General features: G+C 70.3%; 51 protein-coding genes and 2 pseudogenes (1 of these 53 cut by a window edge). 19 read left to right on the forward strand and 34 right to left on the reverse strand.

Features of this window, described 5'->3' with window-relative positions; translation table 11 throughout:
• The 7 genes from NX794_RS04655 to NX794_RS04685 all read left to right on the forward strand — a co-directional run.
• Positions 1-444, forward strand: partial view of a TniB family NTP-binding protein gene (locus tag NX794_RS04655; RefSeq protein ID WP_258776854.1) — the 3' portion only. Its footprint begins 447 nt before the window's first position; only the last 444 of its 891 coding nucleotides appear in the window; its start codon lies off the left edge, out of view; it ends in the stop codon at positions 442-444.
• Between the two features lie 203 nt (positions 445-647).
• A complete protein-coding gene (locus NX794_RS04660; RefSeq protein ID WP_258776855.1) occupies positions 648-1,346 on the forward strand; it encodes a hypothetical protein in 699 nt (232 codons plus the stop codon).
• Between the two features lie 170 nt (positions 1,347-1,516).
• Positions 1,517-2,596, forward strand: a complete 1,080-nt coding sequence (locus NX794_RS04665) for a MerR family transcriptional regulator (protein ID WP_258776856.1) — start codon at positions 1,517-1,519, stop codon at positions 2,594-2,596.
• A 487-nt stretch (positions 2,597-3,083) separates the two neighbouring features.
• A complete protein-coding gene (locus NX794_RS04670) occupies positions 3,084-3,749 on the forward strand; it encodes a TnsA-like heteromeric transposase endonuclease subunit (protein WP_258776857.1) in 666 nt (221 codons plus the stop codon).
• Entirely contained in the window at positions 3,715-5,820 is a 2,106-nt protein-coding gene (locus NX794_RS04675) for a Mu transposase C-terminal domain-containing protein (protein ID WP_258776858.1), read from the forward strand. Before NX794_RS04670 ends, NX794_RS04675 begins: the two co-directional genes overlap by 35 nt.
• 134 nt (positions 5,821-5,954) lie before the next feature.
• Complete coding sequence (locus tag NX794_RS04680) at positions 5,955-6,857, forward strand: TniB family NTP-binding protein (RefSeq protein ID WP_258776860.1); 903 nt, start codon at positions 5,955-5,957, stop codon at positions 6,855-6,857.
• A 52-nt stretch (positions 6,858-6,909) separates the two neighbouring features.
• Positions 6,910-7,803, forward strand: a complete 894-nt coding sequence (locus tag NX794_RS04685) for a hypothetical protein (protein ID WP_258776861.1) — start codon at positions 6,910-6,912, stop codon at positions 7,801-7,803.
• Between the two features lie 7 nt (positions 7,804-7,810).
• On the opposite strand, the gene NX794_RS04690 is transcribed toward NX794_RS04685, so the two are convergent.
• Positions 7,811-8,434, reverse strand: coding sequence for a TetR/AcrR family transcriptional regulator (locus tag NX794_RS04690; RefSeq protein ID WP_258776862.1), 624 nt, complete (start codon positions 8,432-8,434; stop codon positions 7,811-7,813).
• Positions 8,435-8,504: 70 nt separating this feature from the next.
• Here NX794_RS04690 and NX794_RS04695 point away from each other — a divergent pair, with 70 nt between their 5' ends.
• Positions 8,505-8,927, forward strand: a complete 423-nt coding sequence (locus NX794_RS04695; RefSeq protein WP_258776863.1) for a hypothetical protein — start codon at positions 8,505-8,507, stop codon at positions 8,925-8,927.
• A gap of 68 nt (positions 8,928-8,995) precedes the next feature.
• On the opposite strand, the gene NX794_RS04700 is transcribed toward NX794_RS04695, so the two are convergent.
• Together NX794_RS04700 and NX794_RS04705 are read right to left on the reverse strand one after the other, a co-directional pair.
• Positions 8,996-9,880, reverse strand: coding sequence for a recombinase family protein (locus NX794_RS04700; protein WP_428985849.1), 885 nt, complete (start codon positions 9,878-9,880; stop codon positions 8,996-8,998).
• A gap of 41 nt (positions 9,881-9,921) precedes the next feature.
• Complete coding sequence (locus NX794_RS04705; RefSeq protein WP_258776865.1) at positions 9,922-10,638, reverse strand: TetR/AcrR family transcriptional regulator C-terminal domain-containing protein; 717 nt, start codon at positions 10,636-10,638, stop codon at positions 9,922-9,924.
• Positions 10,639-10,815: 177 nt separating this feature from the next.
• On the opposite strand from NX794_RS04705, the gene NX794_RS04710 reads away from it, so the two are divergent.
• Positions 10,816-12,444: a CocE/NonD family hydrolase gene (locus NX794_RS04710; RefSeq protein WP_258776981.1), complete on the forward strand. Its 1,629-nt coding sequence runs from the start codon at positions 10,816-10,818 to the stop codon at positions 12,442-12,444.
• Positions 12,445-12,463: 19 nt separating this feature from the next.
• Here the strand turns inward: NX794_RS04710 and NX794_RS04715 are convergent.
• Positions 12,464-14,839: pseudogene (locus NX794_RS04715) on the reverse strand (DUF4158 domain-containing protein).
• Between the two features lie 121 nt (positions 14,840-14,960).
• Between NX794_RS04715 and NX794_RS04720 the strand changes: the two are divergent.
• Positions 14,961-16,049: an IS630 family transposase gene (locus NX794_RS04720; protein ID WP_258776866.1), complete on the forward strand. Its 1,089-nt coding sequence runs from the start codon at positions 14,961-14,963 to the stop codon at positions 16,047-16,049.
• A 145-nt stretch (positions 16,050-16,194) separates the two neighbouring features.
• Here NX794_RS04720 and NX794_RS04725 read toward each other — a convergent pair whose 3' ends face one another.
• Genes NX794_RS04725 through hemA form a run of 8 tightly spaced genes read right to left on the reverse strand, consistent with a single transcriptional unit; the run spans position 16,195 to position 26,458 of the window.
• A complete protein-coding gene (locus NX794_RS04725) occupies positions 16,195-17,451 on the reverse strand; it encodes an MFS transporter (RefSeq protein WP_258776867.1) in 1,257 nt (418 codons plus the stop codon).
• A complete protein-coding gene (locus NX794_RS04730; protein WP_258776868.1) occupies positions 17,451-19,274 on the reverse strand; it encodes a phenylacetate--CoA ligase family protein in 1,824 nt (607 codons plus the stop codon). The genes NX794_RS04725 and NX794_RS04730 overlap by 1 nt, the downstream gene beginning before the upstream one ends.
• 38 nt (positions 19,275-19,312) lie before the next feature.
• Positions 19,313-21,124, reverse strand: coding sequence for an aminotransferase-like domain-containing protein (locus NX794_RS04735; RefSeq protein ID WP_258776869.1), 1,812 nt, complete (start codon positions 21,122-21,124; stop codon positions 19,313-19,315).
• Between the two features lie 45 nt (positions 21,125-21,169).
• Positions 21,170-22,183 (reverse strand): MDR family NADP-dependent oxidoreductase, encoded by a 1,014-nt coding sequence (locus NX794_RS04740; protein WP_258776870.1) that lies wholly within the window; start codon positions 22,181-22,183, stop codon positions 21,170-21,172.
• On the reverse strand, positions 22,180-23,391 hold the full coding sequence (locus NX794_RS04745; protein ID WP_258776872.1) for an ATP-grasp domain-containing protein: 1,212 nt from the start codon (positions 23,389-23,391) through the stop codon (positions 22,180-22,182). Before NX794_RS04745 ends, NX794_RS04740 begins: the two co-directional genes overlap by 4 nt.
• On the reverse strand, positions 23,388-24,347 hold the full coding sequence (locus tag NX794_RS04750) for a 3-oxoacyl-ACP synthase III family protein (RefSeq protein WP_258776873.1): 960 nt from the start codon (positions 24,345-24,347) through the stop codon (positions 23,388-23,390). The genes NX794_RS04745 and NX794_RS04750 overlap by 4 nt, the downstream gene beginning before the upstream one ends.
• Complete coding sequence (locus tag NX794_RS04755) at positions 24,335-25,186, reverse strand: TauD/TfdA dioxygenase family protein (RefSeq protein ID WP_258776875.1); 852 nt, start codon at positions 25,184-25,186, stop codon at positions 24,335-24,337. The genes NX794_RS04750 and NX794_RS04755 overlap by 13 nt, the downstream gene beginning before the upstream one ends.
• A gap of 57 nt (positions 25,187-25,243) precedes the next feature.
• Complete coding sequence (hemA, locus tag NX794_RS04760) at positions 25,244-26,458, reverse strand: 5-aminolevulinate synthase (protein ID WP_258776876.1); 1,215 nt, start codon at positions 26,456-26,458, stop codon at positions 25,244-25,246.
• Between the two features lie 546 nt (positions 26,459-27,004).
• Here hemA and NX794_RS04765 point away from each other — a divergent pair.
• Positions 27,005-27,790, forward strand: a complete 786-nt coding sequence (locus tag NX794_RS04765) for a helix-turn-helix transcriptional regulator (RefSeq protein ID WP_258776877.1) — start codon at positions 27,005-27,007, stop codon at positions 27,788-27,790.
• 387 nt (positions 27,791-28,177) lie between these two features.
• Here the strand turns inward: NX794_RS04765 and NX794_RS04770 are convergent, their stop codons facing one another.
• The 9 genes from NX794_RS04770 to NX794_RS04810 form a co-directional block, all read right to left on the reverse strand.
• Entirely contained in the window at positions 28,178-28,996 is an 819-nt protein-coding gene (locus tag NX794_RS04770; protein WP_258776878.1) for a M23 family metallopeptidase, read from the reverse strand.
• A gap of 87 nt (positions 28,997-29,083) precedes the next feature.
• Positions 29,084-30,544, reverse strand: coding sequence for a phytoene desaturase family protein (locus NX794_RS04775; protein WP_258776879.1), 1,461 nt, complete (start codon positions 30,542-30,544; stop codon positions 29,084-29,086).
• A complete protein-coding gene (locus tag NX794_RS04780) occupies positions 30,541-32,262 on the reverse strand; it encodes an ABC transporter ATP-binding protein (RefSeq protein ID WP_258776880.1) in 1,722 nt (573 codons plus the stop codon). The genes NX794_RS04775 and NX794_RS04780 overlap by 4 nt, the downstream gene beginning before the upstream one ends.
• Positions 32,259-32,438, reverse strand: coding sequence for a hypothetical protein (locus NX794_RS04785; protein WP_258776881.1), 180 nt, complete (start codon positions 32,436-32,438; stop codon positions 32,259-32,261). Before NX794_RS04785 ends, NX794_RS04780 begins: the two co-directional genes overlap by 4 nt.
• 54 nt (positions 32,439-32,492) lie before the next feature.
• A complete protein-coding gene (locus NX794_RS04790) occupies positions 32,493-33,254 on the reverse strand; it encodes a class I SAM-dependent methyltransferase (protein WP_258776882.1) in 762 nt (253 codons plus the stop codon).
• A 122-nt stretch (positions 33,255-33,376) separates the two neighbouring features.
• Positions 33,377-33,961 carry a hypothetical protein gene (locus NX794_RS04795; RefSeq protein WP_258776883.1) on the reverse strand — a complete coding sequence of 195 codons (585 nt, stop codon included), beginning with the start codon at positions 33,959-33,961 and terminating at the stop codon, positions 33,377-33,379.
• Complete coding sequence (locus NX794_RS04800; RefSeq protein ID WP_258776884.1) at positions 33,958-35,706, reverse strand: alpha/beta fold hydrolase; 1,749 nt, start codon at positions 35,704-35,706, stop codon at positions 33,958-33,960. The genes NX794_RS04795 and NX794_RS04800 overlap by 4 nt, the downstream gene beginning before the upstream one ends.
• Positions 35,707-35,998: 292 nt before the next feature.
• Positions 35,999-36,193 (reverse strand): hypothetical protein, encoded by a 195-nt coding sequence (locus tag NX794_RS04805; RefSeq protein WP_258776885.1) that lies wholly within the window; start codon positions 36,191-36,193, stop codon positions 35,999-36,001.
• A 16-nt stretch (positions 36,194-36,209) separates the two neighbouring features.
• Complete coding sequence (locus NX794_RS04810) at positions 36,210-36,404, reverse strand: hypothetical protein (protein ID WP_258776886.1); 195 nt, start codon at positions 36,402-36,404, stop codon at positions 36,210-36,212.
• 740 nt (positions 36,405-37,144) lie between these two features.
• On the opposite strand from NX794_RS04810, the gene NX794_RS04815 reads away from it, so the two are divergent.
• The 5 genes from NX794_RS04815 to NX794_RS04835 all read left to right on the forward strand — a co-directional run bounded on the left by NX794_RS04815 (position 37,145) and on the right by NX794_RS04835 (position 43,032).
• The gene (locus tag NX794_RS04815) at positions 37,145-37,660 is read left to right on the forward strand and encodes a toxin-antitoxin system HicB family antitoxin (RefSeq protein WP_258776887.1); all 516 of its coding nucleotides are present in this window, start codon (positions 37,145-37,147) and stop codon (positions 37,658-37,660) included.
• An 86-nt stretch (positions 37,661-37,746) separates the two neighbouring features.
• Positions 37,747-38,589: a DUF4097 family beta strand repeat-containing protein gene (locus NX794_RS04820; RefSeq protein WP_258776888.1), complete on the forward strand. Its 843-nt coding sequence runs from the start codon at positions 37,747-37,749 to the stop codon at positions 38,587-38,589.
• Positions 38,590-38,664: 75 nt separating this feature from the next.
• Positions 38,665-39,669, forward strand: a complete 1,005-nt coding sequence (locus NX794_RS04825; protein ID WP_258776889.1) for an ATP-binding cassette domain-containing protein — start codon at positions 38,665-38,667, stop codon at positions 39,667-39,669.
• The gene (locus NX794_RS04830; RefSeq protein WP_258776890.1) at positions 39,666-40,448 is read left to right on the forward strand and encodes an ABC transporter permease; all 783 of its coding nucleotides are present in this window, start codon (positions 39,666-39,668) and stop codon (positions 40,446-40,448) included. The genes NX794_RS04825 and NX794_RS04830 overlap by 4 nt, the downstream gene beginning before the upstream one ends.
• Before the next feature lie 208 nt (positions 40,449-40,656).
• Complete coding sequence (locus NX794_RS04835; protein WP_258776892.1) at positions 40,657-43,032, forward strand: excinuclease ABC subunit UvrA; 2,376 nt, start codon at positions 40,657-40,659, stop codon at positions 43,030-43,032.
• On the opposite strand, the pseudogene NX794_RS04840 reads toward NX794_RS04835, so the two are convergent.
• The 11 genes and pseudogenes from NX794_RS04840 to NX794_RS04895 all read right to left on the reverse strand — a co-directional run.
• Positions 42,995-43,381 (reverse strand): annotated as a pseudogene (locus NX794_RS04840) (hypothetical protein); the annotation flags it as partial. The gene NX794_RS04835 and the pseudogene NX794_RS04840 sit on opposite strands and share 38 nt — an antisense overlap.
• 114 nt (positions 43,382-43,495) lie before the next feature.
• Positions 43,496-43,642, reverse strand: a complete 147-nt coding sequence (locus NX794_RS04850; RefSeq protein WP_258776893.1) for a hypothetical protein — start codon at positions 43,640-43,642, stop codon at positions 43,496-43,498.
• Positions 43,643-43,652: 10 nt separating this feature from the next.
• Complete coding sequence (locus tag NX794_RS04855; RefSeq protein WP_258776894.1) at positions 43,653-44,276, reverse strand: RraA family protein; 624 nt, start codon at positions 44,274-44,276, stop codon at positions 43,653-43,655.
• An 18-nt stretch (positions 44,277-44,294) separates the two neighbouring features.
• Complete coding sequence (locus tag NX794_RS04860) at positions 44,295-46,367, reverse strand: HelD family protein (protein WP_258776895.1); 2,073 nt, start codon at positions 46,365-46,367, stop codon at positions 44,295-44,297.
• A 53-nt stretch (positions 46,368-46,420) separates the two neighbouring features.
• Entirely contained in the window at positions 46,421-47,029 is a 609-nt protein-coding gene (locus tag NX794_RS04865; protein ID WP_258776896.1) for a TetR family transcriptional regulator, read from the reverse strand.
• Positions 47,030-47,038: 9 nt separating this feature from the next.
• Entirely contained in the window at positions 47,039-49,186 is a 2,148-nt protein-coding gene (locus NX794_RS04870) for a phosphotransferase family protein (RefSeq protein ID WP_258776897.1), read from the reverse strand.
• Between the two features lie 242 nt (positions 49,187-49,428).
• Positions 49,429-50,094, reverse strand: coding sequence for an HAD family hydrolase (locus NX794_RS04875; protein ID WP_309505961.1), 666 nt, complete (start codon positions 50,092-50,094; stop codon positions 49,429-49,431).
• A gap of 119 nt (positions 50,095-50,213) precedes the next feature.
• Positions 50,214-51,113, reverse strand: a complete 900-nt coding sequence (locus tag NX794_RS04880) for a winged helix-turn-helix domain-containing protein (protein ID WP_258776899.1) — start codon at positions 51,111-51,113, stop codon at positions 50,214-50,216.
• 62 nt (positions 51,114-51,175) lie between these two features.
• Positions 51,176-52,090: a winged helix-turn-helix domain-containing protein gene (locus NX794_RS04885; RefSeq protein WP_258776982.1), complete on the reverse strand. Its 915-nt coding sequence runs from the start codon at positions 52,088-52,090 to the stop codon at positions 51,176-51,178.
• 415 nt (positions 52,091-52,505) lie between these two features.
• The gene (locus NX794_RS04890; protein WP_258776900.1) at positions 52,506-53,735 is read right to left on the reverse strand and encodes a GNAT family N-acetyltransferase; all 1,230 of its coding nucleotides are present in this window, start codon (positions 53,733-53,735) and stop codon (positions 52,506-52,508) included.
• A gap of 68 nt (positions 53,736-53,803) precedes the next feature.
• Positions 53,804-54,418: an RsiG family protein gene (locus tag NX794_RS04895; RefSeq protein ID WP_258776901.1), complete on the reverse strand. Its 615-nt coding sequence runs from the start codon at positions 54,416-54,418 to the stop codon at positions 53,804-53,806.
• Positions 54,419-54,577: 159 nt separating this feature from the next.
• Between NX794_RS04895 and dtd the strand changes: the two genes are divergently transcribed.
• The 3 genes from dtd (at position 54,578) to NX794_RS04910 (ending at position 55,899) form a co-directional block, all read left to right on the forward strand.
• Complete coding sequence (gene dtd, locus NX794_RS04900) at positions 54,578-55,003, forward strand: D-aminoacyl-tRNA deacylase (RefSeq protein ID WP_258776902.1); 426 nt, start codon at positions 54,578-54,580, stop codon at positions 55,001-55,003.
• A 219-nt stretch (positions 55,004-55,222) separates the two neighbouring features.
• Positions 55,223-55,624, forward strand: a complete 402-nt coding sequence (locus tag NX794_RS04905; RefSeq protein ID WP_258776903.1) for a hypothetical protein — start codon at positions 55,223-55,225, stop codon at positions 55,622-55,624.
• Positions 55,621-55,899: a hypothetical protein gene (locus NX794_RS04910; protein WP_258776904.1), complete on the forward strand. Its 279-nt coding sequence runs from the start codon at positions 55,621-55,623 to the stop codon at positions 55,897-55,899. The genes NX794_RS04905 and NX794_RS04910 overlap by 4 nt, the downstream gene beginning before the upstream one ends.
• A 92-nt stretch (positions 55,900-55,991) precedes the next feature.
• Here NX794_RS04910 and NX794_RS04915 read toward each other — a convergent pair whose 3' ends face one another.
• Positions 55,992-56,279, reverse strand: coding sequence for a DUF1416 domain-containing protein (locus NX794_RS04915; protein ID WP_031064143.1), 288 nt, complete (start codon positions 56,277-56,279; stop codon positions 55,992-55,994).
• A gap of 26 nt (positions 56,280-56,305) precedes the next feature.
• Positions 56,306-57,151: a sulfurtransferase gene (locus tag NX794_RS04920; RefSeq protein ID WP_258776905.1), complete on the reverse strand. Its 846-nt coding sequence runs from the start codon at positions 57,149-57,151 to the stop codon at positions 56,306-56,308.
• Positions 57,152-57,177: the final 26 nt, after the last annotated feature.

Raw genomic sequence — 57,177 nt, forward strand, 5'->3', positions numbered from 1 at the left:
ATCGCCGGTGAAGACCTCTCCGACCACCTGAAGTACTTCACCGAGCACCTGCCCGCGACGTTCGTCTATGCCGGGATCAACGTCGAGCAGTCCGGGCTGTTCACCGGCATCCGCGGCAAGCAGCTCGCCGGCCGCTGCGTCCTGGTCCGCACCGGTCCCTTCCCGCTCAACGCCGAGTGGCGGTCCCTGATCGCCTCCATGGAGAACACCGTCCGTCTCCACCGGCACGAGCCGAACACCCCCGTCAAGATGGCGAAATACCTGCACCAGCGCACCGGCGGCATGATCGGAAGCCTCTCCCACCTCATCCGGGCCGCGGCCATCTCCGCGATCCTCGACCAGAGCGAGTGCATCACGCGGGCCACGATCAAAAGCATCCGCATCGATCACAGCAGCGAGTCCACCGGCCAGGGCCGCGCTTCGTCTCTGCCCCGCACAGGATGAACATGTTCCGCCCAGCCCTGGTCCGTCCTCTGCCCATCCAACTGCCGCCGTTTCCCGGCGAATGCGAGTCGTCCTACTGGAACCGGCTGTCCCAAGCCAACCGCGTCCCTCTGGCCCGGCTATGGGCCCCGTCACGCTGGCTGAGATCCCGCCTGGCCACCGCCGATGCTCTCTGCATCCTCAGCGGACAGTCCCGTGAGCACTTGGCCCTCACGATCCCCGACCTTTACACCGGAGGTCTCCCCCCGGCCCGGCCCCCCATCCCGGACGATCACGTTCAACGCTGGGCCTGCCGCCGCTGCGTCGTCGCACGCACCGGATGGACTCTTCCCGTCCGTGTCTGGGCTTGCGTCCATGACGAGGTCTGTCCTCGCCACAACCTCTGGATCGGCCGAGAAGTTTTCACCCCCGAGCAGCAGCTCGACCTAACCCGAACCCCCGACGTCATCCGCGCTCAACGACGATACTGGCGGCTCCGACGACGCTACGGTCCAACCGCTACCGACACCTGCCAGGAAGCCACCAGCAAGCTCTGGAGCGGCCTGGCCCACCGCCACTACCGGCTCAACCGCCGTGTCGAACTCCTCCACGACCTGGCCCGGGTCAAGGGACCGGAGGTTGCACCGGACAGGACGGCCCCCTGGCGGATCGCAGCTGGATACCCCGAACGCGTCACGCTGATCGGCCTGTTCGCATCGGCCCATTGGAGACGAGCGGTCCTTAATGACGACCTTCTCGTCGTCGCTCAGGCCCTCGCCGAATTCCACCGCCGCTTCCCGTTGCAGACGCCCCTGCGGGGCACCAGTCGCACGTGGCTCAGCACCACCATCGAGGCCACAGCCAGACAGATCGAAGGCCTCCTGAACCCTTCAAGAGGCGCAACCGCGTCCACGGCCCGGTGAGGCATCGATGCCCACCGACGGCCGGCGTCCTTGACTGATCACTCAGCCGACGAGCGCGTGGGAGACCATCTGACCGAGCCGGAGCAGGACTCTGGTTGACCTTCACCTTGGGGGAGGCCACAGCATCGGTGAGGCCGGGCGACATGCTCGGCATGAGGAGGAGAGCGGGCATGGGGTTGCTGACTATCGGGACGTTCGCGAAGGCATCCCGGCTGTCACCGAAGGCGCTGCGTCTCTACGACGAGCTCGGTCTGCTAACTCCCGCTCGCGTCGACCCGGTGACCGGCTACCGTCTCTACGCCCCGGAACAGCTGGAGCAAGCCCGGCTGGTCGCCTGGCTCCGGCGCCTGGGGATGCCCCTGGCCCGCATCCAGCACGTCTGCACGCTGGAGGCAGGCCCGGCAGCCCGGGAGGTCCGCGCGTTCTGGGCCCAGGTCGAGGCCGACACCGCCGCGCGGCGAGACCTCGCTTCCTTCCTCATCGGCCATCTGTCCTGGAAGGACCCCGCTATGTCTCCGACTGCTAAGCCCCTGGGAATCCGTTACGCCGCTCTTTCCGACACGGGCCTTGCCCGTGAGAGCAACCAGGACACCGCCTACGCAGGGTCCCGCCTGCTCGCAGTCGCCGACGGCTTCGGCAGCGGAGGAGCCCCCGCAAGTGCCGCCGCCGTCGACGCGCTCAAGCGCCTCGAAACCGACAGCATCCCGGCAGGCGATCTCCTCAACCTCCTCGAGGACGCCATCGAACAGGCCAAACAGGCCGTCAACGGCGTCGCCGGACCCGCCTCATCGCCCGAAGAGGCCGGCACCACACTCACCGCGATGCTCTGGACCGGCTCACAGCTGGCCCTCGTCCACATCGGCGACTCCCGCGTCTACCTCCTGCGCGACGGAGAGCTGTTCCAGATCACCCACGATCACACCATGGTGCAGTCGATGGTCGACGAAGGACGCCTCACCCCGGAGGAAGCCGCCTCCCACCCCAAGCGGTCCCTGTTGCTACGAGCCCTGGGCCAAGGAGCCGATGGCACCCCCGACATGCGTCTGCACGACGCCCAGCGGGAAGACCGCTACCTGCTCTGCTCCGACGGCCTGTCGACCGTCGTGCCGACCGAAGAGATCCACCGGGTGCTCTCCGAGATCAGTGAACCCGAGCAGGCGGTCCGCGAACTCATCGCCCTCGCCAACGGCTCCGGCGGCCCCGACAACGTCAGCTGCGTGGTCGCCGACGTCATGGAGCTCCAGCAGTAGGAGCGAGCGGCATGCACTTCGAGTTGCACCAGATCCGTTCTCACGAACTCATCCGCGAGGCGGACGAATACCGACTCGCCCAACAAGTCAGGAAAGCCAAATCGGCTCCCCGATCCATGCCGGCCGACACATGGCGACCGACTCCACGACGCCTGCTGGCTTGGCTCCGCGGGTGAACCATCACGTTGCCTACGGTTGAGCGGGACACCGACCGCCAACCTGTCCCGCTCAACCGTAGGCACCGCAGGTCAGAGCCTCCCCCTGCCCACAGATATCTAGGACAGGACACGTGCGGTGTCTCGGCCAACCTGAGGCAGCGATTCGCTCTGCCTTCTACGGTCGTTACGGCTGGTCAGCGCGCCGAGTGGGAGTGGCTGGTGGAGGCAGGTGTTTCTGGCTGGAGTACGTCGACAGCCGGGGCGAGTCACAAGGTGGGCCGCTTGAGGTGGTGTGGCCTGTGTGCTTCGAGGCTGTCGGATAGGTTCGGGTGTTTCCGTCGTACCGGGGGCAGCGCAATTTCCCCGGCTGGTACTGGGCTGCGACCAGCGCCGAATTGGTGGGTTACGAGTCGTGGGCGGAGCTGAGCCACCTGATGCGGCTGGATGCTGACCCGGAGGTGGTCGGGGTGGCTTCCCCGCCGTTTCGGCTGTCGTGGCGGTACAGCGGCGGACGTCGGCGGATCAGGCACACGCCGGACTATTTCGTACGCCGTCGGGACGGCAGGGCGGTAGTGCTGGACGTGCGTCCGGATGAGCTGGTCGAGCCGGAGGACGCGGCGAAGTTCGCGGCCACGGCCGTGGCCTGCGCCCGGGTCGGCTGGGGTTACGAGCGGGTCGGGGTGATCGATCCAGTGCAGGCAGCGAATCTGCGCTGGCTTTCGGGATACCGGCATCCGCGGGTAGGGCGTGAACCGGTGGCGAAGTGTCTGCGGGCGGCGTTCACCCAGCCGCAGGGCTTGCTTGCCGGGGCCCGGGCGGTCGGAGATCCGATCGCCGTACTGCCGGTGCTCTTCCACCTTCTCTGGCACCGGGAGCTGGCCGTGGATCCGGTGAGCGAGCGGTTGTCGGCGGCGACAGTGGTGCATCCGGCACCCGTCGCGGCGAGGGAGGTGGAGGGCGATGCCGACGCGTCCGCGGCTTCTGTCGCTGGGTGACCGGGTCCGCTACGAAGGCCGTGAGCACAGCGTCGTCGCTCTGCACGGGACGGCGGTGCGGCTGGTCGACGATGCCCAGGCCGCGAGCGTCGTGCTGCTGGGCCATCTGCTGGCCTCCGAGGGATTCGCCGTGCTCGGTACAGCTCTGTCCCGCCCGCTACTGCCGGAAGAAGGGGTGCTGGAAGGACTGCCCGAGGAGGAAGCGGAACGGGTGAGGTGGTGGCAGCGGCACCTGACCGAGCTGATGACCGGCCGCCCGGATGCTGATCCCGGCACTCCGGTGAGGGCCGAGTACGACCCGGACGTGCACTCGGTGCGCCAGCGGGAGCTGGCCAAGGTCACCGAACTCCGGGAGGCTGGCGAGGACGTGGCCTTGAGCACGCTCCAGCGGCTGCGCGCCCGTTTTGAGCGCGAGGGAGTGGCGGGGCTGGTGGACCGGCGGCTGGTCAAGCCAGCCACGGGGACGGGCCGGGCCGATCCGCGGGTCGTGGCGGCGATCGAGAAGGTCGTCAGCAGCCGGACCGATGAGGCGACCGTGTCCGCGCAGGTACTGCGACGCCAGGTCGAACGCCTGCTCGCGGACGAGCTTGGCTCCGGGAGGTTGGCGATGCCGTCGCGGGCCGCGTTCTACCGGCTGCTTCAGGCGGTCTCGACGGGACGGCATCTGCTGGGCTCGGCCCGCACCCGCCGCTCGCTGGGCAAGCAGCCGAAGCGGATGTTCGGGCAGCTGGCCGCAGCACGTCCGGGCGAGGTGATGGAGATCGACTCCACACCGCTGGACGTGCTGGTCGTCCACGACGACGGGACGGTGGACCGCTGCGAACTGACCGGGCTGGTGGACCTGGCGACCAGGACGCTCGCGGCAGTGGTGCTGAGGCCGTCGACGAAGGCGGTCGACGCCGCGCTGCTGCTGGCACGGGCGATGACGCCGGAACCGGTACGGCCGGGCTGGTCGGACGCGCTGCGCATGTCCCGGTCGGTGCTGCCCTACGCCTCGCTGCTGCCGCTGGACGAGCGGCTGGCCCAAGCCGCCGCGAAGCCGGTGATCGTCCCGGAGACGGTGGTCAGCGACCGGGGGAAGGCATACATCTCGGACAACTTCCGCAACGCCTGCTGTCACTTGGGGATCTCGTTCCAGCCCGCGCACCCCGATACCCCTACCGACAAACCGCACATCGAGCGGACGCTGGGCTCGGTCTCGACGATGTTCGCCCAGTACGTGGCCGGCCGCAACGCCGAGATGCGGGGCAAGGACCCTGCCGCGCAAGCGGCCTGGTCCATCCACGAACTCCAGGAACTCTTACAGGAGTGGGCCGTCGCCGTCTGGCAGACGAGACCGCACGACGGTCTGCAGGACCCGCTGATGCCGGACCGTCCGCTGAGCCCGAACGAGAAGTACGCCGCGCTGGTCGCGGCGGCCGGATACGTGCCGGTCGCCCTGGCCCAGGAGGAATACATCCAGCTCATGCCCCGCGAGCGGCGGGTCATCGGCCCCGGCAGGGTGAGGATCAACAACCGCACCTACGACGCCCGAGCGCTCGGCCCCTACCGGCGCCAGCCCTCCGGCGCCGGTCCGGACGGCAGGCTCTGGGAGGTCCACTACGACCCCTACGACATCTCCCGCGTCTGGGTACGCAACCACCGCGAAGGCGGCTGGATCACCGCGATATGGCGCCACCTGCGCACCTCTCTCGTCCCCATGGGTGAGCTGATCTTCGACCGTGCCCACCAGGTGCTGGCCGAACGCGAACAGCGCAAGCCGGACGAGGAAGCCGTCGCCCGCGCCGCGGCCGAACTCCTGGACCGGGCGACTGACGGCCCCGGCGACCGCCCCGCCCGACGGCAGAAGAGAAAGAACCGGGCGGACGAGCGGCGCGACCGCAAGGCCGTGGCCCGCACCCGGGCCACCAGCACCGCAGCCCGGCCCCGGCCCGAACCGCCCGGAGACGGGGGGCCGCCGCCGGACGAAACGGCTCACGACTCCGAAGAGGCTGAGAAGACCGAGGAGTTGGCAAAGGTGGTGCCGCTGGGCATCTTCGACGCCCGCAAGGAGGCGAAGCGATGGTGGTGAACCCTTCAGACGACGGCGTGACACCCACCGACGAGTGACGCATCGAACCGCCCACAACCCTGGCGGGCTGGCGGCACTTCGTCGACAAGGACATCACCACTTTCCGGCTTGCCTCCGCGCGAAGCTGGGAGGTGATGGGTGACCGGGTCCGCAACTCCTACAACGAGCGGCGCATCGACTACCACTCCGAACTGCAAGTCGTGCGGACGTCCACGGTCAAGGAAGTCGCCCACCAGGGAAGGCTGCTGACCCTGCTGAACCGCCGGGAGCACGGGGCCCGGCGGGGCCTGATCATCTCGGGTGAACGGACCACCGGCAAGACCACCGCCCTTCGGCAGCTCGGCAGGCTGCACGAGCTGCGCGCCCGGCAGCGCTACCCGGACACCAGGCGGGTCCCGGTCGTCTACGTCACGGCGCCGCCCAAGGGATCGCCACGCAAGCTCGCCATCGAGTTCGCCCGGTTCCTCGGCCTGCCGGTGATCCCGTCCCGGCACAACACCGTCGACATCACCAGCGCCGTCTGCCAGGTCCTCATCGAAGCCCGCACCGACCTGGTCCTGGTCGACAAGATCCATCTGATGAACCTGGCCACCAGCGCCGGCGAGGAGCTCTCGGACCATCTCAAGTACTTCACCGAGCACCTGCCCGCGACTTTCATCTATGCGGGGATCGACGTCGAACACTCCGGGCTGTTCACCGGAATCCGAGGTGACCAGATCGCCGGCCGGTGCACGCTCCTGCACACCGGGCCGTTCCCGCTCAACTCCGAGTGGGAGGGTCTGGTGGCGACGATGGAGGCCACGCTCCGGCTCCACCAGCACAAGGCAGAGACCCTCGCCGACCTGCACCCCTACCTCCACCAGCGCACCGGAGGCATGACCGGAAGCCTCTCCCACCTGATCCGGGCCGCCGCGATCTCCGCGATCCTTGACGGCAGCGAACGCGTCACCCGCCGCCAGCTCGACACCATCCACGTCGACCACGCCAGTGAAAGGGCGTTCCGGGGAGAAGCCCGGCGCGGCAGGGCAGCCGGATGAACGGCCGACGCCGAGGGCCGCTCCGGTCACCTCGCTGCCCTTCGTCCCGACTATGCTGCGTCCGCTGCCGCACCCGGTCACTCCGTTCGCGAACGAGACCCTCGACTCCTACCGCCACCGCCTCGCCGCCGCGAACCAGACCGAGTTCCGCACCATGCGCAACCCCTCACGCTGGCTCCAGTGCCCGCTCAACGAACTCGAACGGCTGGAAGTACTCAGCGGGCAGCCCCGCACGACCCTGCTCTGGGCGCTTCCCGAGCTGCGGCGGCACGCACCGGACGTCGTCGCGCCGCCCGAAGTCTTCATCTTCAACACGCGCGCCGCCTGTGATCTCTGCAGCGAGCGCTCCGGCAACAACGGCCAGCCCATCCAGGTCTACCTTCGCGGGCTTCACGACAACGTCTGCATCCGTCACCGGCGCTGGCTCAGCTGCGGTCGCGCGAACGTCTTCGAGCAGATCGACCTCTCCCACGCTCCTGAAGTCGTCCGCGCCCAGCGCCGCCTCGACCGGCTGGAACGCCGGCACGGGACATTCGCCCTGGGAACCACCTACCGCCACTGCGAACGCTTCTGGAGAGAGATCGACCGACGAGCGCTCGTGCACGGCGACCGGGACTCCGTGCTCGCGCGCATCTACCGGCCCGACTCCAAGACCCTCCCGGACCGCTTCGACCTCATCCGATCGCAGCGCTTCCACCGGGCCGCCAACTACCCCCAGGTCGCCAGGTTCACGAAAATGATCATCTCCCTGGCACAGCGGCCGAAGACCGAACGCAAAGCCGCGCACCTCACCGGCACCACCCAGATCGAGGCCGAACAAGTCTTCCACCTGGACCACCGCCCCCGAGGCATCACACTGCCATGGCTCCGCAACGGACTTGTCGGCCTGGTGGAAGTCGTCGCAGATCTGACTCACGACGGTGAACCAGAGGAAACCTCATCCTGACTGCCCATCACGAGGCGTCTTCATCGTGATCGATGAGGGACATCCCGGATGCCAGAGCGCGGGCAACGTCGGCGAAGTACTGCTCGTCGGCACCCGGGGCAAGACCGAGCGGGACGCCCTGGCCGAGACCGACGAACAGGGCCCTGAGCGCAGTGGTCAGGCGTTGCGCCTGTTCCGACGTCACGACGCTTCCGTTGTGCGACCTTCCCGTGAACAGCGCGATCAGATGGCTCTCCTGCGCCCGGATGGACGTGGCGAGCTGCGATCCAAGCTCTGGGTCATGCAGGGCCATATCCAGCAAGGTGACCTGGAGGGACAGGCCAGACAGCGCGTCCGGGGCGTCACAACTGCGCCGGTAGTACCGGGCGAAGGCATCGACTGCTTCCAGCAGGTCAAGTCCAGCGGGAATCGCCTGCTCGATCTCCTCGTAGTACGGCCGCAGGTAGTCGGCGACCAGGGCGACCACCAGGCCGTCCTTGCTTCCGAACAGTGAGTAGATGGCGCCAGTGGTCAGGTCGGCGCGTTCGGCGATCTCTTCGAGCTTGGCCCGGTATCCGTCCCGGGAAACGACCTGGAACGCGGCGTCCAGCAAGGCGCGGCGGTTGCGTTCCCTGGCCTCCGCTCTCGTCATTCTCATAGTTTGATTATTACCGTAATCTCGTTACGGAACCGGCACAGGACGAGCTTTGAGGAGGACGCTCATGGCCCAGGTCGTGGCATCGCGGGTGACCCGCCAGACGGTGGGGGCCATCGCCGATGGCGCCTTCAAAGTGCTGCTCGCCGCTGTCTACATCGCCGGCGCCGCCCCGCTCGGCCGGTTACTCGGCACGCCGACCTGGCTGATGGTCGTCTCAGGCGTGGCCCTGCTGATCGGCGGCGGCATCGAAATCAGATACTCGCGCAGCCGGTCGATGCGCACCTACACGCGGCTCATGATTGCCTACGACAGCGGCTGGGTGCTAACAGCCCTGGCCGGCCTCCTGATGGCGCGGCAGGGCAGCACTGCCGGGGGCGAAGTCTGGATGGGGTATCAGACAGCCGCCCCCATCGCGTTCGCCGCACTGCTAATCGCCGCTGCACCTACACAGATGACCTCCGGCACTCAGCCCGACACCTCGGATTGAGCGAGACGGCCAGCCCGCCCCCGTTCTCGCTCAAACTGAGACACCCCAGGTCAAGCACTCACTCTGCCTCACCTTGAGCGAGAACGGACACTCTGCTCGCCCCGGGTGATGACGGTCTTCTGCTGGATCTCCTTCATAGGGGTGTCCTTGGCGCGCAGGGTGAGGGCGTACTCGATCTGGTCGGCGTCGAGGGAGGGTGGTCGAGCGCCGGTGCGGCCGCGTTTGCGGGCGGATTCCTGGCCTTCCAGGGTCTTCTCCCGGGTGTAGGTGCGTTCGGCGCCGGACAGGGCGGCGAGGACGCCGAAGAGGATGGCGCCCTGGCCGTGCCGGTCGCCGGGGTCGTACAGGCCGGTGATGGGGCCGCTCAGGAACTCCGGGGCGATGCCGGCCTTGCGCAGGTCCTCGACGGTCACGAGGAGATCGGTGCCGCGGCCGAGACGGCGGAACTCGTGGACGGTCAGGATGACCTGGACTTCTGGATGCAGCCGTTTGAAGCGGCGGGCCATCGCGACGGCCTTCTCGTACTCGGGCCAGACCTTGACACGGGTGGAGACCTTCTCGTGGAACGCCTCGAAGCAGACCGGCTCCCGCGCGTCGAGCTGGGGCTGGAGTTCCTGGGTGGCCGTCGAGCAGCGCGCGTAGCCGATGCGGACCGCTGTGATCCCCGCCGCGAGCGGTGCGGGCTCGGTGGGCTCGACCCCGTCGGGTTCGGGGCCAAGCCCCCAGCGTCTGCCAGGGCCTCGGTCGGGCGGGGTGAGGACGTGGAGTTCCTCGGCGACGCGGGGCACGAGCTGGAGGCGGCGGGTGTGGTACTTCGCCGCGGTCTTCCCCGCGCCGGTGCGGCATGCTGACCCGGCCGGGACCTCACAGGTGGGGCACGCGTGGCGCTCGATGGCGGCCCTGGAGGCCGGATGAACCGGACACTGTCCGGGGTTGTGGCGGCGGCTTCTCATTTGGCCATGTGTGAGAACGGGCACGGTGCGGCGGAGCGGGATCAGTCGGTGTCGAGGCCGTCGATCAGGCGGTTGAGGAACCGGGTGAAGGTGGCTTCGGGCGTGAGGGGGCGTCCGGGAGCGGCGAGGGCTTCGGCGAGTTCAGGGTGACGGCCGTCCGCGGCGACAGCCGCGAGGTAGCGGGCTTCGGCTGCGGCTCGGTCGGGGGACTGCGAGGCGGCGGTCCGCGCAATCTCATGGGCGACGTGCCCGGCCACGAATGCGGTGAGTTGGGCGAAGACCTCCAGCTTCGCCGCACCGTCCAGCTTGGTGGGCCGCAGGACGGCGAGCGCTCGTTCCAGGAAGGCCAGGGTGTTGGGGCCGGGGATGCGGCGGGCGGCCAGAGCGGCGGGCAGCCAGGGGTGTCGCAGCATGTGGGTGCGCTGGAGGTGAGCGATGGCCTTCAGGTCGGCGCGCCAGTCGCCGGTGGGGGTGTTCGTGGTCGGCAGTTCGCCGCTGACGTGGTCGACCATCAGTTCCAGCAGCGTCTCCTTGTCGGGGGCGTAGCTGTAGAGCGACATGGCGCCGGCTCCGACCTGTGCGGCGACTTTCCGCATGGTGACTGCTTCGAGCCCCTCCGCATCCGCCAGGGCGACGGCTGCCGCCGTGATCGCCTCTCGGCTGTAGGCGGGCTTGCGACCCCTGCGGGGCTGGGCGGAGCTCAGCCAGAGCTGCTCAGGGTCGACGCCTGGGGTGTCGGCTCCTCCTTCACGGGGCATGGTCCGCGCTCCCTCCCTTGATCGAGGCGGCCCTTGCGGGCTTCATCCAAGCATCCTCTATTCTCGTACATCGTACGGATATCGAGGAGGGGAACGATGGCATCACGCACGCACGGTCCTGCGCCGAAGCCGGCCTGGGCACCGCCTTCCGGTAAACCGCCACTGGCCTCACGGATGATGAGGGCGACCTGGCGCGGCCTCCCGGCCAAACGGCACGATGTCGGGTGGGAGCCGGGGCTGCCGGTGCCGGCCGCCGACGGCAGCCCGCTGATCACGGACCACTACTTCCCGCGCGCCGAGGGCGACTTCCCCACCCTCTTGGTGCGCTCGCCGTACGGCAGGGGCCTGCCGTGGTCTCCCATGTACGGCGTGCTCTTCGCCGAACAGGGCTTTCACGTGGTGCTGCAGAGCTGTCGCGGCACTGGTGGCTCCGGCGGTGAGTTCGATCTGTGGCGCAACGAAGTCGCTGACGGCCAGGCCACGGTGTCCTGGCTGCGCGAGCAGAGCTGGTTCAACGGAACACTGGGGACCGTCGGCCCCAGTTACCTGGGCTACGTGCAGTGGGCTCTCGCCGTGGACCCGCCGCCGGAGCTGAAGGCGATGGTGGTGCAGGTGGGGCTGCACGATCCTCACGCCCTGTTCCACGCACAGGGTGCACTCCGCCTGGAGAATGCCCTCGCCGTCGGCGTCGGCATGACGTATCAGCACCAGGGGATGGCAGCGTTTCTGAGGGCGACGCTGCGCCTGCAGCGGCGCCTGCGCGATGTCATCACCGCGCAGCCGCTGCGCGGGGCGTACGTGTCCGCCCTCGGGAGCGATGTGCCCTGGCTGGACGACGTGATGTCGCACCCGGATGCCAAGGACGCGTACTGGCAAGGTGCGTCGTTGGCAGCGGTGGCGGAGCGGCTGAATGTGCCGACCAGTTTGATCACCGGATGGCACGATGCGCTGGGCGACCAGACCTTCGAGCAGTACCGCCGACTACGTGAGGCCGGCTGCGAGACCGCCTTGCTCGTCGGCCCCTGGACCCATACGTCTGCGCTGCAGCAGGGGTGGCCCGAGGTGTTCGCCGAGAGCCTCGCCTGGCTGCGCGCGCACCTGTACGCCGACCCCTCCGGCCTCCGTCCCACCAGGGTGCGCGTGCACGTCGGCGGCGAAGACGATTGGCGGGACGTCGACGACTGGCCGCCGGCCACGGCCGTCAGCCCGTGGTTTCCCACCGCGCAGGGGCACCTCACCCAGCAGGCTCCCACGGAATCCGCACCACTGACGTCGTTCCGCTACGACCCGGGCGACCCCACCCCCTCTCTTGGCGGTCCGCTGCTCTCCCGTACGGCCGGTCCTCGCGACAACAGAACCCTGGAGATTCGGGACGACGTACTGACGTTCACCGGCCCCCCGCTGACCGAGCCCGTGGACATCCTCGGCCCGGTCTCCGCGCGGTTGAGCATCTCCACGGACACCGGCCACGCCGATGTCTTCACCCGCCTGTGCGACGTGGACACACAAGGCCGCTCCGTCAACATCTGCGACGGGCTGGGCCGGCTTCGGACAGCCGAACAGGCGCCCTCGCACATCACCGTGCCGATGAGTTCCACCGCCCACCGCTTCGCCGTCGGTCACCGCATACGCTGGCAGATCAGCGGAGGCGCCCATCCGCGCTACGCCCGCAATCCCGGCACCGGGGAGTCGCCGGTGGACGCCACCATCTTCACACCGGTGCGCATCACGCTCCATGCGGACTCAGCGCTGATGCTTGCGACGCTTGCCCGCAGTCCCGGGCTCAGCCCCACGGGGAACAGCTGACGAGCCGGACCCGGCGGGCTCACTGATCGGCCCCGTCTTCGTCGTCCAGGCCGACCGCGTCCGGGTCGCGCAGCGGGCGCAGGGACCCGGCGGCCGGGGTGGAGGCGGTGAAGCTGTAGCGGCCCAGCACGTTGAGATTCCTGTGCTTGAGCGGGGACAGCCGGGCCACGTCTTCGTCGCGGATCTCGTGGCCCTCAGCACGGAGCTGGGCGACCGCGGCGTCGATGTACCGTGTCGTCCAGAGGACCACGGCGTTCAAGACGAGATCCAACGAGCCCAGCTGATCTTCCATCCCGTCCCGGTACGCCTGGTGGATGGTGCCCTTCTTGCCGTGGCAGATGTCGCGGGCGAGCGTGGACCAGGCGGGAGCGGGTCAGCGCCTCGATGTTCGGGCTGATGACCGGGGTCATCCCGATGTTGCAGCTCTCTCTCACAAGCAGGGCCACCACCGAGGTCGCGAGGTCCTTCATCCGGGTCTTGCCGTCGCCCAGGTGCACGAAGGCATCCAGAAAGCCGGTCCAGGCGTGCACCTCGAACAGCAGGTCCGGCAGGTCGACCTTCGGGAGTATCTTCTCGACCCGCTTGCGCAGCCAGTGCAGTGACTTCGGCTCACCGAGCGCGTGGAGCTTCTCCACGTTCAGCTTCGCCGGCCCGTTGGGCTGTACTTCGATGCTGATCTTCGCGTCGTCGCCGGCCTCCTCCAGGCGTTCGGCCATCTGCTTCCACGCGGCGTCCAGCACGGCGACCAGGTCCTTCAGGTGCTGCTCGGCGTCCGCATCCAGGCTCAACCCCGCCAGGACGTCGTCACGTACGGCCTCCCACTCCTTGCCGTCCAGCAGGCGGACGCGCGGGTCGGACCAGCGGTGTGAGGGGGAGGCGAAGATATCCCGGCGCTTCAGGGCGCGGAAGAGCTGCTCCAGCACGCACACCACGTACGCGTCGCGGTCCACCGCCCCCTCCGGCAGCTCGGCGTTCGCGTACACCGCCTTGCGCCACACCGGCGGCACCAGCTTGTCGTCGATCTCCCGCGGCAGTAGCGGCTTCTCGCTCACCCGGCGCCTCGCCAGGGCGGGCAGCCGCCTCACCCCCGCCAGCACCCGCTTGCCCCCGGTCGCAGCCCCCAGCGCCGAGGCTCGCCCAGCAGGGTCAGAAACGGCTTGACGGTGTTGTAGCCCAGCGCCAGGGCGTTGCGCATGGCGATCTCCGCCGAGTCGTCATCCTCCGGGACCAGGCTCACCACCGTGGCCGCCGCACTGGACAGCACGGCCCGTGGCGCGATCTCCTCCAGCGCCCGCCACAACGCGGCCCGATCTGGATCGCAGCCGGTCTCCTCCAGCAGCTCCAGCTCCTCGATGACCACCTTCGAGAGCCTGGCCGTGATCCTGGCAGCCTTCTCCAGCTGCGGGAGCGTGGACAGGCGTTCCTTGTCCGTGGCCCGCTTCGAGGTGCTGATCAGCCTTGTCGCCATCAGGATCTCGAACAGGTCCAGCGCGTCGTCGATCGCCTTGGCCTCCAGATGCCGCATCACCGCGGTGAGCATCGCCGTGCGCTTCGGCTCCGAGGTCCACTCCAGCTTCGCCGCCTTCGTTCCCAGCCCGTACCGGGCCAAAGAGGCCAGCCGGTTCGGCGGGACCTTGTTCAGCTTCACCCGCCCCAGCCGGTACGCGGCGATCTCATCCACCCGTTGGAGCGCGTTCCTCATCGCGGTGCCCATGGTCCGCGTCGGCGGCTGGCGCAGCTGCTTCAGGTACGAGTACCTCTTGCCCTCCGGCGTCTTCAGCAGCGCCACCAAGTCCCCCGCCAACGACAGGTTCGCCCGCCGGGCGGCCTTCGCGACCGTGGTGTGCAGCCGGTTCTCCGCGATACGGCGGACCTCCGCCACCTCCCGAGCCAGCACTGACACACCCGGCAGCAGCACCCGGTTCCGGCGCAGCCAGCCCACCGCGTGGTCGAACAGAGCCTTCGGCCCCTCCGCATGCGCCGTCCACGCCCGCCCATGCAGGAACGCCCGGAACTCCCAGCCCATCTCATGGTCCTCGTACGCGTGATAGCCGTACGCGTCACGTATCTCCCACGCGTGGTCGTACACCGTCTGCCGCCGCTCCGTGTACCGCTTCACGCACGACGCGTCCTCGATGCCCAGCTGTCCGGCCAGATGCTCGACCACCGACCACGGCACATCCAAGGGGTCCTCGCCCAGGAACAGCCCCACATACCGCACCGTGCACATCTGTAGCGCGAACCCGAGTTGGTGGTGCTTCGTACGCCGCAGCGCGATCAGGCCCCGGTCCACGTCGTCCAGGAAGAAGAACCGCTCCAATTCGGGCCGTGTCGGCTCCCCGGAGAACCTTCCGTACGCCTCGGCCTGCTCATCGGTCAGAAATTCGACTGGCATGCGGCGGACGTAGCCACCCGCCACGAGCGAGCGCGGATCTTTCGGTGAACCCCCAGCGGAGGCGGGTGGCCTGCGCTAGTGTCCTGAGTCGTTAGTTCGCTTGCGGTTGTAGGGTGGGGTGGTGCCTGGTCCGAAGCCGTTGCCGCTGGAGTTGTCCGACTACGAACGCCGGGTGCTGAGAGGCTGGTTGCGCAAGCAGACCGCGTCTCAGGCGCTGGTGCTGCGATCGAGGATCGTGCTGGCGTGCGCGCAGGGCCTGCCGAACGCGCAGGTCGCGGATGACCTTGGTGTCTCGCGGGAGACGGTGCGCAAGTGGCGGTCCCGGTTCGTCGCGGACCGTCTGGAGGGCCTGGTGGACCGGCCTCGTTCGGGAGCCCCGCGCAGGATCACGGACGAGCAGGTCGAGGCACTGGTCGCCAGGACGCTCGGCCAGGCGCCGCCGACGGGTGACGCGCACTGGTCGACGCGATCGATGGCCGGAGCGGCCGGCATGTCGCAGTCGGCCGTCTCGCGGATCTGGCGGGCCTTCGGCCTCAAGCCGCACATCGTGGAGACCTGGAAGCTGTCGACCGACCCGCAATTCGTGACCAAGGTCCGTGATGTGGTGGGTATTTACCTGTCGCCGCCGGAGAACGCCCTGGTCCTGGCGGTGGACGAGAAGTCGCAGATACAGGCCCTGGACCGGACCCAGCCGGTGCTGCCGATGGCACCGACCGTGCCGGCGAAGATGACGCACGACTACGTCCGGCACGGCACGACCAGCCTGTTCGCCGCCCTGGACATCGCCTCCGGCTCGGTCATCGCCCAGCATTACCGCCGCCACCGCCACCAGGAGTTCCTCCGCTTCCTGAAGGTCATCGACGCAGCCGTCCCCCAGGACCTGGAGCTCCACCTGGTCCTGGACCACTACGCCACCCACAAGACCGAACCGGTCAGGAAGTGGCTGCTCCGTCACCCGCGCTTCCACCTGCACTTCACCCCCACCTCGGCGTCCTGGCTCAACCTCGTCGAGCGCTGGTTCGCCGAGCTGGCCTGCCGCAAACTCCGCCGCTCGGCCCACCGCAGCGTCGTCGAACTCGAACGGGACATCCGCGGCTGGATCAACGAGTGGAACAAGAACCCCAAGCCGTTCGTCTGGACAAAGACCGCCGACGACATCCTCGACACCCTCGCCGCATACTGCACACGAATTAACGACTCGGGACACTAGGGCAGAGAGCGCTGCTAGCGAAGTGAATTCGGTGAGACGAGTGACGAGAACGAGCGAGGCAAAGCAGACCCGGTGAGACGCGAGCAAACCGGACCGTCTCAGTCCAACTGCTCCACGCAGCTCACCGCGTCGGGGGTAGAGCAGGTCAGCGAGACAGGCCATCGGCCTTCGCTCCCGAGATCGCCGTGTGCCCGGGACTCGTCAGTGGTACATAGGCCCGGGAGACCCAAACCCCGCCCAGGGCGAACACGGCCATGGTGACCGCCAGGCTCCAGAAGCCTTCCATCAGGCCGGAGTTCGCGAACCACCCGACCGTGGGCATCAGGACGGCGGTGCCCAGGCCGATGGCGAGCAGCCGCAGGGAGGCCATCTTGCCCTTGGCATCGTCCTCGGCCCGTTGCTGGAGCGAGGTGAGCAGCCAGGTCAGGCTGTTCAGATTGGCGAAACCGGCCAGAAAGAAGGCCAGGAAGTGCACTGCGCTGGATCCCCCGAGAGCCAGTGCCGCTGCGGCACCGCTCTGGCAGAGCAGCCATACGGGCAGGAGCCGCTGGGAGACGAGCCGGCCGGCGAAGAAGGACGCGCTGATCATGCCGACGGCGAAGGTGGCCTCCAGCGCGGCGATGTACCAGCCCTGGCCGCCTCGGACGGTGTCGGCCAGGGGGATGACCAAGGTGCTCAGGCCCTGGGCGAGAACGAAGTCCCCGGCGCACAGGGCGATCGTCACGAAGACCGCCTTGTCCCCGCGGTAGCGGGTCAGCATGCGCCTCCACTCACCGACCGTGCCCGCTATGGCGGTGGTGAGCGTGTGCGCCGACAGCGGTACGGTGCTCTCGGCGGAGGTGAGGCGGACGCGGCTCACGGTCAGCGCGCAGGCGGCCGACATGGCGACGTCGACCAGGAGTGCCTGCCCGGCCCCGCCCCAGGTCAGGATCAGGCCGAGCAAGGCCATGCCGGTGAGCGCGCCCGCCTGGAACGCCACCCCGATCAGGCTGTTGAACCGGGTGATGTGGGCCTTGTCCACATGGTGCGCGGTGAGCTTGAACAGTGCCGACCGCTCGATGTTGTCGAAAACGGCGAGCAGCGCGGCCACCGCCACCATCCAGGGCACGGCTCGGCCCCCCGGCAGCGTGGCGAGGCCGATGATCAGCAAGACGGTGGCGGCCCGGCCTATCCCGCACAGGGCGTACACCCGCTTGGAGCTGACCGCGTCCACGAGCGGCCCGCACACCGGCAGCACGCAAAAGGCCACCACGCCCTGGAGGGTGAGGACGAGCGCGAACGCCGCCGGGCTGCCGGTGCGCTCGTAGAGAAGCTGACCCATCGCCAGGGTGTGGATGCCCACTCCGACGCTGGACAGGGAGATCGCTCCGAGCATGGTGCGGGCCACTGGATCGCGGAACATCAGCCCGCCACCCCCAGCCTGCCGTCGATGACCGGCTTCACCTTGCCGCTGACCGCGTTACGCGGCAGTTCTCCTTCGGCAAAGCATTCGACCCTGAGCTCGTAGAGGTCGATTCCGGCGTCGAAGTCCTGGTAGTCACCGAGGACCGGGAACGTGGCCATGAGCAGTTCACGTACCCGCTCGGTCCGGGAGAGCTGCGGGGCCTCGGTGCGGACGGTCAGAATCTCCTTGCTGCCCTCGGTGTGGACCTCGATCTGCAACTGGGAGACCTGGAATGCGGCCAGGACGTCGAGGACGTCGGAGTACAGGACGGTCTCGCCCTTGAAGCGGATCAGGCCGTCCGACCGTCCCAGGTACTCCAGGACCTTTCCATGCACCCCGCACGGGCAGGCGTGGTGGAGGATGCGGCCCATGTCGCCGATGCGGTAACGCACGAGGGGGCCTTCGAATTTCTGGAGGCAGGTGACCAGCAGCTCACCGACCGTGCCGTCAGGGAGTGGCCTGCCGTCCTCGTCCACCACCTCGATGAGGTTGTAGTCGTCGTTGACGTGGTGCAGCGTTCCACCGAGCCGGGCGCACTGGTGGCCGAGCTGGGCACCGTCGTTCGCCGCGAGCACGCTGGAGACCACGCGGACCCCCAGTTCCCGGTGCAGCCAGTCCTTGTCGGTCTCCGTCATGGGCGTGCCACCGTAGACGACCTTGTCGATGCGGAACGCGGGGTCGCGCCGCTTCGCATCACGCAGCAGCGGCAGGATCAGTGCAGGCATGCCGAGGATGACATTGGCGCCGAAGCTCTCGGAGAGCATCAGCAGATCGTCGACCGTGACGAACTGGCCGGTCGTGTAGCACTCAACGGGCATCCGGGAGAACTCGCTGAACGACGTGGTGAGGCCGCCGTACATGCTTCCGCCGAAGAGGGTGTTGATGATGCGGTCGCCGGGCTGGACGCCGAGGTCGTACCAGACGGGTACGGCCTCCCGGACCATGTTGTCCCAGTCGCCGCGCGCGTACGGGATGAAGCGCGGGCTGCCGCTGGTCGCACCGGACCTGAGGACTTCACCGGTGGCCATGCTGTCGCTGCACATCGCCCGGCTCGTGGGCAGCGAGTGGGCCTCCAGGATGGCCTTGTCCAGTACGGGCAGGGCGGTGATGCCGACGGGGTGCGTGACGTCGGGCAGTGCCGCGTAGTGGGGGGTGCGCCGGGCCCGGGCGAGGAGGTAGCGGATCCTCGCCGCCATCCTGCCCTCGTAGCCTTCGGTGTCCTCGCTGCGAGCCCGGGCGAGGGAGAGGCCTGGCCGGTGCCGCCGCCGCAGCAGCCGGTGGACCCAGGGGGCGGTGCAGTCGAGGGAGAGCAGCGCGTCCAGGGCCAACGCGGGGACCCGGACGGGCACGCCGGGTACGTCCGCCTCAGGCTCGACAACCCTGCCCGCGGGCAGAGGGACGCCGGCTTGGCGCAGGCCGTCCATGACAGCCGCCCACAGCGCGGGCCGAGCCGAGCGTACGGTCACCTGGTTGCCCAGGGCCCAGGCGAGCAGGAGTCCGCGCAGCGTGGCCTCGGCGGACTCGTCATCGAGTACGACGGTGCCGACGGGCCCGGTCTCCAGCACGTCGTTGCTATCGGTCAAGGGCTGCCAGGGGTATTGGGAGACTCCCTCCAGCAGGCGTTCCAGGCCTTCGTAGAGCTGTTCGCTGTCGAAGCGGCGCAGCGGCGCGGTGATACCCGCGCGGGAGAGCTCGGCTTCCAGGGAGCCGAGTTCGCCTCGGGCGACGGTGCGCTCGACGTGCTCGACGGCCAGGAGCAGGTCGGTGGGGTAGTGCCTCACGGGTGTGTCCTCGGGTCAGGCGGTCAGTGTGGGTCGGGTCACCGGTGCTCGGCGATCACCGAGGCGAGTCGGCGCACGCCCAGTTCGATCTGCTCGGGCTCGGGGTAGGAGAAGGAGAGCCGGCCGTGGTGCGCACCCCGGCCGTCGGCGTAGAAGCCGGTGCCGGGGACGAAGGAGACTCCGGCGGCCAGGGCCCGAGGCAGCAGCTCCCGGGCGTCGACGCCCCCCGGGAAGGTTGTCCAGACGAAGAAGCCGCCGTCGGGGACCGTCCATGAGACGTCCTGAGGCATGGACGCGGCCAAGGCGCTCAGCATGGTGTCGCGCCGCTCCCGGTATCCCGCGCGGGCGATGGCGAGATGCTCGTCCCAGGGGTGTGTGCGCAGGTAGCGGTCCACGGTCAGCTGGGCGAGGGCCGAGTGGCAGAGCGTGGCGCTCTCGGCAGCGAGCACCAGCTTGCGGGTGAGGGCCGAGGGGGCGTGCACCCAGCCCACGCGCAGCCCGGGGGCCAGTGTCTTGGAGAAGGTGCCCAGGTAGACGGCGTGCTCGGAGGCGTCGGCGGCGAGGGCCCGGGGCGGTGCGCCGGCGTAGTGAAGCATGCCGTAGGGGTCGTCCTCGATAACGAGGACGCCGGCGGCCTGGCAGATGTCGAGGATCTGGAGGCGGCGCCGCGGGGAGAGCGTCACGCCGGTCGGGTTCTGGAAGGTCGGGACGGTGTAGAAGATCTTCCCGGGGCGACCCTGGGCGGCCAGCCGGGCGAAGGCGGCGGCCAGTTCGTCCGGGATGACGCCGTCGCGGTCCATACCGACCTGTACGACCCTGGCTCCGGCCGCCGCGAAGGTGCCGAGCGCGGTGACATAGGTGGGGCCCTCGGCGACGACGGTGTCCCCCGGATCGAGCAGGACCCGGGCCACCAGGTCCAGCGCCTGCTGGGAGCCGCCCGTGACGAGGACGTCGTCCGGCCGGGCGGTGATCCGGGCGTCGTGCATGATGCCGCAGATCCGCTCACGCAGGGCCGGGTCGCCCTGGGCGCTGCCGTATTGCAGGGCGGTGGTGCCGCTGTCGCGCAGTACTGCGGCCGTGACCGTGGCCATCTCCTCGGTGGGCAGGACAGCGGGACTCGGCATGCCCCCGGCCAGCGAGACCACGTCGGGGCGGTTGGCGGCGGAGAACAGCGCACGCACCTCCGAGGGCACCATCGTCCTCGCGCTGCGTGAGAGGCGAGCCTCCAGGGCCGGGCCCGGGGAAGCGGGACGGGGTTTTCGCCGCTCGGTGGTGAGAGGCATGGCGGTCTCCTGGTGTTGGGATGTCGAAGGGGCTGGTGTGGTTGCGGAGCGGGCGAGGCGTGCGGCGGCATAAGCGCGCAGCACGTGCTCCGATCGCCGGTGCAGGACGTGGAGGCGGCCGGGCCCGTCCTGGGTGTGGGTGGTCACAGCTGCGGCGTGTTGGCGGAGCGCGTATGGCTGGGCGGCGGTGGCGTGAAAGGAGACGGGGCGGCTGCGGGAGAGGTCGGTCCACTCCCGGTGGCCGTCGCCGAGTGCCGCGTGGGCGAGCTCCATCAGGTCTGGGTGGCACAGTCCGGCGCGCAGCGCGGTGAACCGGACTCCCTTGGCAGTCGTGGTCAGATCGACGCAGGCGGGCCCGTCGCCGAGGCCCTGCTCGTCCAGCGCGGCGAACGCGATCTGGGCGGCCCAGTCCTGTTCCGCTCCTCGGCGGGGCAACAGCAGCGCGTCCGGGAAGGCGCAGGGCCGACCGGGATCGACGGGGCCGCCGACCTTCCAGATGGCGCAGACGCGCCGGGAGGAGCCGAGGGAGACGACGCTAAGGTGCAGTCCCGAGGGCAAGGGGGACATGAGGGGGTCTCCGACTTCGTTGGGACCGCTTCCGAGCGGTCTCGCTCAGCTGTGCGGGGTCAGCTGCACGACGGACTTCCCGGTGTTCTCGCCGCGGAGCATCCCGAGGAAGGCGTCCACGGTTCGCTCGAACCCGTCCGTGACACTGAGCCGGTCGGTGACGCGCCCTGACCGCAGGTGCGGTACCAGGAACTCCTCCCACTCGGTCTGCGCGTCGCGGTGGTTGGCCACGAGGAAGCCCTCCAGCCGGATACTCTTCGCGACCAGGTCGAACAGGTTGCGGGGCGCCGCGGGGGCGGAGGTCATGTTGTACTGCGCGATTGCACCGCACCAGGCGATCCGGCCGGATTCGCGCATCGCCTCGACGGCCGCTTCCAGGTGCTCCCCACCGACGTTCTCAAGGCAGACGTCGATACCGTCCGGGGCGGCCTCGGCGAGCTGGGCGGAGACCGACGGCCCCGCCCGGTGGTCGAAGGCCGCGTCGAAGCCGAGTTCCTCGGTCAGGATGCGGACCTTGTCCGCCGAGCCGGCGCTGCCCACGATCCGGCCGGCACCGAGAAGCCGGGCGAGCTGTCCCGCCGCGGAGCCGACTCCGCCCGCCGCCGCGGAGATATAGAGGGTCTCGCCCGGCCGCAGGTGGGCGATGCGGGTGAGGGCCACGTAGGCGGTCAGACCGGTGCCGCCGAGCAGGCCGAGGAAGGTCTGCGGCGCTATTCCGTCGTAGCGCGGCAGCACCCTGGCGTCCCGAGCAGTGAGCACCGTGTGCGTCCGCCAGCCGTCGCGATGGAAGACCAGCGAGCCTATGGGGAGTTCAGGGCTCTGGGTCTCGACCACGAGGCCGATGGAGCGGCCTTCGAGGGGCCTGTCCAGTTCCCAGTCCCCGTCCATGCACTCGCGCATGTACGGGTCCACGGACAGCCACAGATTCTCCACCAGGGCGTCGCCCGGTTCCAGCGCGGGCAGGACGAGTTCGGCCTCGGCGAAGTCCTCGGGCACGGGCATGCCCCGAGGCCGCCGACGTTGTTGGATGGCGCGGGCCGTGCGTACGGTGCCGTTCATGCCGCCGTCTCCTTCGCTGCTGTGGCCCGGGCCGCGACCGAGACGGTGTCGGCACTTTCCGTGAGGAAGCGGCGCACTTCTCCGGCGTCCGAGTGGGATGCCTCGATGAAGACGGGGACCTCCCACTCCTGATAGGTGATGTGCCGGGGAGTCTCCTGGTCCGGGGCGAGGACGTGGATCCGGTCGGCGCACGGGTGCGTGCCTATGTACGAGGGCACGTCGATCTGCCGTTCGGTGCCGGCGTCTGCGTCCAGGTGGTGGCCGGGGAAGGCGAGCCAGCCGTGGTAGCGGCCGGTGGGAGGCAGGCTCTCCGGCCGCGGGAGCCCCAGCCGGACGGCGATCTCGTGGGAGGGCAGGTGCACACCGGTGTGCTGCTCGTGGGTCTGGACGACAGACGCGCCGCCGACCCGGTTGGCGACCTCCAGGAAGACCAGTTCTCCCGCGCCGGTCTCGAAGAACTCCAGGTGGAGAGAGCCCTCCTCGATGCCGATGGCCGTCACCACCCGCTCGGCGAAGGCCCGGTACTCCGGCGAGACCTCCTCCTGGTGTGAGCCGAGCGGCGTTCCCGAGGCGTAGTCGACGGGCTTGTTGACGTAGCGGCTGACCGACAGGCTCACGATCCGGCCGTCCACGACGAGGCCGTCGGCGTGCAGAAGGTCCCCGTCGATGTGCTCCTCCAGCTGGAACTCCCCGCGTTCGGGGAGTTTCCGGTAGGCGGTGAGCGCCTCGCGGGCCGTCTCGTGCACGGTGACGTTCTCGCTGGAGGCGCCCTGGCGCGGTTTGAGGACCGTACGGCCCTCCCACGGCAGCGGCCGGCACGGTGCAGGTTCGGCCACGAAGCGAGGGAAGCGCAGGCCGGAGCCGGCCAAGGCCTCCTTCATGCGCACCTTGTCGCGGACCCGCTCCAGCCGTTCGAGGTCCGGCCCGTCGATGCCCAGGTGCCGGCGGACATGCCAGGCCTCGGTGATGCCGAACTCGGACAGGGCGAGCACCTTCTCGTAGCCGTCGGCCTGGGAGGTGCGGGCGCTGATGCCGGCGACCAGGTCCTCGCCGGTGTCCAGGACGACGCGCTCGCAGCGCAACCCCTCGGGGAGGTCGGCCATCCGGTGGGGGTGCCCGATGTAGGTCACGTGGTGCCGCTCGTGGTCGATGCCCCGGTGGTAGGCGATCTTCCGGTATGGCACCTGGTGTATGACGAGGATCTTCATCCCTGGTACTCCAAGGTCGTGATGCCCCAGCTGAAGCCCATGGCGCTGGTGGCGAGCATGATCAGGTCGCCGGACCGCAGCCGGCCCGCGTCCCGAAGGTCTCCGAGGGCGATGAGGGTGTCGGCGCCGCCCATGTGGGCGAGGCGGTCGTAGTTGAAGACGCTGCGCTCGGCGGGGATGCCCAGGCTGCCGAGCAGCCGTTCGTGCATGTCGCGGTCGCCGTGGTTGATCAGGAAGTGGGCGATGTTGTCCCGGGTGCGGCCGACAGCGGCCAGGTTCTCGTCCACCAGGGCGGTGAACTGGCGCACATAGGCGTCCGCGAGGCCCGTGCGGTGGGCCGTACGCTTGATCAGAACGCGGCCGTCGGCCGGTTCCCCCGCGTAGTAGTCGGCCCAGCTGCCGTCGGTGCGCATGGCGGAGTGCAGGAAGCGGAAACGGCCCGCACCGCCCTGAAGCAGCACCGCCGCAGCCGCATCACCGAAGTTGAACAGAGCCTTGGAATCCGGGTCACGGTAGTCCACCATCCGGCTCAGCCGGTCCGAGACGAGGACGAGGGCGTACTCGCCCTCGTTCAGGGCACCTGCCGCGCACAGCAGGCGGATCGCGGTCATTCCGGCGTTGCAGAAGTTCGCGACTTCGTAGCAGTGGGCGTCGTCGGCGCCCAGCAGGTGGCCGACCTTCGCGGCCGGGGACCAGAAGGGCCGGTCCCACTCGCCGGACCCGGCGTAGACGACCTGTCGGATCCGGGAGGCCGGCACGCCGGTGCGGTCGAGAACGGTACGGGCCGCGCCGAGCGCAAGCTCCCAGGACCGCTCGCCGTCGGCGAGTACCGGGAAGCTCTCGCAGTGCGTGATCCGTGCCAGGTCCGCGAGGGCGACACCGGAGGCGCTGTGCATCGCCCGGATGTCGGCCCTCGCGGAGGGGAAGGCGACGGCGAAGTCGACTATGCCGCCCACTGCCCGCCCTCGATGCTCACCCGGTGCACGGTGCGATCCACCCCGGGCTCCACCTCAGTCGCGGCGTGGTATGTGGTCGCCGTCTTCCACACCACCAGGTCGTTGGTGGTCCAGCGGTGGGTGTAGACGTGCTCCGGGTCCTGGATGAGCCGGTCGATCACGGCGAAGAACTCCGCGTTCTCGTTGGCGTCGAAGCCCACCACCGAGTGCATGTACTCCGGGGCGCCGTACAGGTAGGAGCGGCCGGTGTACGGATCCCGCCGTACCAGCGGGTGTTCGACGGGCGGGTACTCCTGGTTGACCAGTTCCTTGAACTCGGCGATGGACAGGCCGACGTGGTCGGCGGAGATCCGCTGGCGTTTGGTCACGGTGTGCAGGGCCGTGCGGCCGGCGATCTTGTCCTTCCACTCCTGCGGCAGGCGGTCGTATACGTCGGCAGCGCTGGCGTACAGGGTGTGGCCGCTGGTGCTCGGCACCTGGACGCCGTGCAGCATCGTGTACGGCGCCGGATCCTTCATGTAGGAGGAGTCCTGGTGCCAGAAGTTGCCGACCCGGGCGACGCCGACGGGGCGATTGGCCTTCATGGCGTTCGAGGAGATCATGATCTCCGCGTGCTCGGGGTGACGGTATTTGGCCATCAGGAACGGCACCGGTCGGCCGACCTTGGCGGCAAGCTCGATCTGCTGGGCCGGGGTGATCTCCAGGCCGCGAATCACCGCGAGTTCGTGCCGGTGGACGAGGCCGAGGAACTGCTCGAAGACCTCGGGGCGCCGCAGGTCCTCGGCATCGACTCCGGTCAGTTCGGCGCCGATGGACGGGGTCAGCTGCTTTGTCTCCATGGGTGAATCTCCTTGGCGAAAAGGTGGGAAGGGCCGGTTGACCCGTTCGGGACCGGTTCAGGACTCGTCGAGGCAGACGCGCAGAGCGCGGACGAATTCCTCGATCTGCCGCTGGGTGCGGAACGGAGCGACGGTCACGCGGAACCGCTCTCCGCCCTTGGCGACGGAGGGGTAGTTGATCGGCTGGACGTAGATGCCGAACTCGTCGAGCAGCCGTCGCGAGACGCGCTTGACGCGCTCACCTCCCGGTACGAGCACGGGGACGAGGTGGCTCTCGGCATCGATGAAGTCGATGTCGGCTGCGTGCAGCGCGGCACGCATACGAGCCGCGTTCTCCCGGAGCGCCCGGCGGAGTTCGCCCCCCTCCGAGGACTGGATGACATCGAGGCTGTGCCGTGTCGCGTCGAGACTCGACCGCGGAATGGTGGTGGTGAAGATAAATCCCGGAGCGTGCGAGCGCACGTAGTCCAGGGCGGTGTCGGGGCCGGCCACATAGCCGCCGGTGGTGCCGACGGCCTTACCGAAGACGCCCTGCACGAAGGTGGGCCGGTGTTCTCCGATTTCCTCGCAGATTCCGGCGCCGGTCGGGCCGTTGACACCGATCGCGTGGGTTTCGTCCAAGTAGGTCATCGCGTTGTACCGGTCGGCCAGATCGCAGATCTCGCGGATCGGCGCGATGTCACCGTCCATCGAATAGACCGACTCGAACACGATCAGCTTGGGACGCTCGATGTCATACCGGGAAAGAAGTTCTTCCAGGGCCCGTACATCGTTGTGCGGAAACACATGCTTGGGGTTTCCGGAGGCCCGGATTCCCTCGATCAGTGATCGGTGGTTGAGGGAGTCCGAGAAGACCACCGCCTCCGGAACAGCGGCCAGCAGTGTCGACAGCGTCTCGAAGTTGGCGACATATCCGCTGGAGAAGACCAGTGCGCGGGACGCCCGGTGCCAGGAGGCGAGCCGGCGTTCGAGGTCGACGTGCGCCTCACTGGTTCCCGCGATGTTGCGCGATCCGCCGTTGCCGGTGCCGTGCCGCCGGGTCGAGGCGATCTGCGCCTCCATGACCTTCGGGTTCTGACTCATGCCCAGGTAGTCGTTGGTGCACCAGACCTGGATGCGCCGCCCCTGGTGCATCGCGTGGCCGGGCTCGGCCGCCAGGTAGGAACAGGGTGTGAACTCCCGATAGAGACCGGACGATTTCAGGTCTTCCAGCCGCTTGCTCAGTCCGCCGAAGACGGAGTCGGGCTGTGTTTCGAGTGGAAGGGCCGACATGATGTCTCCTACGCAAAAAGGGTGGGAATTGAGGCCGGTCGCACGGCTCGCATCAGCCCCATTGCGAGTCATTCATCGGCGCTGCGGACACGGCCCTCTCGATCCCCGTCCCGGCCACGGAGCCGCCGGAGGAAACCCCCAGTACCGTCAGAACGGCTGCCGCGAGACCGATGAGAGTGTGCTGAAGAACGCGCTTCTTACGCATGAGAACCCCCCAGGTTTCTGCCGGGCCTAGTTGATCAGGCCCGTGATCAGAATCATGGGGGCCGCTTCTGGTCGGGCAAAGGGATTTCCTGGAGCATGAACGTGCAACGGCAGGATATGAAGGATCGGCATATGTGCACAAACTTGGTCATAGCGGGCGAAAGCTCTATGCCCGAGATCTGCGAGGAGGGTCTGAGCTTCTACGCGGAGGCTCTGAGGGGGAGTGAGCCGTCAGATGAATGTCCTGAATGTCTGCTGTCGCTGGGCTTGTTGCGCCGGATACCGGGGGGGCGGTTCGCGGCGGTCCCTCCGGGCCTGGCCGCCAACACCGTGACGCGCCCGATGGAAAGGACGATCGAGGAGGCCCAGCGCGCCCTCAGCGCGGCCCGGACCTCCCTCCACCGGGCCGAAGAGGTCTACTGGGACAGCGCACGCGGCGACGGCGACACGTCCATACGCGTCATCCGCGGCGCGGACGTCATCAGCGCCACGCTCTCCTCCGCCGTGCACTCCTGCCATGAGGAACTTCTGACCGCGCAACCGGCAGGCGGCCGGCCGCAGGAACTCCTGCGGAAGGCGCTCGACAGCGATCTGCCCGCGCTGGAGCGTGGGATCCGCCAACGGACCATCTACCAGCACACCGTCCGCACTCACGGACCGACTTTGTCCTACGTGGAGCGGATCTCGGCGGCCGGTGCCGAGGTGCGCACTCTGGACGAGGTGTTCGACCGGCTCATCGTGTGCGACCGCAGGATCGCCTTCATCCCCGATCCGGTGGAGGAACGCCGACAGGTCGCGCTGGCCATCGAACACCCCGGGGTGGTCCGCTACCTGGTCGGCCTCTTCGAGCACTCCTGGGTGCGGGCCACCCCGCTGCCGCACACACCGAGCGAATACCGCCCGCCCCTGCTACTCGACGAGACCCGGAAGGCGGTCCTGCAGCTGATGGTCAACGGCTACACGGACAAGACCATCGCCAGCCGGCTCGGGATGAGCGTCCGGACGGTGGCCACCCATATGGCCAAGGCCTCGGAGGCCTTCGACAGCCGGAGCCGCGCCCAGCTCGCCTACCTGATCGCCAGGGCGGGCCTCCTCGACGAGGAGTTTCCCGAGGCTTCCGAACTCTGAGCCGCGGCGGGTCGGGCCGTCCCCGAGTAAGGCGCGGTCGGCATCTCATAGTCGCCGGACAACGGAGCCATGCGCTCCCCCGCTTCGTACGAGTTCGCGCTTGCGAGGGGTTGTGACGCGATGTCCAGGGCCGCACCCGTTGTCAGGAAGTCATGCGGCGTGGTGAAAGGCTTGGAGGTCAGAAGATCACGACGCCCACCAGGACGAACACCAGCTGGTGCAGCGCCTGACAGGTCGGCACCGCCCCGCTCGGCATTGAGATCGGCTACACACAGCCGGTCGATGCACACGTACACACGGCTCGTGATCGCCTACGACAGCGGCTGGGTACGGACGCTGATGGCGCGGCAGGGCAGCGGCGCTGGGGATGACATCTGGGTCGGGCAGTCATCGAGACCCCGGCGAAGTGAAGCAGACGTTGTCCTCGGGAACTCCTTCGTGCTCGGTGCCGCCGTCGTCGCGATAGCGCCACGTGAAGGGGAGGCCGCGAGCGGTCTCGGAGTCCGGCCCGCTCATGAGCTGGAAATGCAGGTGGGGTTCGGAGGAGTTGCCGGAGTTGCCGCAGTCGGCCAGCTGCTGGCCAGCGGTGACCCTGTCTCCCACGGCCACCCGAAGCGAGCCGCGCTTCAGGTGGGCGAAGCCCGCGTACACGCCCTTCCCGAGTTCGAGGATGACGTAGTTGCCCCAGAGATGGCGGGGCCGGCCCAGACTGCGGACGAAGCCTTCCAGGTAGAGATAGAGGAAGCCCGGCAGCGATGTGCGGCAGAAGTGATCGCGCTGACGGTCGGCGGTGGCCACGACCATGCCGTCTCCGGGGGCCAGCACCGGGCTGCCGAAGGCCGGGTAGTGGTGGGGACGCCTGCCGAGCGGCCACAGCCAGCGGAAGGACGGCGCCGGTTCCTCGACCGGGTGCCGCGTCAGGTCGATGGCGTACGTCTGCGCGTGGCTGTGCGTATGACTGGGGACCTTGGTGCCGGGCCCGTTGAGTGCGCGCCAGCGTCCGTGGACGGGCACCTCGACCCGGACGGGTGACTGTCCTCGCGGTGGCCGCTGGTTGCGCCACATCCCCCAGCGCATCAGGCCGCCGAGCACCAGGAGGGCGGCCCCCGTGAACCACAAAGGGCCCAGCCCTTGGCCGTTCACGAGAACGCAGAGGGCCCCGGCAGCGAGGAACAGGCCGTGGCGCTTCCACAGGGACGTCAGCAAGAGTGCACCTCGTTCATTGGGTCAATGCGGCGATTCGACGCTGTTCGGAGAGATCAATACTGGTTGACGGTCCAAGGAGCACGGGCATCAGATGTGCTCCTGACCCTGTGTCGGGGACAGGTCGGGGGACGTCCGTATGCCGTGGTGCCGTCGGAGTGCCGAGAGGGCGGCGAGGTGGCCGCACATGCCGTGGACGGACGGGCCCGGCGGAGTCGAGGCCGAGCACAGGTACACGCCTCGCAGGGGAGTGGTGTACGGGTCCCGGCGCGGGGTCGGGCGGGCCAGGCTCTGGCGCAGGGTCAGTGCACCGGATGCGATGTCCCCGCCGACGTAATTCGGGTTGTACGTCTCGTACTGGGCCGCCGACAAGCCGCGAGAGGCGGTGATCGTGTCCGTGAACCCGGGGGCGTACGCCTCGATACGCGCACGGATCATCCCGACCGGGTCCCGGGTGTCTCCGTTGGGCACGTGGGCGTATGCCCACACCGGGCGTTTGTGGCCGGAGGCGCGTGTCGGGTCGGTGACGGCCGGGTCGACGACCAGCGTGAACGGGTCGGGGACCTGCCGGCCCGCGGCGGTCGCGTTCTCCTGTCCGATGATGTCGGTGTGCGGGCCGCCGAGGTGCACCGTGCCGGCCTGCCGCAAGAGGGGGTTGGTCCACGGGATGGGTTCGCTGACCAGGAAGTCGGCCTTGGCCGCGCCCGGGCCGTAGCGGTAGCGGCGCAGGCGTCGGCGGTATGCCGGCGGAAGCCGGTCTCCGGCGATGGTGAGGAATTCCCTGGGGCTCACGTCCAGGAGGACGAGGGGTACGTCGCCCAGCTCCGCCAGGTCCTTGACGTGATGGCTGGTGTGAAGGGTGCCGCCATGGGCGGTGATGTCGGCGATGAGTGCGTCGGCGATGCGGATGCTTCCGCCTTCCGGCAGCGGCCAGCCGCTGGAGTGGGCGGTGTGGGCCAGCAGCAGGGCCACCGCCGCCGATGCCATCGACGGCAGTTTCCCGACGGCGTGGGCGGCCACGCCTGTCAGCAGGGCTCTGGCCTCAGCGGTGGTGAACGGTGTGCGGTTCGTGGCATGGGCCAGGATCCGGGGCGCCAGCAGTGCCGGCACACGGAGGTCGCGGGGCAGGGAACGCTGGTCGGAGAGAAGCAGGTCGACCACGGCGGTGGACCGTTCCGCCAGTGGGCCCAGCAGGCGTGTCCAGCGCGGTCCGTCGGCGCCGAGGTGTTCGGCCGTGCGTGTGATGCTCCGCCAGGCCGCCGCCGCGTGTCCGTCGGGCAGGGCGTGGGCGTAGGGAATGTCGGGCTGGAGGAGGCGGACGCCGCGCGCGGGCAGGTCGAAGGACCGGAAGAACGCGGACGCGCCGGCCATCGGGTGGACCGCCGAGCAGATGTCGTGGACGACGGCGCTGTCGAAGAGCGACGTCGAGCGCAGGCCGCCGCCCGGGGTGTCGGCCTGTTCGTGCAGGACCACTTCGAGCCCGGCTCTGGCGAGCGTGACGGCGGCGGCGAGTCCGTTGGGACCCGTACCCACGATCGCGGCGTCGGTCACCGCGCACCTCCCCTCGCGGGGGTCAGCTGTCCGCCGGCGAGGCGTCGGTACGTCGTGTCGCTCTCCATCAGCTCGGCGTGGGTACCGCTGGCACGCAGCCTTCCGTCCTCGATCACGAGGATGCGGTCCGCGCCGATGGTGGTGGAGAGGCGGTGGGCGATGGTGAGGACGAGGCACCGCGTGCCGATGTCGGCGATGGCCGAGCGAAGCGCGGTCTCGGAGTCGGAGTCGAGGTGCGCGGTGGCTTCGTCCAGCAGCAGGACGTCCGGGCGGGCGAGAAGGGCGCGGGCGATGGCGAGGCGCTGGCGTTGCCCGCCGGACAGTCCGGTCCCGCCCTCGCCCAAAGAGGTGTCCAAGCCGTCCGGCAGTGCGCTGACGACGTCGGTGAGGTGAGCCGCGGCCAGGGCTTCGTCGATGTCGGCGGCAGTGGCGTCAGGGCAGGCGTAGGTGAGGTTCTCTCTGACGGTTCCGCGCAGCAAGGGCGCGTCCTGCTCGACGAGGCCGATGCGGGATCGCAGTTCGTCCAGGCGTATGGCGCTTATGTCCGCGCCCGACAGGCGGACCGTTCCCTCGTCGGGCGTCCGGAAGCGCTCGATGAGCTGGAACAGTGTGGTCTTGCCCGACCCGGAAGGACCCACGATCGCGGTGACGCCCGTGGGCGGAAGCGAGAACGACACCCCTGTCAGGGCAGGCGTGGCGGTGTCACCGTAGGAGAACGTGACACCCTCGAACTCGACGGCGAACGCACCCACGACAGGTACAGGAGCCGGGGCGCCCTCGGTGGGCTCTGTCTCGATGTGGGCCAGGTCCTTGACCCGGTCGATCGCGGCGCGTCCCTGCTGGATCTCCCCGAGTGCCATGAACAGCATCACGAGAGGGGATACCAGGTAGAAGAGGTACATGATGAACGCGGTGAGGTCCTCGATGGGCAGCGCACCCGTGGCAGTACGGGACATGCCCCAGGCGATCACCACGGCGAGGGACACCTGGGTGCCCACGTTCATGGCAGGCATCAGCAGGGCCGACAGACGAGTGACACGGATACCGCTGAGCCGCGCGGCGTCCGCCAGCTCTCCGATCCGTTCGGCTTCGCGCTCTTCGGCGCGGGACGCTTTCACCGTTGTGAGGGCACCCAGGACCCGCAGGAGAGCAGATCCGTAGTCGCTCGTGTGCTGGCGGTTCGTCACCGCGGCCGCACGCACGGCTCGCGCCAGAGCGAGCCCGATCGCCGAAGCCGCACCGAGGCAGCCGGCGGTGGCCAGCAGCATGCGCCAGTCGAGCCAGAGCATGACGCCGACGCAGCCGATGACCGTGAATCCAGAAGTGATCATCTGGGATACGGAAGACGACAGTGCGACGCGCGCCAAGGAGGTGTCACCGAGGGTACGGGTGAAGATGTCGCCGTGTTCGAGCCGGTGGAACGCGCGGATACGGGCGTGCAGGAGACGCCCTGTGAGGGTGGCCCGCATGTCGAACACCATGTTCTCGCCGGCTCGCCCGATGAGATAGAAGTGCGTGGCCGCCAGCAGCGCGTCCGCGACGAAGAGCCCGGCGAGGAACAGGATCGGCCGCGTGGTCGACTCGTCCACGGCCACCGCTTCGATCAGGTCGCCGATGAGCAGGGGCTGTAGAAGCGTCGCGGCCGTCCCGAGCAAGCCCAGCAGGATGCCCGCGCCGAGCAGGGTGCGGTGGCGGCGGACGACGGCGGAGAGGTTCACCGCCTGCTCCTGCCGAAGGCGATCGCGACGATCACAGCGATGCTGCCTCCGAAGACGAGGCTCTTGGCCCAGCCGGCCCTGGTGAGTTCGCCGCTTTCGCGGAAGACCATCAGCATGACCGGCACGGCGACGACGAAGGCGACGACGAAGGACACCACTCGATTGGTTGTCACCATGACTCCCTTCCCTGGTTGTGGCGTGGATGCGGGTGGTTGTGGTTCAGTCCCGGCTCACGCGTCCTTCCGATAAGTGGCGAGGAACATCGGATACTGAGAGGTGTACGGCGACAACTGCCAATCGGCGTAGTGGGCTTCGGGAGTGAGGCCGGCCGCGACGGCGTAGGCGTCGACTTCGTCCGGGGTGGTCAAGCGGGCGAGTTCGCTTCCCACGCGGGTGGTTCCATCGGCTTCGTACCAGACGTGGGAGCACTGCCAGAGATCGGATCCCGGGGGGAGGGTCGAGTGTGTCTGCAGTCCGGTACCGGGTTCCGGGTACGGGGTGAACAGCGTGGTGCGTGCCAGTCCTTCGTGCATCGCCTCGACAGCCGGCCGGTTGCCGGTCTCGATCACCAGACGGCCGTCCGGTACCAGGAGCTCTGCCGCCTGCCGCACGGTCTCTTGCTGGTCCTCCGGGGTCAGGAGCATGGACAGAATCCCGCAGACGGCGTAGACGAGGGCGTAGCCGCGGTCATCGTGATACGTGCGGATGTCCGCGTGGACACCTGTGACGTCCATGCTTCCCGGATCGTCGGCCAGCAGCGCCAGCATCTCCGGTGAGGAGTCGAGGCCGACGACACGGCCGACCTTCTGAGAGAGCGGGATGGCGATGCGGCCGGTCCCGACGCCGAATTCCAGGGTGCCCTGTCCTGGATCGGGATGAAGGCCGGCGAGCGTCTCCGCCGTGGTGAGGGCGTTGGCGTCCTTGGGAAAGAGGCGGTCGTACCAGGTGGCGAACTGCTTGCCGTACCCGATGTCGTCCACGGGGCCATTCATCTGCTGGTTCTCCTTACCAGGCTTCGGGCGGCGGTCGCCCCCGGTCGGGGGCGCCGGTTCGCGGCGCCCCGCCGGACGGCAGGGCGCCGCGTCATACCGTTGTGGTCGTGCGAGGCCTGTTGCTAGGCGACGACCAGGTGCTGCGGCGCCGGCGTCGTCATCGGCGTGTACGGCGAGACGAAGAGGGTCTCCGGCTGTTCGCCGCGGTCGTGTCCTGCGGCGCGGACCACCGCGAACTGGAATCCCTTCACGGCCTCCTCGCCCTGCTTCTCGCGGACGGTACGGCGGATGAACTCGACCAGCAGGTGGTAGGAGGACAGCGTCTGGGCCTGCCGGATCCCGCCTTTCTGCGCTTCCTGCAGGATGGCGGTGCAGATGTCGAAGACCGCCTTCTCCGGACGGCGGGAGGCGAACCAGAACGCCTGGTACAGCTTCCGGGACGCGATCATCTCGATCTCACGCCACTCGCTGGTCTCGCCGTCCAGATCAAGGGTCCGGTAGGTGTAGTGGAAGTCGTGAACCGCCGGGTTCGGGGCGAAAAACTTCCAGTTCGGCACCATGGAGAAAAGATCTCTGGTGCGAGCACGGTCGAAGACGAGGTGCGGATGCTGCGCGGCCAGTGTCGTCACCAGCATGCCCGCTCCCACCCATCGCGCGAGGGAGCCCGGACCGGTGAACGTGTCCTTGAAGAGGGCGACGGGCTTCATCGTTCAGCCCCTCCCTCGTGGGCGGCGACCGTGTCGGCCTCCTCGCTTCGGCGCTCTGCCGCCGCGAGGAACTCGGCCATGAGCTGAGCCGCCTCATGCGCATAGCGCGCCTCGGTCAGCATCGAGTCGTGATCGGCTCCCTCGATGACTTCGACCGCAGCCCGTCCGCCGTGGCTTCGATGGGCGCGAGCCAGCTCGTTGTACAGCAGCAACTGCTCGGGGTCCTGGTCCACGGTCTGCTGCGCGGCGATGATCAGCGCGGGGGTGGTGAGCGGTTCGACGGCCCCCGTGAACTCGGTGAACTCCTTCTCGACGGCCAGCCACTCCCGCTTGCCCGCGGTCCACAGGCGGGCGTCGGTGTACTGCGCGAACACCTTCTCGCGGTACGCCGCGGGCAGCCTGTCGACCCAGCCGGGCCGGCTCATCAGAACCCCCGTACCCAGACGGGTATACCGGGCTACATGGGTCAGTGTGACGCGCAGGTCCTTCGCTCCCGCGCGCTGGCGATCGGAGCGCTGCAGTTCCGCCGGGTGCGACGGATCGAGGTAGACAAGTCCCGCCAACCGGCCCGGTATGCGCTGAGCGAGTCGCCGGATCAGTTCCCCGCCCAGGGAATGACCGACCAGTACGACCTTGCGGTTCTCCGGTACGACGGCGCGTACCAGGTCTTCCAAGTCGTCGACCGACTCCGCCAACTCGTAGACGGCCTTGGTGTTGCGGCGGCTTCCCGCGTAGCCCGCCCGTGCGTAGGAGACGACGGCGTGCTCCGAGCCGTGCGCGAACCGTTCGGTGATCCACGCGAAGTGCTCCGAGGTGGAGGCCAGCCCCGCGCAGAACACCAGGACCGGAGCGTCCGAATCCGGGCCCCCGGTTTCGTACATCAGTTCGTTACCGTGCCGGGTAACGAGCTTCCGAGAGGTCGGCCAGCCTTCCAGAACGACGGCTCGACGCTGCGCAGCGACGGCAACACTGGCGGCGACACCGACTGCCAGCAGCAGGGCCGCCGCGCGGGCCGCCCGGTCGTCACGTCCCGTGACCGCGGGGTGGGCCTTGGGCGCCGTGGTGTAGGCGACCATCGGATGCATAGCGGGGAACGCCGTCATGAACCGTCCGAGCCCCATGACGAAGGCGTTGGCCACGTGAAAACCGCCGGCGGCGGCCAGGAACGGGCGAGTGAGGCGACCACCGGCCACATAGACGAGCGGGAAGAGGCACTCCATGGCCAAGGTCGCGTGCTGAACGGCCCTGGAGGCCTTCGGGTGACGTTGCGTCAGGCAGTAGATCGGCTCAGAACCATACGTCCGCGTCCGCATCACCCCCGGAAGGGCCGTCCCGTCCCGCCATTTGTCCCCCACCAGCTTGACCCAGCCGGAGACGCCATAGGACATGCTCGCCTGCACTCCGATATACCACAGAAGAGCGTCCTGAGTTTGCGGATTCTTTGCCAGTCGTGCAATACCGGTCACGCTTTGCACCAGATTTGCCACCTGGTCCGACCCGTCGGTCCCATAACGATGGCGAGCTTGCAGAAGACAGCTTGTGCCGCTCAGGAAAAGGCTTCCAACGCCGCGCCATCGGGAATTTCCTGGCAGGAGCATGCCGACGCTGACCGCAGCTCGCGCCCCATGCAGCGCCAGCGTGGTTTTCTTTCCGCTGACCCTGTCCGCGACTTTCCGGAGAGCCACGTTCTTGGCCTCCGGAGTCCTTTTCATGATCTCCCAGTCGTTCAGTCCACCGGGATTCATGTGCCTATGCTGACTCATGTACTCAAGAGAAGAGGAAAGCGTTGTCAGCGCTACCAGCCTCTCTGATACCCCTAACGCCCTGAGTCGCGAAATCGGCACAGGGCCGAAAGCAGCCGAGCTGATCCTTTTAAGGTACCTCAAGATCCCTCCTGACCGGTTAGCGGGTCGGCTAACATGGGAAAGCTGTCGGGCCGCGATTGGAGCGCGGCCCGACAGCTTCGTCGCACCAGCGGGATTTCTGCCGCAGGTGCCGCTACGGCCTGCGCTCAGCACGCAGGCGTCTGGGTGGGACTCAGCCGGCCGCGCGCCCGGCCTCGTAGGCACCGACCACCGCGGCACCCGCGGCCAACCCGCCGGCCGCGTAGGGGCACAGCGCCACGACGCTCGGCGTGAAGGCCACCGGCATCATCCGCACAACCTTGTCGCTCTCCCTCTCGGAAAGAGTCGGCGATGCCGCGTTGCGCGCGCTCTCTGTGATCCGGTTCATCGGGATCTCCCCCTCCTCAGCCGAAGACGCGCCCGGTGACGTACGCGCCGACGGGAATGGTGAATGCCACCGCCGCCGCCGCGATCTTGGCGCCCGCCGGAACGGCGACAACTGCGGGGGTGGCCATGATCGGCGTGCCGTTCGCCTTGGCCATTCCCTCCTTGAGAGAGGGCATCTCCTGCGTGTTCATGAAGGCTGCTATCTCAGCCACGACACTCTCCTTTTCGCCTCAATCCGTTGACTGGATCTTCTCGCAACGAAAAGCAGATCCCCGAGATGCGATTGCCGAAACGACCGGAAGGCGAGTACCGCTCGGCCGGAAACTCCCATAAGAATGGAAGATTGCCACACATAGCCCCCGTGTCATTACGTCACTGCTTCAGCATGGTGATCACTGATAGCTCCCCGTTGCGCTCCCACTATAGGAAACCTTTACTCAACGGGGTCAACCGCAAGGCGCGTGACGCACGCCACACTGACTCAAATCAGCTCCAGGGTCTCGACCGCCGCGCCGTGCGGCAGGGATCCGCACGTGGCCGAAAGGCTTCATCGGCCGCCCACCTCCTGCACACCGCTTGACCAGGGGACCCTTGCCATCACACCCCGAGGGGCACGCCATCCGTGCATGTCCGGAAAATGGGTTCGAATCAATCCAACCGAGCCCCCCTCGGTCGCCGCGGACGCGGACTTGCGATCATGTTGGCGAAAATCAATCGGGTGAAAAGCCCAGGTACCCCCAGGCGGCCTGGGATGCGTTCGCTACGCGCCAGATGGTGCCACCTGGCGTCAACCTGGTGCCACCTCACCACCATCGGGCGCGCTTGGCACCATCACAGCACGCGCCAGTTCCCCGCCACTCCCTCTAGGCCAGAGCGCCTCTCGTCCCGGCAGTCTGATGCCCTGCACCAAGAAGGCTTGCGCATGGTGCCATCGCGGTGCCACTATGGCGTCATGGACCTCACCCCCTATGTCGACACCCTCCGCCGCGACCTCGCGGTGGCCGCCGAAGCCGGCGGGGAGGACGCGCGTGCGCTGGCCGAGCGGCTGACCGCTCCGTTGGAGTCGGCGGCCCGGCTGACGTTGCTCAACGTGCTCTCCGCCGCGATGGACGAGATCACCCGTGAACTCGCGCCCGGCTCGGTCGACGTACGGCTGCGGGGGCTGGACCCGGACTTCGTGGTGACGCCCCCACCCGCCGACGAGGCTCCCGTGCAGGTGGCCGCCGGCCCGCCCGGCGAGACGGCCAAGGCGTTCGCCGAGGGGGATGAGGGCGGCACCGCCCGGGTCAACCTGCGGCTGCCGGCCCACCTCAAGGCGCGTGCCGAGGAGGCGGCGAACCGGGAGGGGCTGTCGGTCAACGCGTGGCTCGTTCGGGCCGTGTCGGCCGCGGTCGGCACCGGTACGCAGCCGCGGGCGGCCGAGCGGACCCGCACCATCGGACAGAGCTTCACGGGCTGGGTGCGCTAGACGCCCCGTACCCGCGCCCCCTCACTCCACCCACATCACGTCCCACCAGCGGGGACGATCCCAGGACTCACGAGGACGGTACAGCCATGCCTTCTTTCGACACCCCCGAGCCCATCTCCGTCACGGCCCACGTGGGCGCCGGTGCCGTCCGGTTCGCCGCCGGCGACCGCGAGCGGACCATCGTGGAGGTACGGCCCCTCGACCCGAAGCGGGACAAGGACGTACGGGCCGCCGAGCAGACCGAGGTCGTGTTCGACGGTGGCACCCTGACCGTCCGGACGCGGGAGCGGCTGCTCATCGGGCCGTCCGGCTGTGTGGACGTGACGGTCGAACTGCCCACCGGCTCGCGCGTCGAGGCGACCGGCTCCGCGACCCAGGTGCTCGGCGAGGGCCGCCTCGGCGAGACCCGCGTGAAGACCGCGACCGGCGACGTCCGCCTCGACACCACCGGCCCGCTGAAACTCACCGTGTCGCACGGCTCGGTCACCGTGGACCGGGTCGAGGGCGCGGCGGAGATCACCACCAGCACCGGCAGCGTGCGCGTCGGCACCGTCGACGGGACCGCCGTACTGAAGAACACCAACGGCACCACGGTCCTCGGCGCCGTCGCCGGCGACCTGCGGGTGAGCGGCAGCAACGGCGGCATCGACATCGGCCGCACCGAGGCATCGGTCACCGGCACCACGACCAACGGCCATCTGCGGGTCGCCGACGTCGCCCGGGGCGAGGTCCAGTTGGAGACCTCCAACGGCAACATCGAGATCGGCGTCCGCGCGGGCACCGCCGCCTGGCTCGACGTCAGCTCGCACCACGGGCAGGTCCGCAACACGCTCACCGCGTCCGGGGCTCCGGAGCGGACCGAGGACACCGTCCAGGTCCGCGCCCGCACCAACTGGGGCAATGTCGACGTCCTCCGTGCCCGCGCCTGAGGACCCTCTCCACTCCACTTCCACTTCCGCTTCCGAACGGGGGGCTCCGTGTCTTCTCCTGTCATGCCCATGCCCATGCCCACGCCCAGCGGCGAGCGCGGTGCGCAGTCGGCCGCCGCCGTCTCCGTCACCGGCCTGCGCAAGTCGTACGGCGACAAGACCGTCCTCGACGGCATCGATCTCCGCATCCCGGCCGGCACGGTGTTCGCGCTGCTCGGGCCCAACGGGGCCGGCAAGACCACCACCGTGCAGATCCTGTCCACGCTCGTCGCCGCCGACGGCGGGCAGGCCCGGGTCGCCGGCCACGACGTGGCCACCGCGCCGGACGCGGTGCGCGCCGCGATCGGCGTCACCGGGCAGTTCGCCGCGCTCGACGACCTGCTCACCGCCGAGGAGAACCTGCTCCTGATGGCCGACCTGCTCCGCCTCGGCAAGCGTGAAGGGCATTCGCGGGTACGGGAGTTGCTCCAGCGGTTCGACATCGCGGACGTCGCGCGGCAGCGGGCCGCGACGTTCTCCGGCGGTATGCGGCGCCGGCTCGACCTCGCCATGACACTCGTCGGCGATCCTCAGGTGATCTTCCTGGACGAGCCGACGACCGGACTCGACCCGCGCAGTCGCCGCACCATGTGGGACACCGTGCGCTCGCTGGTCGCGGGCGGCACCACCGTCTTCCTCACCACGCAGTACCTGGAGGAGGCCGACCAGCTGGCCGACCGGATCGCCGTCCTCGACGGCGGCCGGATCGTCGCCGAGGGCACCGCCGAGGAGCTGAAGGCGCGGATCCCCGGCAGCCACGTACGGCTGCGGTTCACCGACCCCGCCGAGTACGAGCGCGCGACCGGCGCCCTGCCCGGCGCCGCCCTGGACGACGAGAACCTCACCCTGCGGGTGGCGGGCGACGCCGGCCTCGACGCGCTGCGCGCCCTGCTCGACCGGCTCGACACCGCCGGCGTCCGCACCGCCGGCTTCTCCGTGCACACCCCCGACCTGGACGACGTCTTCCTGACCCTGACCGGCCAGGGCACCGCCCAGGACGGCCCCGGCACCCCCCTTCGCGTCAAGGAGACCCACCGATGAGCAGCCTCACCTACGCCGTGCACGACTCGATGACGATGCTGCGGCGCAACCTCCGACACGCGATCCGCTATCCGGCCGTCGGCCTCGGCAGTGCCATGATGCCGATCCTGATGCTGCTGTTGTTCGTGTACGCCTTCGGGGACGCGCTCGGCGCCGGGCTCGGCGGCGGACGGGACGCCTACCTGGAGTACCTGACACCCGGCGTCATCGTCATGGGCGTGGCCGCCGGTTCGATGTCGACCTCGATCGCGGTCTGCTCCGACATGACCGAGGGCATCATCAACCGCTTCCGCACCATGGACATCACCCGTTCCTCCTTCATGACGGGCCATGTCATCGGCAGCGTCGTCCAGACCATGAGCTGCATGGTCCTGGTGGTCGGGGTCGCGCTCGGCCTCGGGTTCCGGCCGGACGCGAACCCGCTGGAGTGGCTGGCCGCCGCCGGTCTCCTCGCGGCCATCGCGTTCGCGGTGACCTGGCTGTCGGTGGCGCTCGGCCTGATCTCCAAGACCGTCGAGTCCGCCAGCAACAAGCCCCTGCTGATCCAGTTCCTGCCGTTCCTCGGCTCCGCCTTCGTACCGGCCGGCTCCATGTCCCCCGGCCTGCGCTGGTTCGCCGAGCACCAGCCGTTCACGCCGATGACCGAGACCCTGCGCGGCCTCCTCACCGGCTCGGCGATCGGCGACGACGCCTGGATCTCGCTCGCCTGGTGCGCCGGCATCGCCGTGGTGGGGTACGTCTGGTCCCGCTCCCTCTTCAACAGCACCAGCAAGCGCTGAGGCGACGGCACCACCACGCGCCGAACGGCCCGGTTCCGCCCTGCTGTCGCCGGCCGGCCGGAACCAGGACCCCGCGGTCGGAACCAGGACCCCGCGCCCGGCCCGAACCGGTCAGAATCGGAGAAGCGTCCCCCGGACCCGTGCGGCTAGCGTGGCGGAGGCGAGCGCGGCGGTGAGCGCGGTGGCGGGACCGAGGGACGGAGAGACGATGAGCGGCACGGCGACGGCGGGGGCGAGCGCGGCCGACACCCACGAGCTGATCCGGGTGCACGGCGCGCGGGAGAACAACCTCAGGGACGTCAGCGTCGAGATCCCCAAGCGCCGGCTGACGGTGTTCACCGGCGTCTCCGGTTCCGGCAAGAGCTCGCTGGTGTTCGACACCATCGCCGCCGAGTCGCAGCGCCTGATCAACGAGACGTACAGCGCCTTCGTGCAGGGCTTCATGCCCACGCTGGCCCGGCCCGACGTGGACGTGCTCGACGGGCTGACCACCGCGATCATCGTGGACCAGCAGCGGATGGGCGCCGACCCGCGCTCCACCGTCGGCACCGCGACCGACGCCAACGCGCTGCTCCGCATCCTCTTCAGCCGGCTGGGCGAGCCGCACATCGGCTCGCCCAAGGCGTACTCCTTCAACGTCGCCTCGATCAGCGGCGCGGGCGCGGTCACCGTGGAGCGGGGCGGGCGGAAGGTGAAGGAGCGGCGGTCCTTCAGCGTCACCGGCGGGATGTGCCCGCGCTGCGAGGGCCGCGGCGCGGTCACCGACATCGACCTCGCCCAGCTCTTCGACGACTCCAAGTCCCTGAACGAGGGCGCGCTGACCGTCCCCGGCTACAAGGCCGGCGGCTGGAACCACCGCCTGTACGCCGAGTCCGGCCTCTACGACCCGGACACCCCGATCCGCGCCTTCACCGACAGGCAGCGGCACGCCTTCCTGCACCACGAGCCGGCCCGGATGAAGATCGCGGGCATCAACATGACGTACGAGGGTCTGCTGCCGCGCATCCAGAAGTCGATGCTCGCCAAGGACCGGGCGGCGATGCAGCCGCACATCCGGGAGTTCGTGGACCGCGCGGTCACCTTCACCACCTGTCCCGACTGCGCCGGCACCCGGCTCAGCGAGGCGGCCCGCTCCTCGAAGGTCGCCGGGATCAGCATCGCGGACGCCTGCGCCCTGCAGATCAGCGACCTGGCCGGATGGGTGCGGGGGCTGGACGAGCCGTCGGTGGCGCCGCTGCTGACCTCGCTGGGCGAGACGCTGGACTCGTTCGTGGTAATCGGCCTCGGCTATCTCTCGCTGGACCGGCCGGCGGGCACGCTGTCGGGCGGTGAGGCGCAGCGGACGAAGATGATCCGGCACCTCGGCTCCTCGCTGACCGACGTCACCTACGTCTTCGACGAGCCCACCACCGGGCTGCACCCGCACGACATCCGGCGGATGAACGACCTGCTGCTGCGCCTGCGCGACAAGGGCAACACGGTGCTGGTGGTGGAGCACAAGCCGGAGGTCGTGGCGATCGCCGACCACGTGGTGGACCTGGGTCCGGGCGCCGGCACCGAGGGCGGCCGGGTCGTCTTCGAGGGCACCGTCGGGGGGCTGCGGGCGAGCGGCACGCTCACCGGCCGGCACCTGGACGACCGGGCGGCGCTGAAGAAGTCGGTGCGCGAGCCCACCGGCGCCCTGGAGATCCGCGGGGCCGCTCTGCACAACCTGCGGGACGTGGACGTCGACATCCCGCTCGGCGTGCTCACCGTCGTCACCGGTGTCGCCGGGTCGGGCAAGAGTTCGCTGGTGCACGGGTCGATCCCGGCCGGCGAGGGCGTGGTGACGGTCGACCAGACGCCGATCCGGGGTTCGCGGCGCAGCAACCCGGCGACGTACACCGGGCTGCTGGAGCCGATCCGGAAGGCCTTCGCCAAGGCCAACGGCGTGAAGCCGGCCCTGTTCAGCGCCAACTCCGAGGGGGCGTGCCCCACCTGCAACGGCGCCGGGGTCGTCTACACCGACCTGGCGATGATGGCCGGGGTCGCCACGACCTGCGAGGACTGCGAGGGCAAGCGGTTCGACGCCTCGGTGCTGGAGTACCGGCTCGGCGGCCGGGACATCAGCGAGGTGCTGGCGATGCCGGTGGCTCAGGCGGAGGAGTTCTTCGGCACCGGCGAGGCCCGCACCCCGGCCGCGCACCGCGTCCTGCGCAACCTGGCCGACGTCGGCCTCGGCTACCTCACCCTCGGCCAGCCCCTCACCACCCTGTCCGGCGGCGAACGGCAGCGGCTCAAGCTGGCCACGCACATGGCGGACAAGGGCGGGATCTACGTCCTGGACGAGCCGACGACCGGCCTCCACCTGGCCGACGTGGGCCAACTCCTCGCCCTCCTGGACCGGCTGGTCGACGCGGGCAAGTCGGTGATCGTCGTCGAGCACCACCAGGCGGTCATGGCCCACGCCGACTGGATCATCGACCTCGGCCCCGGCGCCGGCCACGACGGCGGCCGCATCGTCTTCGAGGGCACCCCGTCCGACCTGATCGCCGCCCGCGCCACCCTCACGGGGGAGCATCTGGCGGAGTACGTGGGGGCCTGAGCCGTAGCGGCCTGATCCATTCCTCCAGCACCGCGAAGTCGGCGTCGGTGAGCCCCACGCGCTGGTCGACCCGGTGCGGCAGGGCCGGCCCGGGGTGGTGACGGGCGGTCCAGACGCGGTCGGCTTAGGTGATCTCGTCGTCCACCCGGACGAAGGGCCGGCCGGCGGCCCAGGCCACCAGGGGCCGCGTCTTCCAGTGCGGCGGGCCGGGCGGTACGTCCTCCTCAGGCCAGGTCACGACCGGCAGCGGGGGCAGGCCGAGCCGGGGCGCGAGTTCGGTGTCGGCGTCGTCCATCCAGGTCGTGGCCCACACCAGCTCGGCGCCCAGCGCGGCGAGCCGGGGTCCTAGGTGTGCTGTCCGGACAGGTTGGTGACGCGGCTGGCTGGTGTTCGGCCGTCGATGCCGGTGTGGGGCCGGTGCGGCGAGAGTGCGTGCATGGCGTCGCGCGGCAGACGGGAATGGTCAGACAGGCCCGAGCGCCGGGTCGACCCGGGACAGCAGCGGGTGACCCACGGCCGGAGCCGGCGGGGGTCCGTGGACCGGGAAGGTGCGGTCCGCCGCCCCGAACGGCAGGAGCGGGCCGTCGACGTCGAGGAAGAGCGGCACCACGGCGCGGGGCTCAGTCCTCGAACCCCGCCGCCCGCAAGGCCGTCTCGACGCGGGTGCGGTGGGCCTTCTCCCAGTCGTCCAGGGTCTGTTCGGCCTCCTTGGCGAGTTTGGCGCGGGCGGAGCGGAGGGTTTCCGGGGCGAGGGCGGACGGTACGGCGACCACGCCCTCCTCGTCCGCGACGACCACGTCACCGGAGGCGACCAGGACGCCCCCGCAGCGGGCGGAGACGGGGAAGGGCCGGGCCGCCTTCTTGGCGCCCGGGATGGGGATGACGCCACGGGCGAAGACCGGGAAGCCCAGTTCGCGGGCCTCGCCGAGGTCGCGGATCAGGCCGTCCAGGACGAACGCGGCGATGCCGTTGCGCTGGGCGATCGCGCACACGTTGCCGCCGGCCAGCGCGTAGTCCAGGTCGCCGGACTCGACCACGAGGACCGAGCCGGGCGCGGCCCGGTAGATGGCCGCGTGCAGCATCAGGTTGTCGCCGGGCGGACAGCTGACGGTGAACGCCGGCCCGGCGACCCGCGGCACCGGCCCCCACAGCGGCCGTATCCCGATGTCCATGACCCACTCCCGGCCGAGCAGTTCGGCGAGCGTGGTGGTCGGTGTCTCCTGGAACTCCGCTGCGTCGATCATGCCGTCACGCTACTCCGGTCAGCACGGCAGCGGCCGGGAGTGGACGACGTCCAGGCGGGAGACCGCGCGGGTCAGGACGACGTACAGCCGGTGCGCGCCGCGTTCCTCGGCCTCGACGACGGCGGCCGGCTCGACGGCGATCACGTGGTCGTACTCCAGCCCCTTGACCAGGCTCGCGGGGACCAACGTCACGCGGGCACCGAGGGTGTCGGGGCCGGCGGTCTCCACCCCGGCGGCGGCGAGGGCGCGCTGGAGGGCGGGCAGGTCCGGGTCGGCCGCGATCACGGCGATGGAGCCCTCGTGGGCGAGGGCCGCGCGGACGGCGGTGACGGTGGCGCCCTGCACGTCGTCCGTGGGGCGCAGGGTCAGTTCGCCGTCCGTGCGCAGGGAGCGGGCGGCCGGGACGGCGACGTCCAGGCGGGCGAGGAGCCGGTTGGCGAGCGCGAGGACCGCCCCGGGCACCCGGAACCCGGCGGTCAGCGCCACCACCGCCGCGTCCGGTCTGCCCAGGTGGCGCAGGTGGACGGACCAGTCGCGGGCCGCCCACGGGGTGGTGCCCTGGGCCAGGTCGCCGAGGACGGTCAGCGAGCCGAAGGCGGCCCGGCGGGCGATGGCCCGGCACTCCATGGGCGAGAGGTCCTGGGCCTCGTCCACCACAATGTGCCCGTGCCCTTCGGGGTGTTCGATCAGCCCGGCCAGCTCGTCCAGCAGCACCAGGTCGGCCGCCGACCAGCGGGCCGACCGGTACGAGCGCGGCGGACGCGGCCAGTGCAGCGCCGCCCGCTCCGCCGCGTCCAGCAGACCGTCGGCCGCACCCGCCAACGCCTCGCCGTCGGTGAGGAGTTCGGCGAGGATCTCCTCCGGGCGGACCCGGGGCCAGACCGCGTCGAGCTGGTCGGTGACCGGCCGGCAGCGCTCGACGCGGCGGACCCAGGAGGCCGGCCGGAGTCCGGAGCGCCGTTCGGCCCGGTCGCGCAGGAGCCGTACCACCCGGGCGCGCACGCGCTCGCGGCCGGTGCCGTACGGCGGCTGCTCGGCGCGCACCTGGTCCACCACGGCCGCCAGTTCGCCGGCGGACACCCGCCACCGGGCCGGGCCCTCCGCGACGACCAGGTCCCGCGCGGCCCCGGCGGCCACCCGCGCGTACAGCGCCCGGCGCAGCACCTCCGCCATGCGGGCGTCGTGCTTGACGCGCGCGGTGTCCGCCGGGTCGGTGCCGGTGACCGGGTGGCGGGCGATCTCGCCGAGCAGCGTGGACTGGCGCACGCCCGTCTCGCCGAGGGCGGGCAGCACCTCGGCGATGTACCCGAGGAAGGTGGGGTTGGGGCCGAGGATGAGCAGGCCGGAGCGCCGCAGCCGCTCGGGGTGGGTGTAGAGGAGGTAGGCCGCGCGGTGCAGGCCGACGGCGGTCTTGCCGGTGCCGGGGGCGCCCTGCACGCACACCGAGTCGGCGAGGCCGGCCCGTACCAGGTCGTCCTGTTCGGGCTGGATGGTGGCGGCGATGTCCCGCATGGGCCCGACCCGGGGCCGCTCGATCTCGCGGGCCACGATGGCGCTGTCCACGATGGCGCTGTCCACGATGGCGCTGTCCCGGGTCTCGCCCCGGTCCAGGTGCTCGTCCTCCAGGCCGGTCAGGTCGGCCGAGTCGCCCCGGCTGCCGGGCGCCCAGCCGAACCGGCGCCGTACCGCCACGCCCTGCGGCGCACGGGCACTGGCCTGGTAGAAGGCGCGGGAGACGGGGGCCCGCCAGTCGATCACGAGGGGCGGGGCGGCCGGGTCCTCGGTGATCCGGGTCCGGCCGAGGTGGTAGTGCTGCCCGCCGTGCCCGGGTGCGTCGTCCGCGAAGTCGAGGCGGCCGAAGAACAGCGGGCCGGGCGGGAGTTCGCGCATCGCCGCGGCCCGGCTGCGCAGCCGGTACCCGAGCACTTCGGCGTCGGCCCCGGAGGCGGAGACGTCCTCGCCGGTGACGACCTGCTCCGCGGCTCCCTCGACCATGGCGGCGAGCGCGGTCCGGCAGGCCTCGTGGTGGGCGCGCTCGGCACGCAGGACGGATTCGAGGGCGGGTTCGAGGGCGGGGTGGGGTGACGTCATGGCCCCACCTTACGAGAAAGTTGTGACCGAGTTAAGTTTTTAACCGGGTATCACTAGTTGTCGAGCACCGCCAGCACCGCCGCCAGCCGCCCGAACGCCCGCTCCGCCGCCCGCACCGCGTCCGGCGCCACCCGCTCGACGTCCTCCCCCGCCGCGATCCGCCGCCAATTGTCCTGCGCCAGGATCCGCTGGACGGCGATGATCTGCCCGGCCGCCAGCCGGGCGTCCAGGTCGCCGCCCAGCGCCTCGGCCAGTGCCGCCTCCGACCGCTCCAGGTGGCCGTGGGCCCGCGCCACCAGGGACGGGGTGCCGTAGAGCAGGGTGTGGAAGGCCAGCACGTCCGGGTGGTCGTTCAGGCCGGTGACCGGGTCGCGGCGCTCCAGGCCAGCGAGGAAGTGGCGGCGCAGCGCGTCCACCGGGTCGGCGGCCCCGGCGACGACCCGCGCGGCCTCCGGCTCGTGGTCGGCGATCCGGTGCAGGACCAGGTCCTCCTTGGCCGGGAAGTACCGGAAGAGGGTCGGCTTGGAGATCCCGGCCGCGGCGGCCACCTCGTTGACGGACACCGCGTCGAAGCCGCGCTCCAGGAACAGCCGTACGGCGGTGTCCGACACGTCCTGGTACATCCGCCGTCTCTTGCGCTCGCGCAGGCCCATCTCTTCCATGCGGCGAGCCTACGCAGCCCCGCCCCCGGGAGGGAGCAGCCCCGGACCGGGCCGGCACGTCAGCCCCAGGGACGCCGTCGCCGCCGTCAGGGTCATGGCGTAGGAGTCGAGGGCGCGGCGGACGTTCGGGGCGTCCAGGCCGGTGCCGGTGACGAGGCGGTCGAGGTCGACGTAGGCCGAGCGGACCAGTTCGGTCCAGCGGTACACGGGCCAGTCCTGGCGCCAGCCCTTGGTGAAGCGGGGGTCGAGGCGGTCCGCCCAGCGGCGGAACATGCGCTCGCGGATCTCCGGCCGGGTGGGGGTGAGGTGCATGTGCCGGACGAGTTCGTAGAGCGGGTCGCCGACCAGGGCCATCTCCCAGTCGATGAGGGTGAGCGCCGGGTCGTCCTCGCGGCGCACCAGGTTCCAGGGGTTGAGGTCGCCGTGCAGCAGGGCGCGGTCGCGGTCGGTGACCCGGTGCCGGGCGAGGATCTCCCGCAGCCGGGGCGCGTCGGGCAGGCCGAGCAGCCGGGCGACCCGCCGGGACTCGGGGGGCAGGCCGGCCACCAGGGCGACCAGTTGTCCGCTGAGCCACTCGTAGAAGCCCGGCCCGGTGCCGGGCATGGCGAGGGCGGTGTGGTCGACGCGGGTCAGCGCGGCCAGCTGGTCCACCAGGCAGTCGGCCTCGGGCGGGCGCAGCCCGTGCACCGGGTGCTCGGGGCCCCGGCCTAGGTCGCGGGCGCCCTCGTAGGTGTGGACGGTGAAGCGGTCGCCGGTGTAGCGATGGGCGGGGTCGGTGGCGTGGCTGGTGCCGAGGGCGAGGACGCGGGGCGCGGCCACCGGCACGCCGGACGCCTCGATGGCGCGCAGGACGGCGTGCTCCCTGAGGAAGCCCCGCTCGCGGCGCAGGGTGACGGTCGCCTCGCGGCGGACGACCACCGGGAAGGCGGTGCCGGGCACCCGCAGCACGGTGTTGACGTGGGCGGCGCCCTTGAACACCCGGTCGGCGGGGGCGGCGCCCTCCAGCAGCAGGGCGTCGGCGACCGCGCGGTGCGGGAAGCCGGGGTGTTCGGGGACGCGCGGGTCCGCCGTCCAGCCGACGGCCCGCGCGGCGGTGCCCCGGCGCCGGGCCGTGGCGGCGGCGGTACGGCGGAACAGCACCCGCTCGATCTCGTCCTCCTCCGGTACCCGGCCCAGCCGCAGCGGTTCGGCGGCGGCCAGCAGCGCGGCCCGTACGGCGGCCGTGGCCCGCGCGAGGGCGGCCTCGTCGAAGGCGTCCGCCAGGGAGCGCGCGGCCCGGATCACGTCGGTGTAGAGGGAGCGGGCGCGCTCGAAGGCGGTGTAGTGCGGCAGGTCCCTGCCGAGTCCCGCCACGGCGGGCGGCCGGGCCCGGCGTACGGCGGCGGCCCAGGCGTCCACCGCCTCGGACCGCTGGTGGTCCGGGTAGCGCGTGCGGACCAGGTGGACGGCGAGGTCGTGCACGGGGTCGCCGTACCCGGCGTGTTCCCAGTCCGGGCAGTGCAGCGGCGGGGTCCCGGCGGCCGGCAGCACGAGGGTGCCGCGGTGCAGGTCGCCGTGGAGGAGGGTGTACGGCCGCCGGGTCAGCGCCGGGACGCGGTCGGCGAAGCGGCGCAGGGCGTCCTCGGGCACGCCGAGGGCGACGAAGAGGCCGCCGTAGCGGGCGGGTTCCGGCCGGTGGAGGCGGCGGTCGGTGAGGTGGACCAGCGTGCGCAGGTAGCCCTGGGAGTCGGTGTGGTTGCGGGGCCGGTCGGCGGGCAGCGGCGGCAGCAGCGGGGCGCGCACCTGGACGATCGCGGCGAACAGCGCGGTGATGTGGTCCAGCAGGGGCCGGCCGACCGGTGCGCCGGGCGGGCACCGGCGCGCGAGTACGACGCCCTCCACATGGCTGTGGACGGCGTACCCCTCCCCCGCCGCCAGGCACTCCGGCACCGGAAGCAGCCCGCGCAGGGCACGCAGCAGGTCCGGCTCGGGCCAGGTCCGGGGCGCCACCGTGGCCGCCGCGTCCGGGCGCGGCGCCCGTACGGCCACCAGCGTGCCCGGCTCCCGGCCGAGGGCCCGCGCCACGGGGCCGGTGAGCGGCACCACGCGGCGGGAACCCCCGGGTTCCGCCGCCAGGGCGCGGGCCACGAACTCGCGGACGACGGCATCCGTCCGCACTCTGCCGGCGTGCCCCCCGGCCAGGGCTGGAGGAACAGACGGTGCGCCCACTGGCACGCTCCGGTTCGGTCACGCGAAGAAGAACGCGAGGGAAAGGAAAGGGGGGAAGGAAGAGGGGAAGGAAAAGGAAGGGAAAGGTCGGGACGGCCGCTTGGACGCGTCGGCGAGCACGCTATGCCCAGCGGCCGGCCGACACGCCCGGCAACCACGACGAAACACCCCAACGGGTCCGGTGAACGCCGTCAACGCACCGGAGGGCCGCCCCGCAGCAGCCTCAGCACGGGTTCCAGTGACCGTACGACGTGGGTGGCGCCCGCCGCGCGCAGGTGCTTCTCCTGGCCCTCGGTGCGCGCGTAGCCCAGGAACGGGACGCCCGCCTCGCGGGCCGCGTCCAGGTCGGTGGGCGAGTCGCCGATCATCAGGGCGGCGGCGGGGGCCGTACCGGTCGCGTGCAGGGCGCGGTGGAGGCAGTGCGGGTCGGGCTTGAGGTGGTGCAGGTCCCGGGTGCGGCCGTAGAGGTGGGGCGTGAAGCAGTCGGCGAGGCCGCGGGAGTCGAGGTAGGCGCGGGTCGCGCGCGGGGAGTTGTTGGTGGTGACGGCGAGACGGGCGCCGAGGGCAGTCCAGGTGCGGATCAGCGGGTCGGCGTAGGCGGTGGGCAGCGCGGAGGCGGCGGCCCGCTCCTCCTCCCGGGTGAGCCGCTCCTCCAGCTCGGCCACCAGGTCGCTGCCCGGGTGCCGGCGGCCCACGGCGCGCAGCACCACCTGCGGGTCGAGGGTGGCCCGCTCGGACTCGGTGAGCAGCCCCCGCAGGCCCTGCCGCGCCAGCCACTCCACCAGGTCGGCGGCCACCCGCTCGGCCCGGTGCCCGGCGAACAGGCGGCAGATCGGCCCGTCGAAGTCCCACAGCACGACCCGGGCCCGTGTGATCAGTTCTCGTAGCGTCTCGATCTCATTCGCACCGGTAACCGCACCGGTAACCGCACCAGCATGCGCACCGGGCGTCGCATCAGAAGTCGCGTCAGAAGTCACTAGGAGAGTGTCAGGTCCGTCGAGATGGTTTCCCAGAGGGCGTCGAACCACTTCTGCGACTGCTCCACGAAGGCCGCGTCCCGCTGTCCGGCCCGCCGCTCGAAGGAGAACAGCAGGGACTCGGAGCCGAGCGCGTCGTACATCTCCAGCGTCCCGCTCTCGGTGGGCTCCTCGCGGCGCGTGATCATGTAGTACGCGTACAGCGCCTCCGCCCCGTTGAGCAGGTACAGCTTGGCCGGCGGGGTGAACGGCAGCGCCCGGAAGGTGACGCGCACGTCGATGTCGTGGGTGCCGCGCAGCGCCTGGAGGTTGTACTGGAGCACCTGGCCCTGGGCGTTGCGCATCGCGAGCCAGCGCTGGTGCACGGCGTCGTCGTCCCGGCCGGCGTCGACCGGGACCGGGAAGGCGAGGTCGATGTCCCGGGACGGCAGCAGCACGCGGGCGTCGATCCGCTCGGGCCGCACGCGCCCCTCGTGGATCAGCCGCAGCGGCTCGCCGAGCGCCGGGATCAGGCTCTGCGCGGTCAGGCAGACGGCGTCGATGGTGACGTGCGGGGCCGCGAACGCCTCCGTCAGCCGGGGTGCGAGGGCCACCATCGTGGGCTGCGGCTCGTCCGGCGCCGACCGGGGCTCGGCGACCCGGGGCGGGCTGCCCTTGCTGACGTTGCTGAGCAGCCCGTCCTGCTGGAGCACCCGCAGCGCCTGGCGCACCGCCCCGCGCTCCACGCCGAACTCCTCGGCCAGCACCGCCTGGGTGGGCAGCCGCGCGCCCGCCCGCAGCTCGCCGGAGCGGATGCGGGCGCGCAGCGCGTCGGCGATCTCGTGCGGCGTGCGCCTCCCGCTGCCGCCCGCCGCCGCGTTCTCCTGGGTCACAGCAAGAACGCTACAACTTTGATCCATCTGACGGGAGTTGGTCGCCAACCTCACCGAGTTGACGAAAGTACGGCAGGCCGGGCCGGGCGCTACGACGCCAGCACCAGCTCCGAACTGATCGTCCCCCACAGCGCGTCGAACCACAGCCGGGACTGCTCCACGAACGCCGCGTCCCGGGGCCCGGTCCGCCGCTCGAAGGCGAACAGCATCGACCGGGTGCCGTCGGCGTCGTACAGGGCCACCCGCTCGTGCCCGATCTCCCGCTCCCGGCGCTCCGGCGTGTAGTACGCGAACAGTGCCTCGGCCCCGTTGAGCAGGTACAGCTTGAGTGGCGGGGTGAATGGCAGGGCGCGGAACAGCAGCCGTACCTCGATGCCGTGGGTGGTGCGCAGGGCCAGCAGGTTCTGCCGCAGTACCAGGCCCTGCGCGTTGCGCACCGCCAGCCAGCGCCGGTGCACGGTGTCGTCGCCGGCCGGGTCCACCGGTGCCGGGAACGCCAGTTCGATGTCGCGGCTCGGCAGCAGCACCCGTACGTCGATCTTGGCCGGTTTCAGCTCGCCCGCGTGGATGCGGCGCAGCGGCTCCCCGACGGCCAGCGTGAGCGAGACGGAGGTCAGGCAGAGCGCGTCGATCCGCACGTGCTCGACGGCGAAGGCGGACGCGATGCGCGGCGCGAGGCCCGCCATGGTCGGCTGCGGGGGCGCGGGCGGGCCGGGCGGCGGGCGCACCGGCCCCGGTACGGCGGCCACCACGGCCGGGCTGCCTCGGGAAACGCCGGTCAGCAGCCGCTCCGAGCGGAGGACACGCAGCGCCTCGCGCACCGCCCCGCGCTCGACGCCGAACTCGTCGGCCAGCCGGGCCTGGGTGGGCAGGCGCTGTCCCGGCCACAGCTCGCCGGACCTGATCCGGTCGCGCAGCGCGTCGGCTATCCGTCGATGGGACGGACGGGGCCCTGGTGGCCTCGTCGGTCCACTGGCCAGGACGTGCTCCGGGTCCACGGACAGCACCGTACAACTTCCCGCCATCTTGCGGCAGTTCACCGACAGGTGGTTATGAGACGGTTCCCGGCGGAGATAAGTAAAGGAGAGTTGGCAGCCAACTCGCACAACATGGTCGAGCTTCCCAGTGGTTGGCCGACCGGGTTTCCCTCCGGAGGGGAGCCGGGAGCCCGGGCAGGGGGCGGCCACCGAAGCACACCGCCACGGCGCGCACCGGAACACACCGCCACGGCGCACCGACCGCACAGCCACAACAGAACACCCGGCCCAGCCACAACAGAAGACCAGTCACAACAGAAGACCGGCCACAACAGAAGACAGCGCACAGCCACAACCGAAGACCGTCACCACCGCACAGCCACAACAGAACAGTTCGCTACGGATGCACAGCAGGCACCGCCGGTTCGGACGAAGGGAGCCCTCAGAAGAGGTCCGGGCACCACGGGCGTCCGGACGAGCGGAACAGGGCGTCGGCCTCCCGGGCGGCGCCCTCACGTTCCTCCCGCACCAGCCCCGCCGCGGCCAGCCGGGACACCGACTCGTCCCCGAGCCACAGCCGCGCCAACTCCCCGACGTCCAGCGTCAGATCGGCGCTCGCACCGGACACCGGCACGCACGAGGCCCCCGCCGGGGACGCCTCAAGCCGGAACCGGCCGCCGGTGTACCCGCCCGCGTCGGCCACCTCCAGCACCAGCGCACCCGTCCCGTCGTAGCTCCGCGCCTCCAGCGCCCGTACGACGTCCAGGATCCGCACCCACAGCCAGTCCGCCTGCTCGGTGACCCGGGCGGCGCGCGGGTCGGGCAGGTGGAAGGGCAGCAGATCGTCGGGGCCGCGCCAGCCGGACTTGACCTTGGTGATCCAGTCGACCGAGCACAGGTACCGCCACAGGGCGCGGCCGGCCGCGGGCGTCACGGTGAGCAGCCAGTCGACCTCGGCGGTGTTCTGCGGCTGCTTGCCGTGCCAGACGTCGTCCGACCGGTACGCCGCCATCCCCTCGACCTCGCCGGACGCGGACAGGTACACCGCGTAAAACGGTTCGGTCCAGGGGCCGAAGCGCAGCGCGCCGGTGTTCAGCCGCCACCACAGTTCGTTCCGGCTGACCGCGCCAGGCTGGGCGCGCCGGAACCGCTCGTGCAGTTCGGGGCCCAGCTTGCGGACGTCCTCGCCGTCCACCAGGTCGATCCGGCCGCCGTCCTCGGGGCCCGACCAGCGCGGGTCGAGGCCGGCGCGGGGGACGTCGACGGTCCACTCGGTGGTGGAGGTGGCCGGTCCGAAGCCGTACCGGCCGTAGATCGGGTACTCGGCGGCGATCAGGGTGGCCACGACGTCGCCGCGGTCCCTCGCCGCCCGCAGGTCCCGCTCCATCATCCGGCTGAGCAGGCCGCGGCGGCGGTGCGTGGGGCTGACGGTGACGTTCGATATCGCGTTCGCGGGCACCGGGGTGCCGCCGACCGCGGTGAGTTCCTGGTCGAAGGAGCGCAGGGTGGCCACGCACCGGCCGGCGTCGAAGCCGCCCAGCCGGCGGCCCGGCACCGCGCGGCGGGCCTCCAGTACCTCCGGCGCCGGAACCGGCGGGCGCAGGAACCCGGTGTTCAGGGCGCGGTGCCAGTCCTCGAAATCGGCGTCGGTGCTGCTGCGGACCTCGGTCATGCGGCCACCGTAGGCGCCCGGTCCCCGCCTGTCGCCCGAGTTTCCCGGGGTCCCGCCCCCGGCCCCGCTCAGATCAGCAGGTCGTCCACCTGGGCCTCGCCCTCCCGGTACCGCCGGGTGATCTCGGCCCCGCAGTCGTCGGCCGTGCGCTGGAGCCGCTGGCGGCGCCCGGAGACCTCCTGCTCGTACCCGCCCAGGCGGCCCATGGCGGCGGTCAGCTCCGGGTCCGTGCGGGCCTGGAGGTCGGACAGCTCGACCTCGGCGAGCATCTCGGCGGCCAGCCGCCGGTACTCCTCGTTGTGCGGGGTGCCGAGCGTGACATGGCGGGCCGAGCGGTGCCGGGCCGGGGCGTCCTGGAGGATCTCCGGGAGCCGGTCCACCACCGAGCCGTCCACCGGCGCCGGCACGGCGGCCCGGCCGCGCCGGCCCAGCTCCGCGCGCAGGATGTCGATCCGGCCCTGCAACAGCCGCCGCACGTAACTGAGATCGGCCTCGTCGCGCTGGGCGTCGCGGCGCAGGGCGCGCAGCTCGGGCAGGCTCAGCCGGGACAGCTCGGGCGCGGGAGGCTCCGCGGGCAGCGCCGGCCCCGCCGTGAGATCCAGGTGCTGGGCGTCCCCGCGCTGGGCGGGCGGGCGGTGGGCCGCGCAGACGCCCGGCCGCCCGCCGGTACTCGGTGTGCTCATGTGGTGGTGACCGTCCCCTCGACCGGCGTGTGGAAGCATCGTGCCACCCCAACCACCCGCTATGTGACCGAGTGCGCCCGAACGGCCCCAGATGGGCGGTAAGAGATCCATAATGGACCGCCTGTGGCCACGCGCGGGCCACCGGGCATGATGGTCCGCATGCGTGCGGTGGTGCAGAGGGTGGACGGCGCGAGCGTCGTCGTGGACGGCGAGACGGTGGGCGCGATCGAGGGCGAGGGCCTGTGCGTCCTCGTCGGGGTCACGCACGAGGACACCAAGGAGAAGGCGGCCCAGCTCGCCCGCAAGCTGTGGTCCATCCGCATGCTCACGGACGAGAAGTCGTGCAGCGACATCGCCGCCCCGCTGCTGGTGATCAGCCAGTTCACCCTCTACGGCGACGCCCGCAAGGGCCGCCGCCCCACCTGGAACGCGGCGGCCCCGGGCGACGTGGCCGAGCCCCTGGTGGACGAGGTGGTCGCCCGACTGCGCGCCCTCGGCGCCACGGTGGCGACCGGCCGCTTCGGCGCGCAGATGCGGGTCTCCCTGACGAACGACGGCCCGTTCACGGTCCTGTTGGAGATGTGAGGCGGAGCCCCGCCACGGCTCGCCGATGTCGAGTGCCGCGGGTGTCGCGGGTGTCGCGGGTGTGGCATTTGTTGAATTTGGCGCCTCAGACATGGAATTTGGGCCGCTCACCAGGTCAAACGTCGATTTCTTGGGGCATGCTCGTACACGTCCCCGGACACGCAGCGTAGCTCGCCCGTTGCCCTGCGTTTACGCGTTCATGGAAAGGAGCCGGCCGCGATGACCACGAAGCCGGAGCGTCACGAGCCCGGTCAGCTGCTGTACGACCCCGGGACCGGCCGGGTCGGTGAGTACCGCGACCGGGTCGGGACCCGGGCGATGCTGCGCCCCGTCGGAGGGGGGCTGGAGTGGGAGGCGGACCCCGACGCGCTGCGGCCGGCCACCGACCGCGAGCGGCTCGGGGCGACCGTACGGGCCGTCAACCACCGCACCCGGTCCGCGCCGCCGCTGCCGCCGCCGCTGGACGAGGCCAGCCGGCCGCCGCGGCCCGTACCCGGCTGTGCGTCCTGCGCCGAGCTGGCGGAGCGGCGGGAGGACGCGAGGGACGTCTTCGACCGCAGTGCCGAGAGCGACGCGAACGTCCTGCTGCGGCAGCACCAGGGGCAGGAGCACCGGGCATGAGCGACGAGAGGAGGCGGCCGCCGGGTGCGGCCTCGCGCGGCCGGATCATTCCCTGTGCGCCCGCCTACGCGTTACCGCCGTACCGGGCGGAGACGCAGGGGCGTTCCGGTGCGCCGCGTACGGCGGTGGCGGCGCCCGTGCGGCGGAAGTCATCCCACAGTCGCGCCCGGCGCCGGGAGGTCGTCGACGCCGTCCTCGGTGGAGCCCTCCTCGCGCTCTGCGTCACCGCGCTGCTCGGCGCCATGACCCTGGCCGTCGTCCGCACCCGCTGCTGACCGGCGCTCCCACCGCGTGCCGAAGGGCCGTATCCCCACCGGCGTCCAACCCCGGGGATACGGCCCTTCGCCGCGTGCTGAGCCCTCGGCCGTCAGACCGCGATGGCGACCTCGGCGAGACCGCCCTGCCGCGCGACGACCGTGCGGTCCGCGGTGCCGCCGGGCACCAGGGCGCGGACCGTCCAGGTGCCCTCCGCCGCGTAGAAACGGAACTGCCCCGTCGCGGAGGTCGGGACCTCCGCGGTGAACTCGCCCGTCGAGTCCAGCAGACGCACGTAGCCCGTCACCGGCTCGCCGTCGCGGGTCACCTGACCCTGGATCGTGGTCTCACCGGGCTTGATCGTCGAGGCGTCCGGGCCGCCGGCCTTCGCTCCACACATGCTGTCTCTCCAGAGGGTCTGAGGGGTTACTTGCCGGAGCCCAGCTCGATCGGCACGCCGACGAGGGAGCCGTACTCGGTCCAGGAGCCGTCGTAGTTCTTGACGTTCCGCACGCCCAGCAGCTCGTGCAGGACGAACCAGGTCAGGGCCGAGCGCTCACCGATGCGGCAGTAGGCGATCGTGTCCTTGGCGAGGTCGACGTCCTCGGTGGCGTACAGCTCCTTCAGCTCGTCGTCCGACTTGAAGGTGCCGTCGTCGTTGGCGTTCTTCGACCACGGGATGTTCTTCGCGGACGGGACGTGGCCCGGACGCTGCGACTGCTCCTGCGGCAGGTGCGCCGGGGCGAGCAGCTTGCCGGAGAACTCGTCGGGCGAGCGCACGTCGACCAGGTTCTGCGAGCCGATCGCGGAGACGACGTCGTCGCGGAAGGCGCGGATCGCGGTGTTCTGCGGCTTGGCCTGGTACTCGGTCCTGGCGCGCTCGGGCACCTCGTCGCCGCCGACCAGTTCGCGGGCGTCCAGCTCCCACTTCTTGCGGCCGCCGTCGAGGAGCTTGACGCTGTCGTGGCCGTACAGCTTGAAGTACCAGTAGGCGTACGACGCGAACCAGTTGTTGTTGCCGCCGTACAGGACCACCAGCGTGTCGTTGGCGATGCCCTTCTCCGACAGGAGCTTCTCGAAGCCCTCCTGGTCGATGAAGTCGCGGCGGACCGGGTCCTGGAGGTCCTTGGTCCAGTCGATGCGGATCGCGTTGCGGATGTGGTTCTTCTCGTAGGCGGACGTGTCCTCGTCCACCTCGACGAGGGCGACGTTCGGGTCGTCCAGGTGGTCCTGGACCCAGTCGGCGTCTACGAGGACGTCGCTGCGGCTCATGCTCTTTCTCCTCCGGGGCAGTTACG

The sequence above is a fragment of the Streptomyces pyxinicus genome (genome assembly GCF_024753135.1).
Lineage (GTDB): Bacteria > Actinomycetota > Actinomycetes > Streptomycetales > Streptomycetaceae > Streptomyces > Streptomyces pyxinicus.

What these genes read in the sequence shown, in the direction of transcription:
- NX794_RS04665 (WP_258776856.1), top strand. Translation starts at nt 1,517, where the DNA reads ATGGGGTTGCTGACTATCGGGACGTTCGCGAAGGCATCCCGGCTGTCA.
- NX794_RS04865 (WP_258776896.1), bottom strand. Translation starts at nt 47,029, where the DNA reads ATGGAAGAGATGGGCCTGCGCGAGCGCAAGAGACGGCGGATGTACCAG.
- NX794_RS04690 (WP_258776862.1), bottom strand. Translation starts at nt 8,434, where the DNA reads ATGACGAGAGCGGAGGCCAGGGAACGCAACCGCCGCGCCTTGCTGGAC.
- NX794_RS04785 (WP_258776881.1), bottom strand. Translation starts at nt 32,438, where the DNA reads ATGGTGACAACCAATCGAGTGGTGTCCTTCGTCGTCGCCTTCGTCGTC.
- NX794_RS04820 (WP_258776888.1), top strand. Translation starts at nt 37,747, where the DNA reads ATGCCTTCTTTCGACACCCCCGAGCCCATCTCCGTCACGGCCCACGTG.
- NX794_RS04765 (WP_258776877.1), top strand. Translation starts at nt 27,005, where the DNA reads ATGGAAAGGACGATCGAGGAGGCCCAGCGCGCCCTCAGCGCGGCCCGG.
- NX794_RS04745 (WP_258776872.1), bottom strand. Translation starts at nt 23,391, where the DNA reads ATGAAGATCCTCGTCATACACCAGGTGCCATACCGGAAGATCGCCTAC.
- NX794_RS04880 (WP_258776899.1), bottom strand. Translation starts at nt 51,113, where the DNA reads ATGGATCAAAGTTGTAGCGTTCTTGCTGTGACCCAGGAGAACGCGGCG.
- dtd (WP_258776902.1), top strand. Translation starts at nt 54,578, where the DNA reads ATGCGTGCGGTGGTGCAGAGGGTGGACGGCGCGAGCGTCGTCGTGGAC.
- hemA (WP_258776876.1), bottom strand. Translation starts at nt 26,458, where the DNA reads ATGTCGGCCCTTCCACTCGAAACACAGCCCGACTCCGTCTTCGGCGGA.
- NX794_RS04700 (WP_428985849.1), bottom strand. Translation starts at nt 9,880, where the DNA reads ATGAGAAGCCGCCGCCACAACCCCGGACAGTGTCCGGTTCATCCGGCC.
- NX794_RS04725 (WP_258776867.1), bottom strand. Translation starts at nt 17,451, where the DNA reads ATGTTCCGCGATCCAGTGGCCCGCACCATGCTCGGAGCGATCTCCCTG.
- NX794_RS04895 (WP_258776901.1), bottom strand. Translation starts at nt 54,418, where the DNA reads ATGAGCACACCGAGTACCGGCGGGCGGCCGGGCGTCTGCGCGGCCCAC.
- NX794_RS04835 (WP_258776892.1), top strand. Translation starts at nt 40,657, where the DNA reads ATGAGCGGCACGGCGACGGCGGGGGCGAGCGCGGCCGACACCCACGAG.
- NX794_RS04735 (WP_258776869.1), bottom strand. Translation starts at nt 21,124, where the DNA reads ATGTCCCCCTTGCCCTCGGGACTGCACCTTAGCGTCGTCTCCCTCGGC.
- NX794_RS04890 (WP_258776900.1), bottom strand. Translation starts at nt 53,735, where the DNA reads ATGACCGAGGTCCGCAGCAGCACCGACGCCGATTTCGAGGACTGGCAC.
- NX794_RS04830 (WP_258776890.1), top strand. Translation starts at nt 39,666, where the DNA reads ATGAGCAGCCTCACCTACGCCGTGCACGACTCGATGACGATGCTGCGG.
- NX794_RS04800 (WP_258776884.1), bottom strand. Translation starts at nt 35,706, where the DNA reads ATGAATCCCGGTGGACTGAACGACTGGGAGATCATGAAAAGGACTCCG.
- NX794_RS04675 (WP_258776858.1), top strand. Translation starts at nt 3,715, where the DNA reads ATGCCGACGCGTCCGCGGCTTCTGTCGCTGGGTGACCGGGTCCGCTAC.
- NX794_RS04815 (WP_258776887.1), top strand. Translation starts at nt 37,145, where the DNA reads ATGGACCTCACCCCCTATGTCGACACCCTCCGCCGCGACCTCGCGGTG.
- NX794_RS04710 (WP_258776981.1), top strand. Translation starts at nt 10,816, where the DNA reads ATGAGGGCGACCTGGCGCGGCCTCCCGGCCAAACGGCACGATGTCGGG.
- NX794_RS04680 (WP_258776860.1), top strand. Translation starts at nt 5,955, where the DNA reads ATGGGTGACCGGGTCCGCAACTCCTACAACGAGCGGCGCATCGACTAC.
- NX794_RS04905 (WP_258776903.1), top strand. Translation starts at nt 55,223, where the DNA reads ATGACCACGAAGCCGGAGCGTCACGAGCCCGGTCAGCTGCTGTACGAC.
- NX794_RS04860 (WP_258776895.1), bottom strand. Translation starts at nt 46,367, where the DNA reads ATGACGTCACCCCACCCCGCCCTCGAACCCGCCCTCGAATCCGTCCTG.
- NX794_RS04915 (WP_031064143.1), bottom strand. Translation starts at nt 56,279, where the DNA reads ATGTGTGGAGCGAAGGCCGGCGGCCCGGACGCCTCGACGATCAAGCCC.
- NX794_RS04805 (WP_258776885.1), bottom strand. Translation starts at nt 36,193, where the DNA reads ATGAACCGGATCACAGAGAGCGCGCGCAACGCGGCATCGCCGACTCTT.
- NX794_RS04825 (WP_258776889.1), top strand. Translation starts at nt 38,665, where the DNA reads ATGCCCACGCCCAGCGGCGAGCGCGGTGCGCAGTCGGCCGCCGCCGTC.
- NX794_RS04910 (WP_258776904.1), top strand. Translation starts at nt 55,621, where the DNA reads ATGAGCGACGAGAGGAGGCGGCCGCCGGGTGCGGCCTCGCGCGGCCGG.
- NX794_RS04755 (WP_258776875.1), bottom strand. Translation starts at nt 25,186, where the DNA reads ATGGAGACAAAGCAGCTGACCCCGTCCATCGGCGCCGAACTGACCGGA.
- NX794_RS04855 (WP_258776894.1), bottom strand. Translation starts at nt 44,276, where the DNA reads ATGATCGACGCAGCGGAGTTCCAGGAGACACCGACCACCACGCTCGCC.
- NX794_RS04685 (WP_258776861.1), top strand. Translation starts at nt 6,910, where the DNA reads ATGCTGCGTCCGCTGCCGCACCCGGTCACTCCGTTCGCGAACGAGACC.
- NX794_RS04790 (WP_258776882.1), bottom strand. Translation starts at nt 33,254, where the DNA reads ATGAATGGCCCCGTGGACGACATCGGGTACGGCAAGCAGTTCGCCACC.
- NX794_RS04740 (WP_258776870.1), bottom strand. Translation starts at nt 22,183, where the DNA reads ATGAACGGCACCGTACGCACGGCCCGCGCCATCCAACAACGTCGGCGG.
- NX794_RS04920 (WP_258776905.1), bottom strand. Translation starts at nt 57,151, where the DNA reads ATGAGCCGCAGCGACGTCCTCGTAGACGCCGACTGGGTCCAGGACCAC.
- NX794_RS04695 (WP_258776863.1), top strand. Translation starts at nt 8,505, where the DNA reads ATGGCCCAGGTCGTGGCATCGCGGGTGACCCGCCAGACGGTGGGGGCC.
- NX794_RS04795 (WP_258776883.1), bottom strand. Translation starts at nt 33,961, where the DNA reads ATGAAGCCCGTCGCCCTCTTCAAGGACACGTTCACCGGTCCGGGCTCC.
- NX794_RS04705 (WP_258776865.1), bottom strand. Translation starts at nt 10,638, where the DNA reads ATGCCCCGTGAAGGAGGAGCCGACACCCCAGGCGTCGACCCTGAGCAG.